At 69.7% G+C, this 56,707-nt stretch carries 51 protein-coding genes, 1 tRNA gene and 2 pseudogenes (1 of these 54 cut by a window edge); 18 read left to right on the forward strand and 36 right to left on the reverse strand.

All coding sequences use genetic code 11. From position 1 onward, the window contains the following. A pseudogene (locus ACZ6W9_RS34545) lies at positions 1-414 on the reverse strand (hypothetical protein); the annotation flags it as partial. Further along, entirely contained in the window at positions 411-974 is a 564-nt protein-coding gene (locus ACZ6W9_RS34550) for a dTDP-4-dehydrorhamnose 3,5-epimerase family protein (protein WP_389962649.1), read from the reverse strand. The gene ACZ6W9_RS34550 and the pseudogene ACZ6W9_RS34545, both read right to left, overlap by 4 nt. A 206-nt stretch (positions 975-1,180) precedes the next feature. Between ACZ6W9_RS34550 and ACZ6W9_RS34555 the strand changes: the two genes are divergently transcribed. Then, positions 1,181-2,023, forward strand: a complete 843-nt coding sequence (locus ACZ6W9_RS34555; RefSeq protein ID WP_470121523.1) for a glycosyltransferase — start codon at positions 1,181-1,183, stop codon at positions 2,021-2,023. A gap of 115 nt (positions 2,024-2,138) precedes the next feature. Here ACZ6W9_RS34555 and ACZ6W9_RS34560 read toward each other — a convergent pair whose 3' ends face one another. The 10 genes from ACZ6W9_RS34560 to ACZ6W9_RS34605 form a co-directional block, all read right to left on the reverse strand. Then, complete coding sequence (locus ACZ6W9_RS34560) at positions 2,139-2,906, reverse strand: methyltransferase domain-containing protein (RefSeq protein WP_389962643.1); 768 nt, start codon at positions 2,904-2,906, stop codon at positions 2,139-2,141. A gap of 31 nt (positions 2,907-2,937) precedes the next feature. Continuing rightward, a complete protein-coding gene (locus ACZ6W9_RS34565; RefSeq protein WP_389962640.1) occupies positions 2,938-4,134 on the reverse strand; it encodes a glycosyltransferase family 4 protein in 1,197 nt (398 codons plus the stop codon). Further along, a complete protein-coding gene (locus ACZ6W9_RS34570; protein ID WP_389962637.1) occupies positions 4,124-5,500 on the reverse strand; it encodes a nucleotide sugar dehydrogenase in 1,377 nt (458 codons plus the stop codon). The genes ACZ6W9_RS34565 and ACZ6W9_RS34570 overlap by 11 nt, the downstream gene beginning before the upstream one ends. Positions 5,501-5,637: 137 nt before the next feature. Next, positions 5,638-6,681, reverse strand: coding sequence for a GNAT family N-acetyltransferase (locus tag ACZ6W9_RS34575; RefSeq protein ID WP_389962634.1), 1,044 nt, complete (start codon positions 6,679-6,681; stop codon positions 5,638-5,640). A gap of 121 nt (positions 6,682-6,802) precedes the next feature. Continuing rightward, on the reverse strand, positions 6,803-7,753 hold the full coding sequence (locus tag ACZ6W9_RS34580) for a glycosyltransferase family 2 protein (protein ID WP_470121526.1): 951 nt from the start codon (positions 7,751-7,753) through the stop codon (positions 6,803-6,805). A 235-nt stretch (positions 7,754-7,988) separates the two neighbouring features. Beyond that, positions 7,989-8,654: a polysaccharide deacetylase family protein gene (locus tag ACZ6W9_RS34585; protein WP_389962629.1), complete on the reverse strand. Its 666-nt coding sequence runs from the start codon at positions 8,652-8,654 to the stop codon at positions 7,989-7,991. A gap of 282 nt (positions 8,655-8,936) precedes the next feature. Beyond that, positions 8,937-9,857, reverse strand: coding sequence for an NAD-dependent epimerase/dehydratase family protein (locus ACZ6W9_RS34590; protein ID WP_362941719.1), 921 nt, complete (start codon positions 9,855-9,857; stop codon positions 8,937-8,939). A 496-nt stretch (positions 9,858-10,353) separates the two neighbouring features. Then, positions 10,354-11,403 (reverse strand): 2-oxoacid:ferredoxin oxidoreductase subunit beta, encoded by a 1,050-nt coding sequence (locus ACZ6W9_RS34595; RefSeq protein WP_470121529.1) that lies wholly within the window; start codon positions 11,401-11,403, stop codon positions 10,354-10,356. Further along, positions 11,396-13,249 carry a 2-oxoacid:acceptor oxidoreductase subunit alpha gene (locus ACZ6W9_RS34600; protein WP_362941722.1) on the reverse strand — a complete coding sequence of 618 codons (1,854 nt, stop codon included), beginning with the start codon at positions 13,247-13,249 and terminating at the stop codon, positions 11,396-11,398. Before ACZ6W9_RS34600 ends, ACZ6W9_RS34595 begins: the two co-directional genes overlap by 8 nt. 450 nt (positions 13,250-13,699) lie before the next feature. Continuing rightward, positions 13,700-15,208, reverse strand: a complete 1,509-nt coding sequence (locus tag ACZ6W9_RS34605; RefSeq protein ID WP_362941725.1) for a polysaccharide deacetylase family protein — start codon at positions 15,206-15,208, stop codon at positions 13,700-13,702. Between the two features lie 280 nt (positions 15,209-15,488). On the opposite strand from ACZ6W9_RS34605, the gene ACZ6W9_RS34610 reads away from it, so the two are divergent. The 5 genes from ACZ6W9_RS34610 (at position 15,489) to ACZ6W9_RS34630 (ending at position 19,447) form a co-directional block, all read left to right on the forward strand. After that, the gene (locus tag ACZ6W9_RS34610) at positions 15,489-15,878 is read left to right on the forward strand and encodes an NADH-quinone oxidoreductase subunit A (protein ID WP_362941729.1); all 390 of its coding nucleotides are present in this window, start codon (positions 15,489-15,491) and stop codon (positions 15,876-15,878) included. 44 nt (positions 15,879-15,922) lie between these two features. Further along, complete coding sequence (locus tag ACZ6W9_RS34615; protein WP_179820297.1) at positions 15,923-16,420, forward strand: NADH-quinone oxidoreductase subunit B; 498 nt, start codon at positions 15,923-15,925, stop codon at positions 16,418-16,420. Beyond that, entirely contained in the window at positions 16,413-17,132 is a 720-nt protein-coding gene (locus ACZ6W9_RS34620) for an NADH-quinone oxidoreductase subunit C (RefSeq protein ID WP_470121532.1), read from the forward strand. The genes ACZ6W9_RS34615 and ACZ6W9_RS34620 overlap by 8 nt, the downstream gene beginning before the upstream one ends. Before the next feature lie 272 nt (positions 17,133-17,404). Beyond that, a complete protein-coding gene (nuoH, locus tag ACZ6W9_RS34625; protein ID WP_362941735.1) occupies positions 17,405-18,358 on the forward strand; it encodes an NADH-quinone oxidoreductase subunit NuoH in 954 nt (317 codons plus the stop codon). Positions 18,359-18,505: 147 nt separating this feature from the next. After that, a complete protein-coding gene (locus tag ACZ6W9_RS34630) occupies positions 18,506-19,447 on the forward strand; it encodes a hypothetical protein (protein WP_470121535.1) in 942 nt (313 codons plus the stop codon). Between the two features lie 107 nt (positions 19,448-19,554). On the opposite strand, the gene ACZ6W9_RS34635 is transcribed toward ACZ6W9_RS34630, so the two are convergent. Continuing rightward, on the reverse strand, positions 19,555-21,462 hold the full coding sequence (locus ACZ6W9_RS34635; RefSeq protein ID WP_470121536.1) for a serine/threonine-protein kinase: 1,908 nt from the start codon (positions 21,460-21,462) through the stop codon (positions 19,555-19,557). A gap of 264 nt (positions 21,463-21,726) precedes the next feature. Between ACZ6W9_RS34635 and ACZ6W9_RS34640 the strand changes: the two genes are divergently transcribed. The 7 genes and pseudogenes from ACZ6W9_RS34640 to htpX all read left to right on the forward strand — a co-directional run bounded on the left by ACZ6W9_RS34640 (position 21,727) and on the right by htpX (position 30,405). Beyond that, entirely contained in the window at positions 21,727-22,683 is a 957-nt protein-coding gene (locus ACZ6W9_RS34640) for a 4Fe-4S binding protein (protein WP_470121538.1), read from the forward strand. Then, positions 22,680-23,216, forward strand: a complete 537-nt coding sequence (locus ACZ6W9_RS34645) for an NADH-quinone oxidoreductase subunit J family protein (RefSeq protein WP_362941747.1) — start codon at positions 22,680-22,682, stop codon at positions 23,214-23,216. Before ACZ6W9_RS34640 ends, ACZ6W9_RS34645 begins: the two co-directional genes overlap by 4 nt. Before the next feature lies 1 nt (position 23,217). Further along, positions 23,218-23,514, forward strand: a pseudogene (gene nuoK / locus ACZ6W9_RS34650) (NADH-quinone oxidoreductase subunit NuoK); the annotation flags it as partial. A gap of 185 nt (positions 23,515-23,699) precedes the next feature. Further along, a complete protein-coding gene (locus ACZ6W9_RS34655; protein WP_470121540.1) occupies positions 23,700-25,736 on the forward strand; it encodes an NADH-quinone oxidoreductase subunit 5 family protein in 2,037 nt (678 codons plus the stop codon). Continuing rightward, positions 25,733-27,562, forward strand: coding sequence for a complex I subunit 4 family protein (locus ACZ6W9_RS34660; RefSeq protein ID WP_470121542.1), 1,830 nt, complete (start codon positions 25,733-25,735; stop codon positions 27,560-27,562). Before ACZ6W9_RS34655 ends, ACZ6W9_RS34660 begins: the two co-directional genes overlap by 4 nt. Further along, complete coding sequence (locus ACZ6W9_RS34665; RefSeq protein WP_470121544.1) at positions 27,559-29,244, forward strand: NADH-quinone oxidoreductase subunit N; 1,686 nt, start codon at positions 27,559-27,561, stop codon at positions 29,242-29,244. The genes ACZ6W9_RS34660 and ACZ6W9_RS34665 overlap by 4 nt, the downstream gene beginning before the upstream one ends. A gap of 309 nt (positions 29,245-29,553) precedes the next feature. Further along, positions 29,554-30,405, forward strand: coding sequence for a zinc metalloprotease HtpX (gene htpX, locus ACZ6W9_RS34670; RefSeq protein WP_389962590.1), 852 nt, complete (start codon positions 29,554-29,556; stop codon positions 30,403-30,405). Positions 30,406-30,662: 257 nt separating this feature from the next. Here htpX and ACZ6W9_RS34675 read toward each other — a convergent pair whose 3' ends face one another. From ACZ6W9_RS34675 to ACZ6W9_RS34685, 3 genes are read right to left on the reverse strand one after another with little or no spacing between them, the layout of a single operon-like run. Beyond that, a complete protein-coding gene (locus ACZ6W9_RS34675) occupies positions 30,663-31,832 on the reverse strand; it encodes a TolB-like translocation protein (RefSeq protein ID WP_470121546.1) in 1,170 nt (389 codons plus the stop codon). Next, on the reverse strand, positions 31,832-32,347 hold the full coding sequence (locus tag ACZ6W9_RS34680; RefSeq protein WP_389962584.1) for a SigE family RNA polymerase sigma factor: 516 nt from the start codon (positions 32,345-32,347) through the stop codon (positions 31,832-31,834). The genes ACZ6W9_RS34675 and ACZ6W9_RS34680 overlap by 1 nt, the downstream gene beginning before the upstream one ends. Positions 32,348-32,407: 60 nt before the next feature. After that, positions 32,408-32,983, reverse strand: coding sequence for a pyridoxamine 5'-phosphate oxidase family protein (locus tag ACZ6W9_RS34685; protein ID WP_389962581.1), 576 nt, complete (start codon positions 32,981-32,983; stop codon positions 32,408-32,410). A gap of 233 nt (positions 32,984-33,216) precedes the next feature. Here ACZ6W9_RS34685 and ACZ6W9_RS34690 point away from each other — a divergent pair, with 233 nt between their 5' ends. Beyond that, entirely contained in the window at positions 33,217-33,954 is a 738-nt protein-coding gene (locus ACZ6W9_RS34690) for a DUF5710 domain-containing protein (RefSeq protein WP_470121548.1), read from the forward strand. A gap of 199 nt (positions 33,955-34,153) precedes the next feature. Here the strand turns inward: ACZ6W9_RS34690 and ACZ6W9_RS34695 are convergent, their stop codons facing one another. Next, complete coding sequence (locus ACZ6W9_RS34695; RefSeq protein ID WP_362941771.1) at positions 34,154-34,648, reverse strand: YajQ family cyclic di-GMP-binding protein; 495 nt, start codon at positions 34,646-34,648, stop codon at positions 34,154-34,156. A gap of 335 nt (positions 34,649-34,983) precedes the next feature. On the opposite strand from ACZ6W9_RS34695, the gene ACZ6W9_RS34700 reads away from it, so the two are divergent. Beyond that, positions 34,984-35,068: transfer RNA gene (locus ACZ6W9_RS34700), tRNA-Tyr, on the forward strand. 233 nt (positions 35,069-35,301) lie between these two features. On the opposite strand, the gene ACZ6W9_RS34705 is transcribed toward ACZ6W9_RS34700, so the two are convergent. From ACZ6W9_RS34705 to ACZ6W9_RS34785, 17 genes are all read right to left on the reverse strand, one after another. Continuing rightward, entirely contained in the window at positions 35,302-36,666 is a 1,365-nt protein-coding gene (locus tag ACZ6W9_RS34705) for a tyrosine-type recombinase/integrase (protein WP_470121550.1), read from the reverse strand. Then, entirely contained in the window at positions 36,663-36,857 is a 195-nt protein-coding gene (locus ACZ6W9_RS34710) for a helix-turn-helix transcriptional regulator (RefSeq protein WP_470121552.1), read from the reverse strand. Before ACZ6W9_RS34710 ends, ACZ6W9_RS34705 begins: the two co-directional genes overlap by 4 nt. After that, the gene (locus ACZ6W9_RS34715) at positions 36,854-38,533 is read right to left on the reverse strand and encodes a replication initiator (RefSeq protein ID WP_470121554.1); all 1,680 of its coding nucleotides are present in this window, start codon (positions 38,531-38,533) and stop codon (positions 36,854-36,856) included. The genes ACZ6W9_RS34710 and ACZ6W9_RS34715 overlap by 4 nt, the downstream gene beginning before the upstream one ends. Further along, on the reverse strand, positions 38,530-38,733 hold the full coding sequence (locus tag ACZ6W9_RS34720) for a hypothetical protein (protein WP_470121556.1): 204 nt from the start codon (positions 38,731-38,733) through the stop codon (positions 38,530-38,532). Before ACZ6W9_RS34720 ends, ACZ6W9_RS34715 begins: the two co-directional genes overlap by 4 nt. After that, positions 38,730-40,142, reverse strand: coding sequence for an FtsK/SpoIIIE domain-containing protein (locus ACZ6W9_RS34725; RefSeq protein WP_470121558.1), 1,413 nt, complete (start codon positions 40,140-40,142; stop codon positions 38,730-38,732). The genes ACZ6W9_RS34720 and ACZ6W9_RS34725 overlap by 4 nt, the downstream gene beginning before the upstream one ends. 141 nt (positions 40,143-40,283) lie before the next feature. Next, on the reverse strand, positions 40,284-40,556 hold the full coding sequence (locus ACZ6W9_RS34730) for a hypothetical protein (protein ID WP_470121560.1): 273 nt from the start codon (positions 40,554-40,556) through the stop codon (positions 40,284-40,286). Then, entirely contained in the window at positions 40,556-40,981 is a 426-nt protein-coding gene (locus tag ACZ6W9_RS34735) for a plasmid replication, integration and excision activator (RefSeq protein ID WP_470121562.1), read from the reverse strand. Before ACZ6W9_RS34735 ends, ACZ6W9_RS34730 begins: the two co-directional genes overlap by 1 nt. Positions 40,982-41,106: 125 nt before the next feature. Further along, a complete protein-coding gene (locus ACZ6W9_RS34740) occupies positions 41,107-41,928 on the reverse strand; it encodes a protein phosphatase 2C domain-containing protein (RefSeq protein WP_470121564.1) in 822 nt (273 codons plus the stop codon). Between the two features lie 4 nt (positions 41,929-41,932). After that, complete coding sequence (locus tag ACZ6W9_RS34745) at positions 41,933-42,772, reverse strand: sigma factor-like helix-turn-helix DNA-binding protein (protein ID WP_470121566.1); 840 nt, start codon at positions 42,770-42,772, stop codon at positions 41,933-41,935. Between the two features lie 415 nt (positions 42,773-43,187). Continuing rightward, positions 43,188-43,580 carry an ATP-binding protein gene (locus ACZ6W9_RS34750; protein ID WP_470121568.1) on the reverse strand — a complete coding sequence of 131 codons (393 nt, stop codon included), beginning with the start codon at positions 43,578-43,580 and terminating at the stop codon, positions 43,188-43,190. A 114-nt stretch (positions 43,581-43,694) separates the two neighbouring features. After that, positions 43,695-44,531: a Scr1 family TA system antitoxin-like transcriptional regulator gene (locus ACZ6W9_RS34755; RefSeq protein WP_470121570.1), complete on the reverse strand. Its 837-nt coding sequence runs from the start codon at positions 44,529-44,531 to the stop codon at positions 43,695-43,697. 376 nt (positions 44,532-44,907) lie between these two features. Further along, entirely contained in the window at positions 44,908-46,299 is a 1,392-nt protein-coding gene (locus ACZ6W9_RS34760) for an RNA-binding domain-containing protein (protein ID WP_470121571.1), read from the reverse strand. A 1,138-nt stretch (positions 46,300-47,437) separates the two neighbouring features. Next, positions 47,438-48,226, reverse strand: coding sequence for a hypothetical protein (locus ACZ6W9_RS34765; RefSeq protein ID WP_399498690.1), 789 nt, complete (start codon positions 48,224-48,226; stop codon positions 47,438-47,440). Next, positions 48,223-50,313, reverse strand: a complete 2,091-nt coding sequence (locus tag ACZ6W9_RS34770; RefSeq protein WP_470121573.1) for a hypothetical protein — start codon at positions 50,311-50,313, stop codon at positions 48,223-48,225. The genes ACZ6W9_RS34765 and ACZ6W9_RS34770 overlap by 4 nt, the downstream gene beginning before the upstream one ends. Positions 50,314-50,350: 37 nt before the next feature. After that, a complete protein-coding gene (locus ACZ6W9_RS34775) occupies positions 50,351-51,145 on the reverse strand; it encodes a hypothetical protein (RefSeq protein ID WP_470121575.1) in 795 nt (264 codons plus the stop codon). A gap of 106 nt (positions 51,146-51,251) precedes the next feature. After that, positions 51,252-52,025 (reverse strand): Crp/Fnr family transcriptional regulator, encoded by a 774-nt coding sequence (locus tag ACZ6W9_RS34780; protein WP_399498694.1) that lies wholly within the window; start codon positions 52,023-52,025, stop codon positions 51,252-51,254. Then, positions 51,970-52,503 carry a Pycsar system effector family protein gene (locus ACZ6W9_RS34785; RefSeq protein WP_470121577.1) on the reverse strand — a complete coding sequence of 178 codons (534 nt, stop codon included), beginning with the start codon at positions 52,501-52,503 and terminating at the stop codon, positions 51,970-51,972. Before ACZ6W9_RS34785 ends, ACZ6W9_RS34780 begins: the two co-directional genes overlap by 56 nt. A gap of 432 nt (positions 52,504-52,935) precedes the next feature. Here ACZ6W9_RS34785 and ACZ6W9_RS34790 point away from each other — a divergent pair, with 432 nt between their 5' ends. The 3 genes from ACZ6W9_RS34790 (at position 52,936) to ACZ6W9_RS34800 (ending at position 55,198) form a co-directional block, all read left to right on the forward strand. Continuing rightward, positions 52,936-53,898, forward strand: a complete 963-nt coding sequence (locus ACZ6W9_RS34790) for a hypothetical protein (RefSeq protein ID WP_470121579.1) — start codon at positions 52,936-52,938, stop codon at positions 53,896-53,898. A gap of 319 nt (positions 53,899-54,217) precedes the next feature. After that, the gene (locus ACZ6W9_RS34795; RefSeq protein WP_389962544.1) at positions 54,218-54,400 is read left to right on the forward strand and encodes a hypothetical protein; all 183 of its coding nucleotides are present in this window, start codon (positions 54,218-54,220) and stop codon (positions 54,398-54,400) included. A 570-nt stretch (positions 54,401-54,970) separates the two neighbouring features. Beyond that, positions 54,971-55,198, forward strand: a complete 228-nt coding sequence (locus ACZ6W9_RS34800) for a hypothetical protein (RefSeq protein WP_389962542.1) — start codon at positions 54,971-54,973, stop codon at positions 55,196-55,198. A gap of 391 nt (positions 55,199-55,589) precedes the next feature. Here the strand turns inward: ACZ6W9_RS34800 and ACZ6W9_RS34805 are convergent, their stop codons facing one another. Further along, a complete protein-coding gene (locus tag ACZ6W9_RS34805; protein ID WP_470121605.1) occupies positions 55,590-56,438 on the reverse strand; it encodes a TrmH family RNA methyltransferase in 849 nt (282 codons plus the stop codon). A gap of 89 nt (positions 56,439-56,527) precedes the next feature. Next, positions 56,528-56,707, reverse strand: the 3' end of a protein-coding gene (locus ACZ6W9_RS34810; protein WP_389962539.1) for a phytanoyl-CoA dioxygenase family protein. It continues 633 nt past the right edge of the window; the window shows 180 of its 813 coding nt (coding positions 634-813); its start codon lies off the right edge, out of view; it ends in the stop codon at positions 56,528-56,530.

Below are 56,707 nucleotides of genomic sequence, written 5' to 3' on the forward strand. Positions count from 1 at the left end.
GGAGTCGGCGATCGTGAACCGGAAGGTCTTGTCACCGTCGGCGTTGACGACGTATCCGTCGATCCGGCTGTTCCTGACGGTGACGTCGTCGGCGTGGACGAGCAGCACGCCGGGGATGTGCACGCCGTCGAGGACGGTGCCGGACTTGGTGACGCGGTAGGCGGCGCCGTCCTCGTTCAGGGCCAGGGTCCGCAGCTTCACACCGGGCGGCACGCCCGTGCACGCCGGCGTCGGATATCCGGGGCAGCGGCCGGCGGCCCCGGGAGCGGGGCCGGTGGTGGACACGGCCGGCCCGGGGGTGGGGCCGCTCCTCGCCGGAGGAGCCTGCGCGGGGGCGCCGCATCCGGCCAGCAGCGTCACGGCGGCCACCGGGACGGCGGCGAGCAGCCTGCCCCATCGCATCGCGTCGTTCACCTCGTCGCTTCCGGGGTTCCGAGCCGGTCCCGGAGTCGTTCCCACGATCCCGCGGAAAGATCCCGGTCACTGATCGCGGAGACCGGAAGCGGCCAGTCGATCCCCAGCGCCGGGTCGTCGTAGCGGACCGACAGGTCCTCGGCCGGGTCGTGCTCGCGGTCGATGCGGTAGCACACGTCGGTCTGCCCGGTCAGCGCCTGGAACCCGTGCAGCAGCCCCGGCGGCACGTAGAGGGTCACGAAGCTCTCGTCGTCGAGCAGCACCGAGATCCGTTCGCCGAAGGTGGGCGAGTGCGGGCGGGCGTCCACCAGCACGTCGTGCACGGCCCCGCGCGCGCAGCGCACCAGCTTGGCCTCGCCCCGGCCGGAACGGCCGTGCATGCCGCGGATCGTGCCCCGGCGTGAGCGCGACTGGCTGTCCTGGACGAACGCGGCGGGGTCGAGCCCGGCCCGCTCGGCGACGACCGTGTCGAAGGTCCGGGTGAACAGACCCCGGTCGTCACGGTGCGGCGTCGGTACGAACAACAGCACCCCGTCGATGGCGGTTCGCTCTACTCTCAAGGCGTCATCCCCTTTCGCGGTTTCACGGTCGGTCGGGAGGCGTTCCGGTGAGCGACCAGGTGAACGATCCTGCGCCGGGTACGGCGGACGCCCCGGCGCACGGTCCGCACGGTCCGGACCCCTCGGCACACGCTTCGCGCGATCCGGCCGTTCCGGCGCACGCTTCGCACGGCCCGGACGCCCCGGCGCGCGGTCCGGAGGCCCCGGTGGTCAGTATCGTGGTCCCGGCGCACGACGAGGAGGCCGTCATCGCGGGCGGCCTCGCCCGGCTGCTCGACGGTTCGGCGCCCGGTGAGTTCGACGTCGTGGTGGTGGCCAACGCCTGCTCCGACCGTACGGCGGAAGCCGCCCGGCGGCCGGGCGTGCGGGTCCTGGAGACGCCGGTCCCGGGCAAGGCCCACGCGCTGCGGCTCGGCGACGCGGCCTGCCGTACGTTCCCCCGTCTCTACCTGGACGCCGACGTCGAGCTGGACGCCGCGGCGGTGCGCGCGCTCGTCGCGGCCGCGGCCCGGCCGGGGGTGCTCGCCTGCGCCCCGGTGCCCGACTGGGACCTCACCGGGACCGGCCCGGTCGCCCGGCGCGTGCACCGGGTGCACGACCGGCTCATCGCGCCGCTGCGCGGGCTGGCCGGGGCCGGGGCCTACCTCCTCACCGAGCGGGGGCACGCCAGGGTCTTCCCCATGCCGGACGTGATCTCCGACGACGGCTGGGTGCACGGGAGCTTCGCCCCGCACGAGCGGGTGACCGTGCCCGAGGCCCGGACCGTCGTCCGGCCCGCCCCGACCGTCGCGGCGCACCTCAGGCGGCGGGTACGGGTACGGCTCGGCAACCGGCAGCTCGCCGGGCTGGGCCGGTCCGCGGCCGAGGGACGCCTGCGGCTCGGCTCGCTGGCCGCCCTGGTGCGGGGGCGCCGGGTGAGCCCGCTCGACGCGGCCTGCTACCTCGCCGTCCTGCTCGCGGACCGGGTGCTGACCCGGGTGCGCGCCCGCCGCGACGGCCGGGTCCAGTGGGGCACGGACGGCGGCAGCCGCGCCCGCCCGGTCCGCTGACCCGCGCACCGCGCCACGCCGCGCGGCGACCGCCCCGGTTCCGCGTGCCGTGCCGTGCCGTACGGCGGCCGCCGTCGCCGGGCGGACCGGGCTCCGCGGGCCCGCCTCGGCGGGCTCAGGCGTAGGGGGCATCGGGCCTCTCGGTGATCGAGTAGACCCGGGTCAGGCCGAACGGGCCCTCCTGCCGGGTCCCGCGCCCGTGCGTCACCGTGCGCAGAGGGCGGAAACGGCCGGTGCCCAGGAGGAACTCCTCCTCCGTGGGGTTGAAGTAGATCACCGTGACCCGGCGCGGGCTGCGGTCCACGCTCGCGAGCAGCCGCTCGATCACGGTCTCGAAGGTCTCCCCCCGGAAGGGGTTGTTGAGGAACACCACGCTGACGTCGTCGGGGATCCGGTAGTCGAGCACGTCCGACCGGACCAGCTCGACGTCCCGGCAGCGCAGGCGCAGACGGGTGCTCGAGAGGTTCCGCCGGGCGATGTCGTTGAGCTGCTCCGACAGCTCGACGCCGATCACCTTCCCGAACCGGTACCGGGAGGCGGCCTCCAGCACCATGCGGCCCATGCCGGACCCCAGGTCGACGAACACGTCGCGCTCGCCGACCTCGTCCCCGGGCAGCGCCCGGCGCAGCGTCCGCCAGTTCGCCGCCGAGTAGTAGACCCGGTCGTCGCGGGCCAGCCCGAAGTCCTCCAGGCTCACGACCTCGGCGGTCCGCACGCCGTACCGGCGTTCGAAGAGCAGCCGCCCCGCGGCGCGGCGGAGCCACCGGTGGGCCCGCCCGAACCCGCCCAGCAGGGCGCCCGTCACCGCCGCCGCCGCGTCGGCGACGGCCTCCGCGACGGGGGCGGCCTCGGTGGACACGACGGTCTCGACGAGCACGCTCACGATGACCACTCCTTCGTCGTCATGGGTGAGGTCACGACCCCGCGCGCCGGGGACGGGCGGCCTCGTAGGCGGCCAGCAGCGCCGCCCGGGAGTGCTCCCAGGACAGCGGTCCGGCGACCCGGGCCCGGCCGATCTCGCCCATCCGCCGCCGCTCCTCCGGGTCGTCGAGCAGGCGGGCGACGAGCTTGGCGAACGCCGACTCGTCATTGGCCGGCGCGTACAGCGCGGCGTCCCCGGCCGACACCCTCGCCTCCCGCAGGTCGAAGGAGACGACCGGGCGGGCCATCGCCATGTACTCCATGATCTTGTTCATGGTCGACACGTCGTTGAGCGGGTTGAGCGGGTCGGGCGCCAGGCAGACGTCGGCGGCGGACAGGTAGCGCAGCAGGTCGTCGTCGGGGATCCGGCCGGTGAACTCCACCTGGCCGGCCAGGCCCAGCTCGCGGGAGAGGGCCACCATGTCGTCGAAGGTGTCGCCCGCGCCGACGAACACCGCGTGCCAGTCCGTACGGCCCAGCTCGTCGCGGAGCCGGGCCAGCGACCGCAGCGCGTAGTCCACCCCGTCCTGCGGGCCCATCACCCCGAGGTAGCACAGCAGGTACGGTTTGCCCCGCCTGAGCCCCTCCTCGACGGGCACCTCGTGGAACCGCTCGACCACCGGGGCGCTGCGCACCACGAACACCCGGTCCGGCCGTTTCCCGCCCCGCCGGATCGCGACGTCGCGGTAGCTCTCGTTGGTCGCGATGACCACGTCGGCCGCGCGGTAGGTGAGCCGTTCCAGGAGGCGGACGGCCCGGTAGAGGAGGTCCTCGCCGCGGCCGAAGCGCGACAAATACAGCTCGGGCACCAGGTCGTGCTGGTCGAAGACGAACCGGGCGCCGCGCCGCCGCATCGCCAGCGCCACCAGGAACAGCAGGTCGGGCGGGTTGCAGGCGTGCACGACGTGCACAGGCCCGACCCGCCGGGCCAGCCGGAAGGTGTGCCACAGAGCCGTGCCGTACTCCCGCAGGTAGCCGAGCGGGCCGCCGGTCGCGGCCCGCAGCGGGTAGCGGTGGATGCGCACCCCCTCCACCTCGGCGTACGGCTCGGTGTCCCGTTTCGCGCCCCGCGGGCAGATGACGTGCACCTCCCAGCCGGCGTCGCGCAGCGCGGTGCTCTCCTGCCAGACCCGGCGGTCGAACGGCACGGAGAGGTTCTCGACGAGGATGAGTGCTTTCCTACCAGCCAAGGCCCACATATCCAGGGTGTGCCCGGCGCGCGGCGGCGTCGGGGAGGCGGACGAGGTCGATGATCGCGCGGTCTCCTGCTCCGGCCAGCGCGTCCAGCACGGCGGGGTCCTTGCAGCCGACGACGCAGACGTCGGCGTGCGCGAGCACCTCGTCCGCGGAGCCGCTCAGCAGGTCGCCCAGGTGCGGCAGCCTGCCGGCGATGTAGTCGCGGTTGGCCCCCATCAGCCGTGACAGGGAGACGTTGGCGTCGTAGATGCGCAGGTCGTAGCCCTTGCCCAGGAGCCGTTCGGCCAGCTCGACCATGGGGCTCTCCCGCAGGTCGTCGGTGCCCGGCTTGAACGACAGCCCGAACAACCCGACCCGGCGGCCGCCCGCGGCGGTGACCAGCTCGAAGGCGCGGCGCAGGTGGTCCTCGTTGGACGGCAGGACGTGCGCCAGCAGCGGCACCGAGACGTCGGCCCGCCGGGCCGCGTACACCAGGCCCCGCAGGTCCTTGGGCAGGCAAGAGCCGCCGAAGGCGAAGCCCGGCCGCAGGTAGGCCGGGCTGATGTTGAGCTTGCGGTCGGCGAGGAAGACGTCCATCACCCGGTGGGAGTCGAGCCCGAGCGCCTGGCAGATCGCGCCGATCTCGTTCGCGAAACTGATCTTCAGGCCGTGGAAGGCGTTGTCGGTGTACTTCGTCATCTCGGCCACCGTGATCGGCACCCGGAACACCTCGCCCGGCAGCCCCTCGTAGAGCGCGGCGACCACGTCGCCGCTCGCGCGGTCGAGTTCGCCGATGACGGTCTTGGGCGGGTCGAAGAAGTCGCGCACGCTGGTGCCCTCGCGGAGGAACTCCGGATTGACCGCCACGCCGAAGCCGGTCCCGGCGACCAGGCCGGACTCCCGCTCCAGGATCGGGACCAGCAGGTCCTCGCAGGTGCCGGGGAGCATGGTGCTGCGGAAGACGACGGTGTGCCGCCGGGCTCCGTCCACGGGGGTCCCGGCCGCCGGCGTTCGGGTGGCGGGCGTCCCGGCGGCGGGTGCCTTGGCGGCCAGCGCGCGGCCGATCTGCTCGGCGACCCGCTCCAGGTAGGCGGTGGACAGGCTGCCGTTCGGCGCGGACGGCGTGCCCACGCAGACCAGCGAGACGTCGGTCGCGGCGACCGCCTCCGCGACGTCGGCCGTGGCCCGCAGCGCGCCGCTCCGCACGGCCTCCGCGGTCAGCTCGCCGATGCGCTCCTCGACGACCGGGGCCAGGCCGCGGGCGACCAGGTCGACCTTCGACGGGTTGACGTCGACGCCGACCACCTCATGCCCGGCGGAGGCGAGGCAGGCGGCGGAGACGCAGCCGACGTAGCCGAGCCCGAAAACGCTGATTCTCACTGGGGACCGCCTCCATGGGGTCGTCCGCCGTCCGCGGGCGGGAGGCGTTTTCCGCGCCCCGCACTGCTCGTTCTTTGATCAGGTGATTTTCTGCGAGCGTTACGAAGTGAAAAATGGAAGCTCTGGCTCTTATGGCATTAATTTCTCATTAATGTGCGGATTTTTCGGGTCATATTTTGTAACCCCGGTCCCAGGGGAGACGCCTTGGCCGCGGCCACCGCCGAGTCGCGCGCCCGCCGCAGCGCCCGCCGGGCCGCGCTCCGGGTGACCAGCCCCTGGCACACCGTCGTCTCACCGGTCTTGGCCCGCCGCTTGTACTCGTCGTCCCCCCGCCCGAGGTCGACGCGGGTGATGCCGAGGGACGGGGCGGCGGCGGCGATCTCACGCAGCAGGATCCACCCGGGGGCGAGGCCCGCGAAGGCCGGATCGTAGACGGGGAACCACCAGTGCAGCACGTTTCCCGAGCGGATCCCGAAATGCGCGGCGATCAGGTGCGGACCCGCGTGCACCGCGGACAGGATCCCGCCGAACGAGGGGTCCCGCACCCGCAGCAGCCGCTCCAGCAGCTCGCGGCGGCCCGGCTCGGCGAAGTGGTCGCGGACGCCGGTGGCGGCGTACTGCGCCCGCTTCAGCGCCACCACCCGCCCGAGGATCTCCGGGTCGGCCACGTCGGCGGTGAAGCGCACCGCGCCGTGGTCCCGCTCGGCCCGCCTCGCGCGGCGCCGGGCCTGCGCCATGTTGTCCCGGCCGCTGCGCGAGGCCCGGCTCAGATACCCCTCCAGCCCCCCGGTGACGTCGATGTACGGCGACGCCCGCCGCGACTCCACCCACGGGGCGAAGTCCGGGCAGCTCTCCACGAGGTGGTCGAACGCGAAGCCGCGCACCCCGCCGGTGAGCAGGGCCGAAGGAGGGAAGGACGACCCGGCCGCGAGCACCGGCCCCTGGAAGTCGGCGCCCGGCCAGCCCACGGGCCTGGCCAGCGACCCCTCGCGGTGGTGGGGCAGCAGGGCGCGGACCGCGCCGCCGCCGTCCCGGCCGACGGCGACCCGCACCTCGAAGCCGCTCGCGTGCACGGCGGCGGTGAAGCCCGGGTGGAAGTAGGGGCTGTCCAGCAGCGGGTTGGCCGCCCGCAGCGAATGCCAGACGTCGAGCTCCTCGGCGGTGAGCGCGTCGAAGCCCACCGTCCGGACAGTCCGAACGGCCTGAGCGGCCCGAACGGCCTGAGCGGCCTGAGCGGCCTGGACGGTTCGCGCGGGCGGCGCCGCGTCCGAGGGCATGGTCATCGTGGTCTCCCGCCGCCGGTCAGTCGGCGAGCTTGCGGAGCCGGCGTGACGGCAGCAGCAGCGCCATGACCGACGCCCGCGCCGTACGGCGGCCGGCGAGCGCGCGGACCGCCTCGCCGAGGACGACCACGGTGAAGAAGAGGGACCCGGCGGCAGGGCCCCGGCGCCGCCGGAACAGCCGCACCCGGTTGACGGTGAGCAGCGCGGCCAGGGTGGGGTTGACGCCGGAGTCGCCGCCGATGTGCTCGAACACCGACGACGGCTCGTACCACAGCGTCCATCCGCGGTCCGCGGCGCGCAGCGCGAACTCGGTCTCCTCGCTGTAGAGGAGGAACGACTCGTCCCACGGGCCGATCTCCCGGATGAGGTCGGTGGAGACGAGCATGGCCGCGCCCGTCGCCCACGCGGCCGGACCGGCCCGCTCGTACTCCGCGGGGTCGGTGACCAGCTCCCCCAGGGTGCCGATCCGGCCCGCGAGGCCGCCGCCGATCACCGCCTCGGCCAGCGCCCGCCGTACGGTCGGGGTACGGCGCAGCGAGGGCTGCAGGCTGCCGTCCGGGTTCACCAGCCGCGGTACGGCGATGCCGCACCCGGGCCGCCGGAGGGCCTCGGCGAGGGGGGCCAGCGAGCCCGGCCGCAGCCGGCAGTCGGGGTTGACCACCAGCACCGCGTCGAGCGAGGCGAGGTCGAGCTCCGCGGGCTCCGCGGGCTCCGCGAGTTCCGCGACCCCGGCGTTGACCGCCGCGGCGTACCCGGCGTTGCGACCGAGCTGGACGGTCCGGATCGGCAGGTCCGTCGCCTCCCCGGCGATCCGCAGCGAGTCGTCCCGGGAGGCGTTGTCGGCCACGACGACGCGCACGAGGTTCGTCCCGCGCGCACCCTCGGCGAGGGAGCGCAGACAGCCCGGGAGGACCTCCGCGCTGTTGTAGGTGACGACCACCACGGCGATCCTGGGGGCACCAGACGTCATGTACGGCTCATCGCGCCGCAGCGGGACGCCGTTACCGCGTTCCAAAAAGGCGCTGGGGCCCGCCCGTGGGATCCCGGAGGACGCCGGGGTCGTGATGAGGCTCCGTGGGACCGGTGCCGCCGGACGCCGGGGGTCGTGGTGAGGTTCTGCGCGGCCGGCGCCGCCGGACGCCGGGGGCGTGGCGAGGCTCCGCGCGGCCGGTGTGATCGGTGTGACCGGTGCCGCCGGAAGCCGGTCAGCCGCGGACCCGCTTGACCACCCGGGCGACCGCCCTGCGGGCGCGCAGCGGCAGCGGCGGGGTGCCGTCCACGACACGGGACGCCCAGCCCGGGTCGATGTCGTGCCGCAGGCTGTTGCGCGCCTGGAGCCAGGAACCCGGGCGGGCCCGCCCCCCGTCGCTGGTGTAGGCGCGGGTCACCCCGGCCCGTCTCAGCATGCCGAGCACCCGGCGGTCGTAGGACCCGAACGGGATGGCCACCCTCGTCACCGGCCCGCCCACCAGCTCACCGAGCAGGCGGTTCGCGCCGTCGATCTCCTCCCGCGCCCGGCCGGCGTCCAGCCGCCGCCAGTCGCGGTGGGCCCAGCCGTGCGAGCCGATCCGCATGCCCGCCGCGGCGAGCTCGCGGACCCCGTCGGCGTCCAGCCTGCCCGGTTCGCCCAGGAGCCCGGCCAGCACGAAGAACTCCGCGGTCAGGCCGCGTTCGAGCAACCGGGGGAGGGCGATCTCCACGTCGGAGGCGTTGCCGTCGTCGAAGGTGATGCGGACGTCGGAGCGGCCCGCCACGGCGTCGAGCACCCGCTCGAACCGTTCCACATCCACCCAGGTCTCGTCCTCGCCCTCGTCGAGCGGGCGGACGGCCGGGCCGACGCCGTGGACCGTGAGGTTGACGACCGACTCCACCAGCGTCCCCTTCTCCGGCCGGGGTCCCCGGCCACACCGGACGGCGGGGCGGCGTGCGGTCTTCCGGCTCCGTCCGGGTTATCGGGGCCGCCCGCGTCCCCCGTTACAGGCGGCGGACGCGGGACTGGCCGGGCACCGGGCCGACGCGGCCGAGGCGGACCGGGCGACCTCGGACGCTGCGCGGCACCGGGCGTCGCAGGACGTCTGCTGTCGCGTGGCGCCGACCGCCGGACGGCACCGGCCGCCGGACGGGCCGGGTGGGCCCCGGAAGGAGCCGGTGGATCAGGACGGACCCGGCGTGTCCTGGAACTCGCCGGCCCGCAACCGGTCGGCGTACCAGGCGACGGTACGGCGCAGGCCGTCCTCCAGCCCGATGACGGGCCGCCAGCCGAGCACGTCGGCGGTGGGGCCGATGTCGGCGATCCGGGCGCCGTCCAGCGGCCGGTCGGGGAGCGCGCCGTAGCGGGGACGCGCCACGCCGCCGGTGATCCGGACCAGCAGTTCGGCGGTGTCGCGGATGGTCGTCCTCGTGCCCGAGCCGACGTCCAGGCTCCGGCCGGCCGCCTCCGGGGTCGCGGCGGCGGCCATGAACGCCTCGACGACGTCGTCCACGTGGATCCAGTCGATCTCGCGCTTGCCGCTGCTCAGGGCCGGCTCCCGCCCCCGCAACAGCGACAACGCCATGTACGGCACCAGCCGGGCGAGGTTCCGCTCGCCCTGGCCGTAGACCATCGCGACGCGCAGGTTCGTCACGGGGACGTCCCACAGGCGGTGGAACATCAGGGCGTAGCCGCGCGCGGCCGACTTCGCGGCCGCGTAGGGGGAGGACGGCACGGCGTCGCCCTCGTCCGGGCGGAGCTCCTCCACCGACCCGGCCAGCACCACCCGCGCCCCGGGGTCCTCGGCGACCGCGGTCAGCAGGTTGACCACGCTCGCCAGGTTGGAGCGGAGCATCGTCGGGACGAGCCGGGGGTCGCGGGCTCCGGCGACCTCGCTGGCGAGGTGGAAGACGACGTCGGGCCGGACGGAGCGGACCAGCGCCCCGGCCTCCTCGGTGTCGCCGACGTCGGCGACGTGCCAGGTCCGGCCGTGCCCGGCCGTCCGGCCGGGTCTGCGGCTGACCGCGTGCACCTGCGCGCCGAGGGCGGCCAGGCGTTCCACCAGGCGGGTCCCGATGAACCCGGTGGCGCCCGTCACCAGCACGCGGCGATCGTGCCAGCCGGAGGACCCGGAGGACCCGGAGCCTCCCGGACCTTCGGAGCCCGCGAAGGCACCGGAGCCCGTGAAATCCCCGGAACCCGTGAAGCCTCCGGAGCCCGGGGAGCCCCCGGAGCCGCCGGGGTGCTCGGAGCCCGGGAGGCCCCCGGAGTCCGTGGAACCGCCGGGGCCCTCATACCCGGGCGCGCTCGGCCGTTCGGATTCCGGGACGGTCGGCATGGGTGTCTCCCAGGGGTCGATGACGGCGCCGCCGGACGCTCCGGCCGGGCCTCGGAGGGGCACACGCGTTTCATACCGCAACGGACCCGGCGATGTACCGGGTAACTGATGTATCGGGAAGTTCTCCCTGTTTCTTCAATGAGAAAAGCCACGGGGCCGCCCCCGCATGGGAGCGGCCCCGTGGTTGTGCCTTCTTCCGCCGGCCTTCCGCCGGCCCCGGGCTCCGGAGCCGCCCTCGGCGGCTCCTCCGCGCCGGACGCGGTCAGCCGATGCGCCAGGTGTCCCCGGCGAGCAGCAGCTCATCCAGATCGCCGGGGCCGCCCTGGGCGGTGGCCTCCTCCAGTTGCGAGCTCATCAGCTCGTCGTAGCTCGGGCGGTCGACGCTGCGGAACACGCCGACCGGCACGTGCTCGAACGCCGGCTCGTCCAGCCGCGACAGCGCGAAGGCCAGCGAGGGGTCGGCGCGGTGGGCGTCGTGCACGAGGATCTCCTCCTCGCGCACCTCCGAGCGGGCGACGACCTCGATGCCGCCGTCGGCCGAACGGCGGACCGCCTTGGTGGCCGAGACGATCGGCTGCCCGTGCTCCAGCCGCAGCGTGATGTCGTCGCGCTGCGCCGGGTCCTTGAGCTGCTCGAAGGCGCCGTCGTTGAAGATGTTGCAGTTCTGGTAGATCTCCACCAGGGAGGTGCCGCGGTGCTCGGCGGCCTGGCGCAGCACCGACTGCAGGTGCTTGCGGTCGGAGTCGAGGGTGCGGGCCACGAACGACGCCTCCGCGCCGAGCGCCAGCGACACCGGGTTGAACGGCTTGTCCAGCGACCCCATCGGCGTGGACTTGGTGACCTTGCCGACCTCGGAGGTCGGGGAGTACTGGCCCTTGGTCAGCCCGTAGATCCGGTTGTTGAACAGCAGGATGTTGAGGTTGACGTTGCGGCGCAGCGCGTGGATCAGGTGGTTGCCGCCGATGGACAGCGAGTCGCCGTCACCGGTGATCACCCACACGCTGAGGTCCGGGCGGGAGGCGGCCAGACCGGTGGCGATCGCCGGGGCGCGGCCGTGGATCGAGTGGAACCCGTAGGTGTTCATGTAGTACGGGAACCGCGACGAGCAGCCGATGCCCGAGACGAACACCATGTTCTCGCGCTTGAGGCCCAGCTCCGGCACGAAGGACTGGACCGCGGCGAGGATGGCGTAGTCGCCGCAGCCGGGGCACCAGCGGACCTCCTGGTCGGATTTGAAGTCCTTCATGCCCTGCGCCACGTCGGACTTGGGGACGAGGGACAGGCCCCTGCCGTTGGTGATGAGGTCACTCACTGTCGATCACATCCTGGATCACGCTCGCCAGCTCCTCGGCCTTGAACGGGAGTCCGCGCACGCGGTTGTAGCTGATGATGTCGACCAGGAAGCGGGCGCGCAGCAGCAGCGCCAGCTGGCCGAGGTTGATCTCCGGCAGCAGCACCCTGTCATAGGCGCGCAGCACCTCGCCGGTGTTGGCGGGCAGCGGGTTGAGGTGGCGCAGGTGGGCCTGGGCGACCTTGCCGCCGGCCCTCCTGATCCGCCGCACCGCCGCGGCGATCGGGCCGTAGGTGGAGCCCCAGCCCAGCACCAGGACCCGGGCGTCACCGTCGGGGTCGTCGACCTCCAGCGGCGGGATGTCGGCGGCGATGCCGTCGATCTTGGCCTGGCGCAGCCGGACCATCTTGTCGTGGTTGTTCGGGTCGTAGGAGATGTTGCCGGTGCCGTCGGCCTTCTCGATGCCGCCGATCCGGTGCTCCAGCCCCGCGGTGCCCGGGATCGCCCACGGGCGGGCCAGGGTCTCCGGGTCACGGGCGAAGGGCAGGAACGTCGTGCCGTCCTCGCCGTTCGGCGCGGTGGCGAAGTCGACGGAGATGTCGGGCAGCTCCGCCGCGCTCGGCACCTTCCACGGCTCGGAGCCGTTGGCGAGGTAACCGTCCGACAGCAGCATGACCGGGGTGCGGTACTTCACCGCGATCCGGGCGGCCTCGACGGCCGCGTCGAAGCAGTCGGACGGGGTGGCCGGCGCCACGATCGGCACCGGCGACTCGCCGTTGCGGCCGTACATCGCCATCAGCAGGTCGGTCTGCTCGGTCTTGGTCGGCATGCCGGTGGACGGGCCGGCCCGCTGCACGTCGACCACGATCAGCGGCAGCTCCGTGGTCACCGCCAGGCCGACGGTCTCGGCCTTCAGCGCCACGCCGGGCCCGGAGGTGGTGGTCACGCCCAGGGCGCCGCCGAACGCCGCCCCGAGCGCGGCGCCGACGCCGGCGATCTCGTCCTCGGCCTGGAAGGTGCGGATGCCGAACCGCTTGTGCTTCGACAGCTCGTGCAGGATGTCGCTGGCCGGCGTGATCGGGTACGAGCCGAGGAACAGCGGCAGCCTCGCCTGCACCGAGGCGGCGATCAGGCCGTAGGCCAGGGCCTGGTTGCCGGAGATGTTGCGGTAGACGCCCGGGGCCAGCTTGGCCGGCTTGACCTCGTAGGACACCGAGAACGACTCGGTGGTCTCTCCGTAGTTCCAGCCCGCCTGGAAGGCCGCGATGTTGGCCTTGGCGATGTCGGGCTTCTTGGCGAACTTGGTCTCCAGGAACTGGATCGTCGCCTCGGTCGGCCGGTGGTACAGCCAGCTCAGCAGGCCCAGGGCGAACATGTTCTTGGAACGCTCGGCGTCCTTCTTGGACAGGTCGAAGCCCTCCAGGGCCTTGACCGTCAGGGACGTCAGCGGCACCGCGTGCACCCGCCACTCGGCCAGCGAGTCGTCCTCCAGCGGGCTGGCGGTGTAGCCGACCTTCTGGAGGTTGCGCTTGGTGAACTCGTCGGTGTTGGCGATGATGTCGCCGCCGCGCGGCAGGTCGGGCAGGTTGGCCTTCAGTGCCGCGGGGTTCATCGCGACCAGGACGTTCGGCGCGTCGCCGGGGGTGAGGATGTCGTGGTCGGCGAAGTGAAGCTGGAAACTCGACACGCCCGGCAGGGTCCCTGCGGGGGCGCGGATCTCGGCGGGGAAGTTGGGCAGGGTCGACAGGTCGTTGCCGAACTCCGCGGTCCCGGCCGTGAAGCGATCACCGGTGAGCTGCATGCCGTCGCCGGAGTCTCCGGCGAAGCGTATGATCACGCGGTCGAGTTGCTGAACCTGCTTGGTCACAGCTCAGTCCTCCTCGACGCGGTGGGGCGCCGTCGCTGGTGGCACGTTCTTCTTTCCATGCTAGATCCCTCGGGGTCACGCTTCGGGTGTTCCGCGTCCCGCACGGCGGAAAGACGCGTGCTCGCGTCACACGTCCTCTGCGGGTCGCGGAGTCGGGCTTCGGAGGGGGTCGTGAAGGGCCTGGGGGACGGTCACGACCGCGAGCGACCCCGACACAGCCCGGCGGTGATCCGGCACAGGTCGACGTGCAGGCGGCCGAAGAGGACGGTTGTGGTCACGATCCTCAACTATATGTCCCGCCTCGAGTCGGACTTTCTTCCCCGTGGCCATCTCCCGGGGGCCCCAGGTCACGGCGTCGCCCGCCGGCCGGGGCGGTCCCGGCGGCCGCTGTGCCGGCCGTACGGCGGTGGCGCGCCCGCCGGGCGGAGGGCCGCCGGACGGAGCCGCCGGTCAGAGCATCGTCTGCCTGGCGAGGGCCCGGGCGCGGTCGCCGGACTCGGCGGAGTCGTGGACCGCGCCCGGCCGCATCCCGTGCGAGCCGTACAGCTCGGGGACGGTGACGAAGGTGTAACCCTCGGCCCTGAGACGCCGCAGGACCTCGGCCGTGGCCTCGGCGGTCGACCCGCCCGTGTCGTGCATGAGGATGATCGCGCCGCGCGCGGCCCCCGCGACGGCCCGCGCGGCGACGTCCGCGGGGGCGGGGTCCTTGAGGTCGCCGGTGTCGACGCTCCACCGGACCACCGGCATGCCCAGCTCGCGTGCGACGGCGGTGACCTGGTCGCCGACCTTGCCGTACGGCGGGCGCACCAGCGTGGGGACCTGCCCGGAGGCCTGGGCGACCGCGTCCCGTCCCCGGACGAGCTGGTCGGTGATCATGTTCCGGGACAAGGTGGTCAGGTCGCGGTGCGACCAGGTGTGACCGGCGACCAGGTGCCCCTCGGCCGTCATGCGCCGGAGCAGGTCGGGGCGGGCCACCGCGCTGGAGCCGACGCAGAAGAAGGTGGCCCTCGCGCCCTGCGCGGCCAGGGCGTCCAGCACCCCGGCGGTGCCGGCGCCGGGGCCGTCGTCGTAGGTCAGCGCGATGCATTTGGTCCTCGCGCAGTCGACGCCGCCGCCCGAGCTCACCGCGTCCGGCCGGCCGTCGTTCGCCTCCTTCAGGGCGGAGACCGGCGGCGGCGCGGCCCGGCTCTGCGCCTCCTCGACGGCCGCCCGCTGCGCCCGCAGCCCGGTCGGCGACAACATGGGCCCGGCGGTCCCGGCCGGTACGTACACCGCGACCCTGCCGAGGAAGGCCGGGCCGACCTGCGAGTCGTCGAACTCCACGACGAGGTCGCCGTGCATGTTGAAGGCGATGGAGTCGAAGATCTTCGGATCCGGGGTGACCGCCTGCGGATTCGCCGCCGCTCCCCGGGCCAGCAGGCTCCGCCTGGCGAGCCGGGCCAGCTCGGTCAGGGCCGCACGGTCCCGCAGGAGGGCGGCGGAGCCCATGGCGCGCTTGTCCACCCGGTCGTACCAGAGGGTGGTGCGGGACTCCGTCCAGCCGCCGCCGGCGGACTCGCCGGTGCGCAGCCGTACGCCGAGCACCTCGCCGGAGGCGGCGGCGAACTGCCAGCCCACGTTGAACTCGCCGCGGGGCGGCTGCCCCGCGGTGCCCTTGCGGCTCGCCCGCACGCTCCGGTCGAACAGGCCGAGCCGTTCGGTCACCGTACGCCGGAGCTCCTCGGTGAGGCGGGGGGCGTCCGCGACCGCGGGGTAGGCGGCGTGCATCTCCGGCCCGCCGGGGTCGCGCCGGGAGACGGTGCGGACGTCGAGCCCCCGCACCCGGGCGGGGGAGACGTAGTCGATCATCGTGGGCTCCGAGGGAAGGGGGCCCTCGGCAGCGGGGGAGGTGACCGCGCCGCAACCCGCCACGGAAGCGACGACCAGTGCAATTCCTCCGGTGAGTCGGAGACTGGGCATGCGTGCCAGGCTAGGGGCGATAAATACCTATTTGCCCTTCTTTGGGGTAACAGCGGAGAGGTTTTGGCCGCGCCGGGGTTTCGGCCCGCCACGGGGTGACCGGCGCCGCGGATGCTGATATAGCTGGTCGGAAGGGCGTGCGTGCGGGACCGCCGCGGGCTCCCGAGCCGGTGGAGGAGCGCGTACGGGAGGGCCCGGCGCGAGCGTCCGGGGCCGGTGGAGCGGTACGTGCGGCAGGGTCCGCGCCGGGCGCGCCGACGAGGAAAGGGGAGGGGAGACCGTGACCGTATCTCTCGGGTCTCTCGGGTATCTCGGCTCCTACGCCGTGGTCCTCGCCCTGCTCGTGGCCGGGGTGCTGATCGTCGCCGGGGCGTTGTCCGTCAACCGGATGCTCAGGCCCGCCCGGCCGACCCCCGAGAAACTGGCGACCTACGAGTGCGGCGTCGACCCGGTGGGCGAGGGCTGGGCGCAGTCCCAGGTCCGCTACTACGTCTTCGTCTACCTCTACGTGATCTTCGCGGTGGACGCGGTCTTCCTCTTCCCCTGGGCGACGGTCTTCGCCGCCCCCGGGTTCGGAACGACGACGCTGGTGGAGATGTTCGTCTTCCTGGGGTTCATCGCGCTCGGCATCCTGTACGCCTGGCGTAAGCGTGTGCTCACCTGGGCCTGACGGCCGGTCGCCGGCCGCCCGGCACGGAAGGGAGAATGCATCACATGGCTGATCTCCCGATGCCCACCGTGGGGCCGGTCTCCCGGCTGGCTCCCAAACCCATGCGCTTCGTCCTCAACTGGGGCCGGCGCTACTCGCTGTGGGCGTTCAACTTCGGTCTGGCCTGCTGTGCCATCGAGTTCATCGCGACCTCGATGAGCAGGCACGACTTCATCAGGTTCGGGGTCATCCCGTTCGCCAACGGCCCCCGCCAGGCCGACCTGATGATCGTCTCCGGCACGGTGACCGACAAGATGGCGCCGGCGGTCAAGCGGCTGTACGAGCAGATGCCCGACCCGAAGTACGTGATCTCCTTCGGGGCGTGCTCCAACTCGGGCGGACCCTACTGGGACTCCTACTGCGTCACCAAGGGCGTCGACCAGATCATCCCGGTGGACGTCTACGTCCCGGGCTGCCCGCCCCGGCCCGAGGCGCTGCTGCACGGGATCATGATGCTCCAGGAGAAGATCGCCGCCGAGAATCTGGGTGACCGGTATGTCTGAGCCGTCGACCCCCGAGCCGCCCGCGCGCCCGGAGGCCGGAGCCGGGCCGTCGACCCCCGAGCCGCCCGCGCGCCCTGGACCCGCTCGCCGGGAACCCGGCGACTCCCCCGACCGGGCCGCGACCTCCGTACGGGGCGATTCCCTCGACCGGGCCGCGACCCCCGTGCGGGACGCCCTCCTCGCCCGGTACGGCGAGCGCGTCCAGGTGTCGGAGTCCTTCGGCGAGACCACGGCCGACGTCCCGCCCGGCGACTGGACCGACCTGCTGGGGTTCGCCCGCACCCGGGGTTACGTGTTCTTCGACTGGCTGACCGCCGTGGACGAGCCGCCCGACGCCTTCTCGGTGGTCGCCCACATCTACGACCCCGTGACCCACGCCCACCTGCTGCCCCGCACCCGGGTGCCGCGCGCCGACCCCCGCCTGCCCAGCGCGGTCGGGGTGTTCCGGGGCGCCGACTGGCACGAGCGCGAGACCTTCGAGATGTTCGGCGTGGTCTTCGAGGACCACCCCGGCCTGGTGCCGCTGCTGCTGCCCGAGGGCTTCGAGGGACACCCGCTGCGCAAGGACTTCGTACTGGCCGCCCGGGTCGCCAAGGCGTGGCCCGGCGCCAAGGAGCCGGGCGAGTCCGGCCACGGATCGCCGAGCCGCCGCAAGACGCTCCCGCCCGGCGTGCCCGCCGCAGGCTGGGGCCGCGACGCCGGGGAGCGGTAGCCGGGCCGTGCCGGAGTGACCGGTCGGTCGCGGCGAGGACGTCCGCCGGGATCCCCGGTCGGTCGCGACGGGGCCGTCCGCCGGGATTCCCGGTCCGTCGCGGCGGACCGGGAATCCCGGCGGCGGAAGCGATTCTCGCGGCGGCGGGGGGTGCCGCGGGCCCCGCCGGGGCATGATGACCGGGAGACCCGCAGACCCGGCCGCCCCCGCCCGCGGGCGCGCAGGGCGAGAGGCCCGGCCCCGGCCCCCGGGGCGCGGCGTTGGGAGGCGTTATGGCCGTGGTGCTCGACGTCGCCGTCCGGCTGGCCGTGATCGTGGCGGCGTTCCTGGTACTCCCGCTGATCGCCGGGCAGGCCGAGCACAAGGTCATGGCCCACATGCAGGCGCGTCTGGGCCCGATGCGCGCCGGAGGTTTCCACGGCTGGGCGCAGCTGATCGCCGACGGGGTCAAGTTCGCGCAGAAGGAGGAGATCGTCCCGGCCGCCGCCGACCGCCGGGTGTTCGCCCTGGCCCCCGCGGTGGCGCTGATCCCGTACCTCGTGGTGCTGGTGGTCGTCCCGGTCGGGCCCGGCCTGGTCGGGGTGGACCTCGACGCCGGGCTGTTCTTCGTCCTCGCCGTGATGGGGATCGGCGTGCTCGGCTCGATCATGGCCGGTTGGGCGTCGGGCAACAAGTACTCGGTGCTCGGCGGCATCCGCTCGGCCGCCCAGCTCGTCTCCTACGAACTCCCGCTGGTCCTGGCCGCCTCCAGCGTCGCGATGGCCGCCGGGACCCTCTCCCTGCCCGGCATCGTGGAGGCGTGGCGGTGGTGGTGGCTGCCCTGGCAGGCGATCGGCGCGGTCGTCTTCTTCACCGCCGGGCTCGCAGAGCTGCGCCGCCCGCCGTTCGACATGCCGATCGCCGAGTCCGAGATCATCATGGGCCCGATGACCGAGTACACCGGCATGCGGTTCGCCCTGTTCATGCTGGCCGAGTACGCCGGGATCATCGTGCTGTCCGCGCTGACCACGGTCCTGTTCCTGGGCGGCTGGCACGGCCCGCTGCTCCCCGGGCCCGTCTGGACGCTCCTGAAGATGGCCGCCCTGGTCTTCGTGGTCATCTGGGTCCGGGTGAGCTACCCCCGGCTGCGTGAGGACCAGCTCCAGAGACTCGCCTGGGTGGGACTGGTGCCGCTGGCGCTGGTCCAGCTCACGCTGACCGGGATCGTCCGTGTCCTGGCGGGCTGATCCCGGTGCGTCCGGCGGTTCCCGGGCGCCGTGGCCGGTTCCGGCCACGTGTCGCGCCACCGGATACGGCCACCGGGATTTCAAAACGTGCAGGCTGGGCAGGGGGAGGACCCGCATGTGAGACAGCACGGCCATAGGACGGAACCGATGACCCTCGCACTCGCCGTGGACCACGACGACCTCGTCGTCGAAGTTCCGGAACACCCGCCGGTACGGCTGCCGCTCGCGGGCGGCACCCGGGTGTGCACGCTGCTGTTCTTCGGCTACCCGGGCCGGAGTGGGACCAGGTACGGCCTGGCGCTGCTCGACGAGTCCGGCCTGGTGATCATGCAGGCCCCCGGCCCCCGCTCGCGCTCCTACCTGGAGGCGTTCGCCCGGCGGAACGGCCTGACGTTCGAGGAGCGGCGGTTCGCCACCGGCGAGGAGGCCCGCGTCGCGCTCGCCCGCCGGTCACCGGGGTGGCGCATGGTGGGCTGGCGCATGGCGCCCCCCGCCCTGCCCCGGCTGCGCGTCCCCGGCCCGCGGAGCCTGCGGCCCCCCAAGGGGCCCGCGCAGGTCTGGTGGCGCGAGCAGCTCCTGTACGCGCTGATGTGGCTGGTGCTCGCCTACGGCGCCGCCTTCGCCGCCCTCGTCGTCCTCAACATGACGAACTTCACCGACGTCACCCGGGGCATGGACACGCTCGGGATCACCTCCCTGGTGCTGGCCGGACTGACCGCCACCGGCGCCGCCGCCGTCTTCCTGGTCGGGATCGGCAGGCGGCGGACCCGCAGGCAGACCGCCGACAGCCGCGAGCTGCAGCGGCAGGGCAAGCCGCACTGCCGGCTCGCGGTGACGCACGACCGGCTGCTGCTGGAGACCGAGCGCAGGACCCGCGAGATCGAGGCCGACCGGCTGCTTCTCTACTCGACCGACTCCGGGACGACCGGGCTGATCGTCGGGGACGACCGGTTCCACCTGCCGGGACGCTGGGACCCGGAGGCGGCGCGCCGCTTCGCCGTACGGAACGGGCTGGAGCTGGAGACCCGGACGCTGAGCCGTGAGGAGTATCTCGACCTGACGAGCCGGGTCGCGGACGCGGTGCCCTGACCCGGAACCGGACCGTCACCGGCCCTCCCGCCGCCCGCGCTCCGTCCGCCGCCCCGCCGTCCGCGCTCCGGCCTCCGACCGTCCGCCGCCCCGTCGTCCGGTGATCGCTAGTGGACGATCCGCAGCATGATGTCGGCGGCCGTCGGCCGGCCCTCGGGCCGCTTGTCCAGGCAGGCGGCGGCCAGCGGGCGCAGCGACGACGGCAGCGAGGACAGGTCGGGGTGGTGGGTGATCACCCGGTTCAGGATCGCCGGGATGGTGTCCGCGCCGAAGGCCGCCCGGCCGGAGGCGGCGAAGATCATCGTGGACGCCCAGCTGAACACGTCGGACTCCGGGCCGACGGGCTTGCCGGAGATCTGCTCCGGGGACATGTAGGCCGGGGTTCCGATGACGCTGCCCGTGGCCGTGGCCGTGGCCGTCGCCTGGTCCAGGGCGCGGGCGATGCCGAAGTCGATCACACGCGGCCCGTCCCCGCCGATCAGCACGTTGGCCGGTTTGAAGTCACGGTGCACCACGCCCGCCCGGTGGATCGCGGCCAGCGCTCCGGCCGTGGCCAGGGCCAGCCGGGTCAGGCCGTCCTCGGTGCGGGGCCCCTGCTCGCGGACCAGCTCCTCCAGGGAGACCCCGTCGACGTACTCGCTGACGACGTAGGCCTGGTCGTCGGTGATGTTCACGTCGAGCACCCGGGCCGTGGAGAACGTCGCCACCCTCCGCGTCGCCTCCACCTCCCGGATGAACCGTTCCATGACCATCGGGTCGCCGGTGAAGTGCTCGTGCAGGACCTTGATCGCCACCTTCTCCCCCTGGGGGGTGAGCGCCAGGTGGACCGTGCCCTGACCGCCCCTGCCGAGGGTGCCGATCAGCCGGTACGGCCCCAGCCGGCCCTCCTCGCGGTCGCGGCCGCCCCGCGGTTCGCCGGACCGGGACCCCCACGGGGCGGCGGGCTCCCGGCCGGGGGCGGGGGAAGTCGGGTACGGCGCGGCGGCGGCCGGGGTGTGGACCGGGGTGTGCGACCCCGACGGCCCGTACGGCGTCACAGGGCCTGCTCCGTGCGACCCCGGGCCCGTTCCATGCGACGCCGAGGCCGCTCCGCGCGATGCCGGGCCGGTCCCGTGCGACGCCGGGCCGGTCCCGTGCGGTGCCGATGCCGGTCGATGCGAGCCGGGGACCGGCCCGCGCGTCTCGGGGACCGGTCCGTGTGACGCCGGGGCCGGCCCGTGCGCCATGGGGCCCGCTCCGTGCGAAGCCGGGACCGGCCCGGCCGGTGGTCCCGCCGGTCCCGCAGGCGTCCTCGGTGGCGCGTACGGGCCGGGCGGCGAGCCGTACCGCGACCCGCGGGAAGTCGGCTCGTACGGTTCACGCGGCTTGTGTGGTTCGTACGGCTCACGCGACCCGTACGGCTCGTACGGTTCACGCGACCCGTACGGTTCGTACGGCTCGTACGGTTCACGCGGCTCGTGCGGCTTGTACGGCGATCCGGGCGGTGGCTGGGCGGGGGATCCGTGTGATCCGTGCGATCCGTGCGGTGACCGGCGCGGGGCCTCGGACGGAGACCCGTGCCGCGAGGGACGCGTCGTCTCGTGCGAGGACCCGTGCCGCGCGCCGCGCGCCGTCCCGTACCGCTCGCCGTACGGTTCGTACGTCCTGTACGGCGTCACCGGCCGCGCGGAGCCGTCCCCCCGGAACACCGTGCCCCGGATGATCAGCGCGTGTCCCAGGCCGCCGATCCACGCGCCGAAGAAGCCGACCATCATCGTGGCGTCCAGCCAGGTGGGGATCAGCTCCGAGTCGCCGTAGGTGCCCGCCCCGACCATGAACGTCGCGACGCCGATGCCGTACAGGACGGTGGCGAAGGCCAGCCCGGGGCTGCGCAGGCGGCGCGCCGCGTGGCCGATGACGAACGGCGTGCCGATCCCGAAGGTGAACAGGGGCACCAGGGCCCAGGCCACGCTCCATCCCGTGGAGGGCCGCGGAGGCGTCTGCGGGTACCGGCCGGGGCCGTACTGGTGGGACATGCCGCGAACAATACGTATTTCCACCGTCAGTCGCAGTCTCCGCGGGTGTCCTTTCCGTATCGGCCTTCGGATGGGGTCCGATACTCGAACACACAGTCTGTGGATAACTTCTGTGGATAACTTTCCGGGCCGGATCGGTGTCCGATATGGGCGCTTTGCTGGGCGCCGCATTCCCGGGCGCGCTCCCATGCGTCATGATGTGGTGTTGTGGCACGGATACCAGGAGTGGGGCTGGCGAAAGGGCTCTCCGTCACCCTTCGCCACATGCTGAGCAGGTCGGTGACCCAGCAGTACCCCGACGTCAGGCCCGACCTGCCCGCCCGGAGCCGCGGGGTGATCGCCCTGGTCGAGGAGAACTGCACGGTCTGCATGCTCTGCGCCCGTGAGTGCCCCGACTGGTGCATCTACATCGACTCGCACAAGGAGACCCTCCCCGCTCCTGAGGGCGGCCGGCCCCGTGCCCGTAACGTGCTCGACCGGTTCGCGATCGACTTCTCGCTGTGCATGTACTGCGGCATCTGCATCGAGGTGTGCCCGTTCGACGCGCTGTTCTGGTCACCGGAGTTCGAGTACGCCGACGGTGACATCCGCAACCTCCTCCACGAGAAGGACAGGCTGGCGGCCTGGGTGCAGACGGTTCCGCCGCCCCCGGCCCACGAGCCCAACGCCGAACCGCCCAAGGAGCTGGCGGCCTCCTCGCGTCCCGCGCGTCCCCGCACCACCGCGGGGCCGGCCCGGCCGGGAGCGGGCGCGACCGGGACGCCGCCGGCGCCCTCCGGGCCGGCCGCGTCCCCCGCGCCGTCCGAGGCGTCCGCGTCTCCCGGGCCCTCCGGGCCATCCGAGCCGTCTGGGCCTCCCGGGCCGGGCGCTTCCTCCGGATCGTCCGCTTCCTCCGGGCCGTCTGGACCGTCTGGACCGTCCGCGTCCTCCGAGCCGGGCGGGGCGTCCGAGCCGCGCCGTCCCGAACGGAGGACCTCGACCCGGCGCGCGGACGTCCGGTCGATCCGTCCGCCGGGCGCGCTCCCGAAGAAGGACGCGCCTCCCGCCGGAGAGCCGCCCGGAGAGTCTCCGCGGAGTGGTTCCGGGCGCGACGATTCGTCCACAGGCGGCTCGCCCGCCGGAAAGTCATCCACAGAACAGGGTGGTGTGCCCCCGGACGAAGGCCCGGCGGAGCAGACTTCTGCCACGGACCAGGCTGAGGAGTCCGAGGAGGAGAAGTGACCGACGCGCCGTCCTATCTGTCACCGACCGGGCAGGAGATCGTCTTCCTGCTGCTCGGCGCGGTGGCGGTCGGGGCGGCGCTGCTGGTGGTGACCACCAGGCAGCTCGTCCACGCGGCGCTCTGGCTGGTCGTCACGTTCGGCGCGCTCGCGGGGTGTTACCTCGTCCTGACGGCGGAGTTCGTCGCCTGGGTCCAGGTGCTGATATACGTCGGCGCGATCGTGGTCCTGCTGCTGTTCGGCATCATGCTCACCCGCGCCCCCATCGGCAGGTCGGCCGACCTCGACAGCGGGAACCGTCCCGCCGCCGCGCTCGTCGCACTCGCCACGGCCGCCGTCCTGGTCACCGTCGTGGTCGACGGTTTCCGCACCGCCTACGCCCCTCTCCGGGCCGGCGGCGGTTCGGCCGGTGAGCTCGGCTCCAGTGTCTTCCGCAACTGGGTGCTGCCCTTCGAGGCGCTCTCCGTCCTCCTGCTGGCCGCCCTGGTCGGCGCCATCGTGCTGTCCCGCACCGACATCCGGGGGAGGGACTGACGTGCACATCGTCTATCCGGCGGTCGTCTCGGCACTGCTGTTCTCCATCGGCGTGTACGGCGTGCTCGCCCGGCGCAACACGATCCTCGTCCTGATGTCCGTCGAGCTCATGCTCAACGCGGTCAACCTCAACCTGGTCGCGTTCGACGTGTGGCTGCGCGACCGCCTGCACGCCGGCCAGGTCCTCACCCTGTTCGTCATCGTGATCGCCGCGGCGGAGGTCGGTCTCGGCCTGGCGATCGTCCTCGCCCTCTACCGCAACCGCCGGACCATCGATCTCGACCGCCTCCGCCTCCTGGCCGACGACCCCGCCGGATCCGCCTCTCCCGCCGAGTCCGCACCCACCGCCGGACCGGCCTCCGCCGGGTCCTCCCCGGGCTCCCAACCTGTCAGAACCGGGCCTCCGTCTCCCACCAGACCCGTGCCTCCGTCGTCTCCGGCCACCTCTCCGTCCCCGTCTTCCCCCAGGTCCGGTGAGGGCCCGTGAGCACCGCCGCCGTCCTCGCCGTCCTGCTGCCGTTCGCCGCCTCGGCCATCGGCCTGCTGGGCTCCCGCTTCCCGAAGGGGCTCCGCGGAGCGGCGGCGGACACGGCCGCGAACCGGAGGGCCGCCTGGATCGCGATCGTGCCCACCGCGGTCTCGACGCTGCTCACGATCTGGCTGGCGTACTCCATACGGACCGGCCGGGCCGCCGGGGGAGGTGACTGGCTCTCCCGGTTCACCGGCTCGGCCGACACCGGTCGTGTCGCCACGGCGTCCGTGACCGTCGACACGGGCTCGGCGCCGATCTCCGTGGGGCTGCTCGTCGACGGTCTCGCCGCGACGATCGCGGTGCTGGTCACCGTGGTGGCGCTCGCCGTCCAGGTCTACTCCGTGGGCTACCTCCGCGGCGACCGGCGTTACCCCTCCTACAGCGCGTTCATCAGCCTGTTCACCAGCGCCATGCTCCTGGTCGTCTACGCGGCCGACCTCCTCGTCCTCTACGTCGGCTGGGAGGTCATGGGCCTGTGCTCCTACCTGCTGATCGGGCACTGGTGGGAGGACCGGGCCAACTCGCGGGCGGCGATCAAGGCGTTCCTGGTCACGCGGATCGGTGACGTCGGATTCCTGTTCGGCGTCTTCGTCCTCGGCACGGCGGCCGGCGGCTTCCGGATCGCCGACGTCCTCGCCAGGCTCCCGGAGCTGCCTCCCGGCACGATCCTCGCCGCCGCCCTCCTGCTGCTGGCCGGGGTCGCCGGGAAGAGCGCCCAGGTGCCGCTGCACACCTGGCTCCCCGACGCGATGGCCGGTCCGACCCCGATCAGCGCCCTCATCCACGCGGCCACCATGGTCGCGGCCGGCATCTTCGTCGTCGCCCGCCTCTACCCGGTCTTCCTGGCCGCCGGGCCCGCCCTGGACGTGCTGGCGGTCATGGCCGCGCTCGGCATGCTCGGCGCCGCGCTGGCCGCCCTGGCGCAGGACGACCTCAAGCGGGTGCTGGCCTATTCCACCATCAGTCAGCTCGCCTACATGGCCGGGGCCCTGGCCGCCGGCTCCCGTGACGCGGCGATCTTCCACCTGATCACCCACGGGGCTTTCAAGGCCCTGCTCTTCCTGTGCGCGGGGGCGGTGATCCACGCGGTCGGCTCCAACCTCATGAGCGCGATGGGCGGCCTGCGCCGGGAGCTGCCCGTCACCTTCACGGCGATGACGATCGGGTTCGCCGCCCTGGCCGGTCTCCCACCGGCCAGCGGCTTCTTCAGCAAGGACGAGGTGCTGGCGGCGGTCGAGCGTTCCCTGTCCGCCGGCACCCTCGCCACCCCCGCTGCCCTCCTCCTGTACGGCTGCGCGCTCGCCACCGTCGCGGTGACCGGCGCCTACGCCGCCCGCGCGTGGCTCCGGACGTTCTTCGGTGAGCACGCCCCCTCCGGTCTGCCCGATACCGCCGTTCCCGGGCCCGCATCGTCCGGCCCATCCGGTATCGCCGCTCCCGGGCCCGCATCGTCCGCTGTTTCGGGGTCCGCCGTCCCCGAGCCCGCCATTCCGGGGTCCGCCGTCTCCGAGGCCGCACCGCCCGCCGTCCACGAGGCGCCGGCCGTGATGCGCTGGCCGATCATCATCCTCGCCGTTCCCGCCCTGCTCCTGGGCCTGCCCGGCGTGCTCCACATCCACTGGGGCACGGCCGTCCTCAGCGTCGCGCTCGCACTGCTGGGCGCAGGCGCGGTCCACGCCGTGTGGCGCGCGGCCCCCCGGCGCGACCCGGCCCGGCTGCTCGGTCCCCTGCGAGGACCCTGTGAGCGGGCGTTCTCCGTCGACGCGCTGTACCGCGCGGTGTTCGTCCGTCCCACGCTGCTCCTCGCGTACGTGGTCGCCCGTGCCGACGGCCGCGTGGTGGACGGAGCGGTGCGCGGTTCCGGCCGGACGGTCACCGGACTGGCGGGCCTGGTCCGCCGGGCGCAGAACGGCAACGCCCAGCTCTACGTCACCGGACTGCTCGCGGGCGTCCTGCTTCTCGCGGTGGGGGCGGTGATGCTGAGATGAGCTGGTTGCCTGTCGCGTTGCTCGCGGTCCCACTCGCCGGAGCGGCCCTGCTGGCCGTTCCGGCGGGCTCGACGGCCCGGGGCTCGGCGGCTCAGGGTCCGACGGCCCGGGAGCGGTGGTTCCCCCGGTACGGCCTGGTGGTGTCCGGGATCACGCTCGCGCTGTCGGCCGCCCTGGCCGTCGCCTTCGACCACGACGACCCGGCCCGGATGCAGTTCGTCACGGACCTGCCGTGGATCCCCGGCCTGGGCCTCAGGTTCCACCTCGGCGTGGACGGCGTCTCACTGCCGCTGGTCCTGCTGACCACGCTGCTGACCTGTCTCTGCTTCGCCTACCTCTGCCGAGGCCGCTCCGACCGTTCCGGCCTTTCCGATCATTCCGGCCGCCCGCGTGCCCTGGTGTTCACGCTGCTCGTCCTCGAAGTGGGCATGATCGGCGCCTTTCTGGCGCTGGACCTGCTGCTGTTCTTCGTGTTCTTCGAGGTCGTCCTCATCCCGATGTACTTCGTGATCGCCGTCTGGGGCGGCCGTCGCCGCCGGGTGGCGGCCACCAAGTTCATCCTCTACACGCTGCTCGGCTCGGTGGTGCTCCTGATGGGCCTGCTGCTCATCTGGGCGCAGACCGGCACCCTCGACATGACCGCCCTCGCCCGCGCCCACGGAACCGGCATGTCCCGTACCGCGCAGATCCTCGCCTTCCTCGCGGTCGGCGCCGGCCTCGCGGTGAAGACCCCGATGTGGCCGCTGCACACCTGGCTGCCCGACGCCCACACCGAGGCGCCCACCGTCGGCTCGGTCCTCCTCGCGGGAGTCCTGCTCAAGATGGGCACGTACGGCTTCGCCCGCATCGCCATCCCGATGCTCCCCGGCGGCGCCGCCGTCCTGGCCCCGTGGCTGGGCGCGTTCGCGGTGATCGGCATCATCTACGGTTCCCTGGCCTGCCTCGCCCAGCGCGACCTCAAACGGATGATCGCCTACTCCTCCATAGGCCACATGGGCTTCGTCCTCCTGGGCTTCGCCGCGCTCACCCCGGCCGGCTTCAACGGGGCGTTGTTCGGCAACGTCGCCCATGGCCTGATCACCGCGCTGCTGTTCTTCGTCGTCGGCTCGATCAAGGAGCGCTACGGCACCGCCGAGATCCCGTCGCTCGGCGGCGGGATGCCGGCACGCCTGCCCCGGCTCGGCTCCGTGCTCACCTTCGCCGCGGTCGCCTCCCTGGGGCTGCCCGGTCTGGCGGGCTTCTGGGGGGAGATGCTCTCCCTTCTGGGGGCGTTCCGGCCGGCGGCGGGCCTGCCGCGTTTCCTCTACCTCGTATTCATGGCCCTCGGCGGCCTCGGCACCGTCCTGACCGCCGCGTACTTCCTGTCCATGCTCTCCCGCGTCACCCACGGCCGGCCCGTCGAGACCGTCCACGCCCCGGTGCTGGCCGCCGTCGGCCCGGCGGACGTGGGCGGCGCCGGCGACGCGGGGCGCGCCGGCACCGAGGACGCGGGGAGAGAGATGAGCGCGGCGGACGAGGGCGCTTCCGGAGCCGCCGGAGCTTCCCGGGCCGCCGGAGCCTCCGGAAGCGGTGAGAGCACGACAGACGTGGGAACGGCCGGAGCCCCGGCGGACGCCGAGAACGGAGAGGACTCGGCGGCCGTGGACAACGCCGGCCGCGGAGGGGAGCACGGGCGGCGGGGCATGCGGGGCATCCGGGACATCGAGCCCCACGAACTCGTCGCCTGGGTGCCGCTCATGGCGCTGATCCTGCTGCTCGGCCTGTGGCCCAAGGCGTTGCTCGACGTCATCGGCCCGGTGGCCCGAAGCCTCCTGGGGGCGCCGTGATCCAGCCGATCGACTACTACGCCGTCGCGCCGCCGCTGATCCTGGCGCTCGCCGCCGGGCTCGTGCTGCTTCTGGACGTCTTCCTGCCCCGCAGGCCGTACGCCAGGCCGCTGCTCGGGATCGTGACGCTGGCCGGGGTGGGCGGCGCCCTCGCCGTGGTGGTCTCCCAGGCCGTGCGGGCGACGGGACCGCTGCGCACCTTCTGCGTGCCCCCCGGCCTGCCGGGCGCCGCCGCCCCCGGACCCGGCGCGTCGTTCCCGGTCACCGTGCCGGAGGCGGGCGCCGCGCCCCCCTGCTCGTTCGTGGTGGACGGCTTCACCCTGGTCTTCGCCGGGCTCGCGCTGGCCGCCGGGATCATCGTGGTGCTGCTGTCGATGAGCGAGCTGTCGTTCGGTGACATCCCCGCCGGTGAGTGGCACTTCCTGCTGCTCTGCACGCTGACCGGCGCGGTCGCGCTGCCCGCCTCCCGTGACCTGGTCATGCTGGTGATCGCGCTGGAGCTGGTCTCGCTGCCGGTCTTCGCCCTCACCGCGCTCAGACGCTACGACGGCCGCGGTTCCGAGGCCGCCGTCAAGCTCTTCCTCGTCTCGGTGGTCTCCACGGCCGTGATGCTCTTCGGGGTATCCCTGCTGTACGGCCTGACCGGCACCGTCTACCTCGAACGGCTGTCCCGGGCGCTGCACGCGGTGCCGGGGGCCGCGGTGGGCCCCGTATCCGGCTCCGGCGCGGGGGCGGCCGGGCCGGGCGCCGTCACGGCGGGCGACGCCGGAGGAGCGTACGTGTCCTCGCTCCAGATCGGTTACGACCTGCCGCCCGTGCTCGCCGTCGCCGCGGTCCTGGTGCTCGCCGGGTTCGCCTTCAAGGTGGCCGCGGTGCCGTTCCACGCCTGGGCGGGCGACGTCTACGAGGGCGCCCCCATCCCCGTGGCGGCTCTTCTCTCCGTGGTTTCCAAGGCCGCGGGGTTCGCCGGGCTGATCCTCGTCCTGATCGGCGGCCTGCGGGGCCTGGCGCCGGTCTGGGCGCCGCTGGTCGCGGTCGTCGCGGCGCTGACCATGACCGCCGGAAACCTGCTGGCCCTGCGGCAGCGCCGTGCCGTACGGCTGCTCGCCTGGTCGTCGGTCGCCCAGTCGGGTTACGTCCTCGCCCCCCTCGCGATCCGCGACGAGCGGGCGATGAACGCCTCCGTCGCCTACCTGGTGTTCTACGCGGCGATGAACCTCGGCGCCTTCGCGGTCGTCATGCTGGCGGCGCGACGCGGTGAATCAGGGGAGCTGGACGGCTATCGCGGGTTCGCCGCCCGCAGCCGGATCGCCGGCCCGCTGCTGGCCTTCTTCGTGATCTGCCTGGCGGGTCTTCCGCCGGGGCTGGCCGGGTTGTTCGCCAAGATCGTGGTGTTCCGGGAGCTCGTCGGCGGCGGGCTGGGCTGGCTGGCCGCCGTGATGGCCGTCAACACGGTGATCGGCCTGTACTACTACATCGCCTGGGTCGTACGGATCTTCACCCCGGCCCCCGTTCCCGCCGCGCCCACCGCCCCGGCTCCGGCCGACGGGAACGGGGGCCGCACCGGACAGGTGACGGCGGGTGTGGCGATCGCCCTGGCCGCCGCCGTCGCCGTGCTCTTCTCCGTCGCCCCGCAGACGGTGCTCGCTCTTCTGCCCGAGGCGCTCATCGCCGCCGGGTGAGTGCTCCGGCCCTCGCGTCGCCGTGGGCGGGTGAGTGCTCCGGCTCCCGCATCGCCGCCGCCGGTGGAGTGCTCCGGACTCCGCATCGTCGTCGACCGGGCCCGTGCGGGGCACGCCCATCGCCTTCGCCGGGCCTGCGGGCAGACCGTCCGTCGCCATCGGCCGGATCTCCCCGGAGACCGCCTCACCACCGTCGGCTGGACGGCTCGGGGAACGTCCGGCCTGGCAGGGGAACGTTCGACCTGGCCGAAAACGTTGGCACTGGTGAATCGGCATCAGCCGGATCGCATCAACCGGAAGGATGGTGCAGTGCGCCACAACGGTCTGCGTACCGCGGTCCTCCTCGGCACGCTGTCGGCGATCATCATCGCGGTGGGCGCCTGGCTGGGGGGCGGCGCGGGCGTGCAGATCGCCGTTCTCATCGCGCTGGCCTCCAACGGTTTCGCCTACTTCTTCTCCGACCGGATCGCCCTGTCGGCGATGCGCGCCCGCCCGGTGAGCGAGGTCGAGCAGCCGGCCCTCTATCGCATCGTGCGTCAGCTCTCCACCGAGGCCCGTCAGCCCATGCCACGGCTGTACGTCTCGCCGACGATGCAGCCCAACGCCTTCGCGACCGGCCGCAACCCCCGCAACGCCGCAGTCTGCGTGACCTACGGCATCACCCGGCTCCTCGACGAGCGGGAGCTGCGCGGCGTCATCGGGCACGAACTGTCCCACGTCTACAACCGCGACATCCTGATCTCCTCGGTGGCCGCCGCGCTGGCCACCGTGATCACCTATCTCGGTTACGTCGGTATGTTCTTCGGCGGCGGGGACGACGACGAGGGCCCCGGCTTCGTCGGCGCGCTGTTGATGATGGTGCTCGGCCCGGTCGCCGCCGGGATGATCCAGATGGCTGTGTCCCGCTCCCGGGAGTACCAGGCCGACGAGTCCGGCGCCCGGCTCACTGGCGACCCGCTGGCCCTCGCCTCGGCCCTGCGGAAGATCGAGATGGGTGCCCGCCAGTTGCCGCTCCCGGAGAACGGCCGCATCGCCTCGGCCTCCCACCTGATGATCGCCAACCCGTTCAGGGGGGCGGGCATCGGCCGCCTGTTCTCCACCCACCCGCCCACCGCCGACCGCGTCGCCCGCCTGGAGCGGATGGCCGGCTACCGCCGCTGAGTCTCCGGGGCCAGGCTGACCACCTTCGGGGGTCAGCCTGGCTTCCGGGGCTCGACCACCGGGCCGATGGCACGTCACCGCCGGAAGCCGAACCTCGAAGCCCATGTTCCGGGCCGATGAGCCGACCCGGCGCCGGCCCGGCCCGGCGGCCCGGAGCACCGATGCCGTCCCGGCCCGGAGCACCGGAGCCGGGACGACCGAGCGGGGCATGGGCGCTGTCCCGCCCCTCGGGAGACCGTGATCGGTGCCCCCGTCCTTCAGTAGACGACGCCGGGCAGGAAGAGAGCGGCGGTTAAGCCCGGGGGCCGGTAGGTCGCCAGCGGACGGGCACGACCCGTCCGGATGTCCACTGCGTAGAGAACCTCCGGGCTTTTTGCGCCAGGTCTCCCTCCCATCCCGTCGACTCGGCGTACCAGCGCCGTGACCTCGGTGTCGTTCAACCAGGCGCCCAGTTTGGACGCGCCGGTGCCCTCCGGCAGCCCGCGCACCGTCACCCTGTTCCCGATTTCGCCCGTCACGGCGTCGAAAGGCAGGAGCGTGCTGTCCTTCCAGGACGGTCCGCTGCCCGTCGCCTTTCCGACCATGGCCATGGTGTGGCCGTCCGGGGCGAGGGGACTGAAGTTCTGACCGTACTCGGGGATCGTCACCTTGCGCCCCCTACCGGCCGGGGATACCAGCCGGATCCGGGACGACATGTCCCACCAGTTCGCCACCGGCACGGTCCCGTCGTCGCCGACGCTCACCGGCATCCAGTCGGCGGGAAGCGTCGTCACCCGGCCGTTGTGCATGTCGACCAGCGCACCGGGCTCGTTCCCGCCGGAGAAGGCGGCGAACGCCAGGTAACGTCCGTTGCCCGACAGACGCAGGAACACATCGCCCTGCAGTTGTCTCGGGAGAACCTTGAGCGGGGCGGTGAGCACCTTCCCGCTTTTCAGGTCACGCACCTCGAATGCCTGTTTCTGCCGGTTGTAGTAGGCCATCGTCCGGCCGTCCGGGGTGATCGCCAACGGGCCGGTGTCCACCGCGGAGTCTCCGTTCGCCTGAACCACGTCGTAGGTCCTGCCGTCCTGGGTGACGACCCGCCAGCCGCCCTTGCAATCCGGCGTCGCCGCTCCTCCGGCACACGACCCCAGGTACGCGTAACGGACCTGGGCCGCGCCCCGATCCGGCAGCGGTACGGACTTGATCTCCCACCAGTACGGTTCAGCCTGGGAGGCGGCGGTGATCGGACTCTCCCGGAACCGCGGCAAGGGCGACAGGGCGGTACCCACCCCGACGCCCAGCAGAGCCACCGTCACCGTGGCGGTCGCGGTGAGCGCCACGGTGATCCGCCGTCTGCGTCTGTGCCGGGTGATGGCGCGGTCGGCCAGATCCATGGCCGGGACCTCGTCGGCGATCTCGGCGAGCACGTCGTGCAGCCGGGTCATCAGGTCACCTCCTGGGGGGCGGCGTCGGAGAACAGCCCGGCCAGTTCGGGCGCGAGCGCGCGTAGGCGGCCCAGGGCGTGGTGGGTCTGGCTCTTGACCGTGCCGACCGAGCAGCCGAGCAACTCGGCGGTCTCACGTTCCGTCCGGTCCTCATAGAAGCGCAGGACGATCACGGCGCGTTGCCGGGCGGTCAACCGCCGGAGGGCCTGGCCGAGGACGATCCGGTTCAGCGTGGCATCGTCATGGGAGCATCCATGGTCGGGGAGATCGGCGCTCGGCAGATCCCTCCTGATACGGCGCCGCCACGAAAGGTACTCGTTGACCAGTGCTTTTCTCGTGTACGCCTCTGGGTTGCCGTTCAGTCGGAGTTTCGGCCAGTGTCCGGCCACCTTCGCGAGGACGCTCTGCAGCAGGTCCTCAGCGAGATGGGCGTCTCCCGTGAGCAGGTACGCGCTGCGGGCCAGCGATTGCTGACGGGCGCGGACGAACTCACGGAAGCCGTCATAGCGATCCAATGCGGTCTCCTCTCACCCGTAATGAACGCGGATGAGGACCGCCGGGTTGGAACCCCGCTCTCAGGAATGGTGGGCGACAGGGTCGGTCTCCTCGGGGGCGAGGCCGGGGATGCCGTCGATGCTCTCGCGGTTGTGCTTGGCCCGGTAGGCACGTCTGCGCTGGACGTCCTTACGTCCGGTCCACTCGTCCAGCAGCGTCCGGTCCTGGTCGAAGGACATGAACGGCACCGAGTAGCCACAGGAGTCGGCGATGCGGTCGCACTCGACGACGACGATCGTCCGGACGCCCGGGTGCGGGCCGAAGTTCCGGATCAGCTCGGGGAAGTCGGGGTCGCCCGGGACGACGACCCTGCCGGTGCCGTACAGGCGGACGATGTTGGGCGACCCGGAGAAGGCGCAGAACATGATCGTGATGCGGCCGTTCTGGCGGAGGTGGGAGATGGTCTCCACGCCGCTGCCGTCCAGGTCGAGGTAGGCGACGGTGGTGTCGCCGAGGACGGCGAAGGTGTCGGCGTATCCCTTGGGGGAGACGTTGACGTGTCCGCCCTGTTCGGGGGCGGTGGCGACGAAGTAGACCGGCTGCGCCTCGATGAACGCGCGCAGCCGATCGTCGATCCTGTCATGAATTTTCCCCATAAAAGGGAAGATAGCGAGTGGCTGTTCTCCAGGCACTCGCCGGTTCCGCGAATCCCGCCGGGGCTTGAAGGAGTCCGGCTCACGAGCGACGCCGGTCTCGGTGTTCACCGTCCGCTTCGTCGCGTCGGCTCCCTTCGCCGGGGTTCTCCCTCACGGAGGGATGCGCTCGGTATCCTGATTCCGCTCCACGGTAAAAACTCATCCTGGAAGCCTGTGTCGCAGGGAGGACGGACATGGTGGAGCGGATCTGGCTCGACGTCCCCTACGGTCAGAAAGACGAAGCCAAGGCGCTCGGGGCGCGATGGGACCCGCAGGCACGCCGTTGGTACGCCCCTCGCCACGGCATGGCCGCCCTCGACCGATGGACGGCCATGCCTCCGGTGCCGGACCTGCTGCCGGGGGAGGACCGTTCATGGGGAACGGGGCTGTTCGCCGATCTCGTGCCTTCCTCGTGCTGGTTCACGAACGTCCGGACCTGCGTCAGCGAGAAGGACTGGGAACGACTCCGCCGGATGATCACCGAGCGCGCCGGACGGCGCTGCGAGGCGTGCGGCCGCGGAGAGGACCGCGGCGCACGCCGCTACCTCGAAGCCCATGAACGATGGGCCTACGACGACGCCACCCTGACGCAGCACCTCCGCCGGCTGATCTGCCTCTGCAGCGACTGCCACACGGCCACGCACTTCGGGCTGGCCACCGTTCGCGGTGTGGACGCGCAGGCCCTGGCCCACCTCTGTACGGTGACCGGCATGACCTCCGTCCAGGCCCGGCGTCATGTCGATGAGGCGTTCGAGCTCTGGCGGCACCGTTCGCGTTTCACCTGGAAACTCGACCTGGGCGTTCTGACGAACGCCGGAGTGACGCTCGCCCGGCCCCCCGAGGCCGAGGCGCGCGATCAAGCCGCCCAGGAGGGACTGCGAGCGGCGCGGGCGACCGACGCGGAGACGGGCCGGTGGCGTCGCACCCTCTGACGGCGCGTGCCCTCCCGCTCGGTGGGCGTGGAGCGGGAGAGTGGGCTCTGTACGGCGTGTGCCTTCTCCCACGGCGGACGGGAAGCGGGAGGGTGGACTCTGTCAGGTGCGCTGCCCGCGTGGCCTGGGTGCGTCCGGTGCGCCCTCCCGGGAGCGCAAGGCCCTGACGCCGAAGATCAGGGCCTTGGTTCCCCGGGCGTCAACGGTAGTTCGTGAACTGCAGGGCGATCTCCAGGTCCTTGCCCTTGAGCAGGGCGATGACCTCCTGCAGCTCGTCCCGCTTCTTGGAGCTCACCCGCAGCTCCTCGCCCTGGATCTGGGCCTTGACGCCCTTGGGACCCTCATCCCGGATGATCTTCGAGATCTTCTTGGCGTGCTCCTGGTCGATGCCCTCCTTGAGGTTGACCATGAGCCGGTACTCCTTGCCGGAGAGCTTGGGCTCACCGGCGTCCAGCACCTTGAGGGAGAGCCCGCGCTTGATCAGCTTGTCCTTGAAGACGTCGAGGACGGCGTTGGCCCGCTCCTCGCTGTTGGCCCGGATCTCGACGGCCTTCTGCCCGCCCGCCCAGGCGATGCTCGCGCCGGTGCCCTTGAAGTCGAACCGGTGCCCGACCTCCTTGACCGTCTGGTTCAGCGCGTTGTCGGCCTCCTGGTGGTCGATCTTGCTGACGATGTCGAAACTGCTGTCGGCCATGCCTTGGCTGTCCTCTCTAAGTCTCCCGCCGACACTAGCGCTTTCACCGGTCGGCACACATCGAACGTCACCGTCAACACCCCGACGAAGGTGACAGTGATCGTCCTTCCGTCGCGGTCGGCCCGCCCCCGCGGAATCCCGTGCGGCAGAGTCCCGTACGGCGAGGCCTCCGCATCCGGGATCCCCGTGGCGGTGGGATCCCCGCATGACGGGGCGTCCGTACAGGGGCCCGGATCCCCGCGTGGCGGGCCCGTACGGGCTGGATCCCGCCGATGTCACGTCACACCCCGAAGTCCGCTATTCTTTCTCATGTCGCCGCCTGGAGCGGATGACGCGGCAGGTTGCCCGAGTGGTCAAAGGGAGCGGTCTGTAAAACCGTCGGCTCAGCCTACGCAGGTTCAAGTCCTGCACCTGCCACCAGCCAACTGGCAGCTCAGAGGCCCTACGGGGCCTCTTTTGCTTTTCCGGACCATGCAGCCGTACGCCACTCCGAGCCGCCGCCTGTCGCCGGTCCACCAATATGCGTGCAATGATCTTGGCCGTGTTTCCCCAGGTCGCGCGGGGCTTTTCGGTCGACCCGGAGACGGGAACCGGCCCAGGAACGCCGAAGGACCCCAGAGCGCTTCCGGGGTCCTGGTCGTACGGCATGCGCCTCACGCGATCAGCGCTTCATCGATCCGCTTGTTCGCCACGTCCTTATGCCCGTCGAGGCACTTGGCGTAGACCCGTAGGAGCACATCCACGCTGTGCCCGGCCCGCTCCGCCACGTCGGGAGCCGAGACGCCCGCGTTGAGCCAGAGCGACACCGCCGCGTGCCGCAGGTCGTACGGCCTGCGGGCGAGGGGAGAGGCCACCTGGGCGGGAGTGAAGGCCAGTCTTCGAGCTTCCTGCCAGACCTCGGTGTAGGCCGTCGAGGCGACCACCCCGCCGCGCTCGCTCCGGAAAAGGCGCCCATCTTCACCGGTGCCGTACTCGGCGATGTGCTCCCGGAGGATCTTGACCAACGTCGGCGGGATCGGCACCGGACGCACGTCGTCACGGCCCCGATGCTTGAGCCCGCGTTCCTCGTGGGCGTCCCCGCTGTCGGTCCACCGAGTGTTGACCTCCGGCCGGGAGACATCGACCGTCAGCCGCCCCCAGCCCTTGGGAGGCAGGTGGCAGTCCTGGAGACGCAGGCCGACCGCTTCGGCCGGGCGCAGCGCCGCGTAGTACATGCAGGCGAACAGCGCCATGAGCCGCCGGCCCCTGCCCCGGCCACCCACGTAGGTGACCATGGTCAGAAGTTCCTGAGCCTGCCGCGGATTGACCGCCACGCGAGGGTCCACGGTCTCGGTGACCTTGGGCGGCTTCCACTTGACCTTGTGCAGCGGATTGGCCGACAGCTCTTCCAGCTCCACCGCGTACTCAAGAACGGCATGGAAGACAGCCCGCTTACGGGCGATCGTGTTCGGCGCTGCCGCCTTGCCGTCGAGGCGGAGGGCGAGTGCGTCGAGTGCCAGCCGTACCGTCTTGGCGTCATTCAGGGCGGCCAGGTCGAGCGACGCGGACCGAAGCCAGCGGATCGCCTGTGCCATCTCCGGGGGAGCCGCCGGCCTCCTGTCCTCCGGGAAGAGGAGGTGCTTGCGGAGAGCCGCCCGCAGGGTCTCGGCATCAGGACGGCCCGGACGGTCCTTGGTCAGCGAGGGGAGGATGGTCGCGAGCGCGTCGGACATGCCGTCCCTGGTCTTGGCCGCCGCGTGGGGCCACTTCATCTCGATGAAGGCCGTGACGAACTCAAGGACGGTCTTGGCGTCCTTCGCTTTGATCATCGACTGGGGGAGACCCGTCTCGATGTCGAACGCCTCACCGCGCTTGGCCGCCTGCCGAAGGTCCGACAGGAAACTCTCGGCGAGCGCCTTTGTTCGATAGGTCTTCGAGGAACGCTTCCGGGCGACCGACCAGCGCACGACGTAGGACGGGGTCTTGCTGGACTTGTTCCGGCTGATCTCGAAGAACTTCACGTCGTAGGAGGTGCTCATGCCGCCTCCCGCAGGGATTCGAGCCAGGCGGTGAACTCGCTGCGCCAGACGCGGATCTCGCCGTTCGGGAGCTTGATCCCCTGCGGTGCGTGGCCGATCTCGCGCCAGCGGTAGAAGGTGCGCCGGGAGACGCCGCCCAGCTCGTCGAGGATCTCCGGGACGGTCATCAGCTCGTCACGGTTCCTGTTCATGCCGCCTCCCGCATCTCGACCGCCGGAATCCGTTGTCCCTCTGCTCTGGCGTCCAGGGCGAGCAGGGTTGCTCGCCAGCGTTGGCGTTCGGCGACCATGCGCAGCAGTCGTAGCGCGAGCGAGGGGGTGTCGGCGTCGCCGGCCGGGACGGGTTTCCAGATGTAGCGGTGCGGGTCGGTTGTGGTGGGGTCGTCGGTCAGGCCGAGGGCTTCCAGGGCCCAGGTGCGGCGGTCGCGCTTGTGTTCGGCCAGGGTCTTGTTGGACCACTTGCGGGAGACCAGGACGCGGCGGCCGGCGTAGCCGAGGTGTTCGGGCTTGTGTGCCTTGCCCCGGCAGCGGCCCGGGGTCATGCCGGGCTTGGCGCCCTTGGGCTGCACGCCGTAGCGGAGCCAGTTCGGGCATGAGGGCGAGCAGGGTTCGTAGCGTAGTGCCTCGACCAGGCGGGCCGCGTGGTCCGGGCGGGCCGGGTCGTCGGCATCCAGGGTCTCCCCGAGGCTCTTGGTGAGGTACTTGGACAGATAGCGGATGCACTGGTCGGCGTCCGGGGTTCCGGCGAGCACGCCTTGAACGTCGGTCTGGTCGCCGAAGCGGATCACGTGCAGGGGTTCGGCCGTCTCGTCCTGGTCGAGCCGGTCGAGGGCTTCGTGCCAGGTAGGAAGGACTTCCCCGGTGTCGGGGTCGAGGTAGTCGCCGCTCTGGCCGTCCGGGTAGCTCTGCCCCTCAGGGAGGTCTGCGCGCGGAGCCCAGACGGGCAGGTGTTCGCCCTCGAAGCGGACTTCGTCGGCTTCCGGCCACCACACCTGGTGGTACGTTGCGGCGGCGATGGCCTTGACCTCCGCACGGGGCAGGGTGCCGCGGATCGCCATGTGCAGATGCGGAGCGAGCCGCTTCTGTGGTTCGACGGTGGCGAAGTACTGCACGTCGTAGCCGGCCACCCGGCGGAGGTTCTGCACGAACCGGTCGACGAGCTTGGAGAAGTGCAGCGCGTCCCGGGCCGCCCGCGCGTAGTCGTAGCTGCTGGGGTCGACCGGCACGCCGCGCCCGGCCTGGATACGGCCATAGGACGGCAGGGTCAGGGTGAGGAACAGCGACGGCCGGAACACCTTGCCTTTGGTTCCGGTGAAGGTCCGCCCCAAGGTGGTGGGGCGCATGGCCCGCCGGGGCAGGTCCGGGGCGTCCTGGCGGCGCCGGGTCGAGCGGGAGCGTCGGGGAGCCGCCCGGCCGGACAGGGTGCCCCGCATCCCAGCTTGATTGATCTCCTCGTCGATGGCCTGAACGGCGGCGTCCCAGTCGGCGACCTCCTCGGTTTTCCCCTCACGCTCGGCGGCGTCGCGCTTGGCCTGGATGTCGGCGCGGAACTCGATCAGCCACCGCTGATCCTCGGTGGCGGGATCCGGATCGGTGACGGGCTCATGGTCGAGGTGCCAGCCTTCCCGGCATTGGGCCTTGCGGAGCTGCTTGTTGCGCCGGGCGCACGGCGGGCAGACCGCCTCCCGGGTGGTCCCGCATGGGACATTGACGTCCTCGCTGAGGCCAGTCTGAGTGTCCAGCCGGCGCAGGAGGATCGGGCGGATGCACACGCCGTTGGCCTTGGCGACCTCCACGGCCACGTCCAGCGCGACGGGCATCTTCTGCCTCTCGGCCCGGGTCAGGGTGCGGTCGTTGACGGGGTTCATTCGGTCACCTCCCCGCGGTGCACTTCGGTCAGGTCCGCGGCCAGCCGGAACAGCGAGCCGTAGGGGTCGGTGGTCACCGAGACGTTCAACAGCTCGAAGGCCACCACCGGCTGAGTACGGCGCGGGCCGACCATCGCCAGGACGGGCCGCCGGCAGATGCGGGTGATCTCTTCGTCGGTGCCGTGGAAGCAGACCCTCACGCGGCCACCGCCTCGGCCATGGAACGGATGTCGGCATCGGAGACATAGGCCGCGCGGACCCGGATCGGGTCAGGGGAGGCTTCCAGCCGCACGTAGGCCACGCCCGCGCCCTGCTCCGGCACGGGGGAGATGTGGTCGGCCAGCGCGCCCCGGTCGCGGGCGCCGTCCCCGAGGACCATGTCCACCTGCTCCGACTCATCCAAGCGGAGTGCGATCTTGTCGGGGAACAGGTTGCGGATGTTCATGACCTCCTTGCGTGGGTCCTGGAGTGCGGCCAGGACGCCGACGCCGACCGCCCGCCCCTGCGTGGTGAGGGTCGCCAGGGCGGCGGAGATGCGCAGCTTCAGGCCCTTGTCGGACTGGTAGGCGGTCAGGAACGCCACCTCATCGACGACCACCAGGACAAAGGGGTCCTCTGGTGTCGGAGTATGGGAGCGCTGGTGTCCGGCGAAGCGGTCGGCCCGTTCCTGCATCACCGCCACGGCCGCCTCCAGAAGGTCGGCGCAGTCGGCCGGAGTCGCGGCATAGCGCTTCCCGAACAACGACCGGCCGAAGGACAGCTCCATCCGCTTGGGGTCCAGCGCCCAGATCTCAACGAGACCGGCCCGGACGGCGGGGAGGAGGCCGCGGATGGCCGACCAGATCACCGAGCCCTTGCCGGCCCCGGTGGCCCCGGCGACGAGGACGTGAGTGCCATGGACGGTCAGCAGCCAGGGCGAGCCGTCCTCACGGGTGCCGACCCGCACCGGCCCCACCGATGCCGTCTCCGGGATGGGAACGGCGGGCATGGGGACGGCGAGCGGGTCACGCCGGGGGAAGACGAGATGCAGGCGGCCGGCGCGGGCGATGGAGACGCGGCAGGAACGGGCGCCGAAACCGTGCGCGAGCTGGTCGAGCCGGTCGGCCCAGTCCTTGACCGCCTGCCCGCTGAGCATCTTCACGGTCACCACGTCGGCCCAGGAAGTACAGCGGACACCGAGGAGGCGGGGCAGGTAGTCCCGGCCGCGCAGATGCCGCCCTAATCCAGAGATGATCATTACCGGTTGCCAGTGCCGCCGGTAGATCCAAACCAGGCGCCAGAAGGCCAGCAGTCGCCAGCCGAGCAGGTGCAGGAACGAGGGCCGGTGCAGGGTGAACCACAACGCCGGCATGGTCACGACTGCGGCGATCGAGATCAGGCCCGCCCGCCAGCCATACCAGCAGGCCAGCGCGCAGGGGGCGGCGACGACGAGTGAGGCGACCGGGTGCCGCCAAAGGAGCTTCACCAGGCCGGCCAGCAGCCGCCAGGCGAAGATGACGAGCGTGATGAACGCCGGGGTCCGCAGCACGGCGGGGCGGAAGACGACGGCGGTGTCTGGGGTGGTGGAGACAAGGCGTTGCGCCTCGTCCCCGGGCAGTTTCCGGAACATTAGGCTGGAGACCTTCTTCCTTGAATTCGCGTGAGAGGGAGAACCGAGGGGCCGCCGGAAGTTGCCGCTTCTGGCGGCCCCGCTTGCATGTCAGTCGGGGATCTTGGCGAGAGCCAGTGGGATTGCCGTCCCGGTGCGCGGCTACGCCGCCATGCCTCGCTTGCCGGTCGAGGCGTGGAAGGAGCGCTCGACCGCGCGGGCGAACTGATCGGCCTCGTGGGCAAGCTGGCGGGCGAACTCGACGTCGGAGGCCGTCACCCGGTCACCGGCCGAGGTGGTGACCAGGACCGACAGGGCGCCGAAGTCGAGCGCCAGAACCGGCATGCGCGAGGGGTAGACGTGGTGGGTGACCTGCGCGCCGGAACCGGCGTTCAAGGTGGTGGCGGCGATGCGGTGCATCTTGCGGCGCTTCATCAGGCGGCGTCCTTCCCGGCGGTGGCGGTGTGCTTGGCCGGAGCGGCGGCGCGGGGTGCGCGCATGGTGCGGGCGCGGATGGACCAGGCGAGACGTCCGGTGTTCTGGGCGACGTAGGGGGTGACGGTCATGCCGTCGAACTCGACCGGGACGAACGGCAGGCCCGGCAGCGAGGCCGGGGGGACCGGCTGGACCTCGGCGAGGATCTTGACGGTGACGGTCTTCTGGCCGGCCTTGACGGTGGGGTCGGCGTCCATGACGGCGACCTGCCAGACGGGTTCGCCGGTGGTCTTGTCCTTGGCGTAGACGGTCCGGCCGTTCGCTGAGGCGGTGAAGTCCTTGACCTGCTCGACCTCACCGACGATGTAGCAGCCGTGCGGGAAGACCTGCTCGAAGCTGACGGGGATGGGGCCCTGGATGGCCATGACGATAATCCTTTCGTCTATCCCCCTAGACAGGGCGGTGGCTCCGCGAAGACGAGGTGTCTAGGGGGCTATGCAAGCAAGGTAAGCCGGAGTCGGTGAACTGTCTAGGGGGGTCGACGAATTTCCTAGGAGAACATCCAGAACGCCGCGGTGGCGTCGTCGTAGGTCTTGCCGCGCGGCCAACGGGAGCCGTCCGGATCGCTGCGCTCGGCCTCACGGACGCGGCGGATCAGTTCGGCGGGGCCGGAGTCGGCGAGGACGTCGAGGGCTTGACGCCAAGCGGCCAGGTGGAAGCGGTCGACGAGGCGGGAGGCTCCGTCGCTGAGCAGCGCGGCGGCCCGGACGCCGCTGATCGGCACGGTTCCGGTGAGAGCCTGTTCGGCGGCGAGGGGATCAATGGCGGCGACCCAGAATCCGCCGTCGCGGTTGCGGTGGTCGCGCAGGGTCTCCACATACTTGCGATGAGCCGCAGTGTGTTCGGGACTGCCGGAGGGCAGGGCGTCCATGCTCGCCCGGTGGGCCGCGCCGACGAGGGCTTCCCGGTCGTCGCAGATGACGAGCGGTTCCGCGGTGTCGAGGGTGTCGAGGACGAGGACGGAGTCGGCCAGGACGAGGTAGTCCAGTGTGTCGGCCGTACGGCGGAGCATGACCACGGTGGCCGAGGGGGAGCCGGGATGGGTGAGATCACAGACGAAGTCGTGCAGGGACGCCACGGCTTTGATGCCTTCGGCGAGGATCTCGGTCAGTGGCTTGCCGTCCTGGGCGAGGCCGGCGATGAGGTTCGAGCCGAGGGAGCGGGCGTACCAGGCGACACCGTGAACGCAGCCCGATTCCGATCCCGCCGGGGTGCCGGCGCCGTCGAGCAGGACGATGGCGTCCGGGGTGGCGGCGACGAAGTCTTCGTTGGGTCGGCCGGGGGCCGCTTCGGTGGCGAAGGTGACGCGCATCAGGTCAGGTGTCCTCGTGCCGGTAGAGCGGACTGGCCAGTTCCGCTCTGACCGGTTCCCCGGTGGCCGGGTCGTATTCCACCGCGACCACGGTGGAGAACCTGTGGTCGCCGACCTGTCCCCACAGGGTGGCGATCTCGGAGGTGAGCAGGTCGACCACGCCGAGAGTGCCTTGGGGGTGGATGCCGGTGAAGACCAGGACGCTGCCGTCGCCGTCCGGGCGAGCCAGCCGGCCGAGGTAGGCGTAGTCCACCGGCCGTGGCGGGTCGGAGTCCTCCCCGGAGCGGTAGGACTGATCCGTACGGCGGTCTTTCAGGGTCCACGCACCGTCCTTGATCCACTCGAAGACCGGATCGGACTCATACAGCTCGGCCATGACCGGCGACAGCTTCGGCCCGCAGATCACGATGAGGTTCGGCCGGTTGAGATCGATGTCCCCGCCGAGAGGGACGTGTTCGAGGCTCACCGCCAGGTCGAAGCCGCGCGCCAGGTCCTCCAGTCGCTTGGCGGCCGTGACGTCTTCCATGGCGACCACGGGACGAGCGTTGCCGGCCTCCCGTTTGAGGGGAGTGGCCAGCGTGAGCGTCCCGGTGCCGAGGAAGGCGCCCTCGGGAGCGGGGCCGGTGTGCTTGATCTGGTGGATGCGTCCACGCGACAGCCCGGCCTGCTCGGCGATCTGCGCGTAGGAGATGCCTTGGGCGTGCAGTTCCTGGATGATGCGGCGGCGCAGGCGTGCCAGTTCGGTGACCTCCTGCTGTGCGGCGCTCAGTCGCTCGGTTGCGGCCCGGATCAGTTGATACGGGTCGGCGATGGCGGCGATGCGCTCAAGGTCACTGGATGGCACGGCGGGTCCCTTTCGGTGGTGCTCCACCGAGTCTAGACCCCTAGACGAAATGTCGTCTATCCCCCTTGACAGTACTGGTTTGAGCGGTTCGCCGGTTTTGGGATTCACCGCCCGGATCGCTGAGCGCCGCTTCGGTACGCCACGCGTCACCGTACGCGTCCCGTCAACAGGGCCGTCCACAGCTCTTGCGCTTTGCTCGCAGTGGTACGGGCGGTTTCGGTGACGTCGGGACGGGGGCCCTGCACGGTGCGGCGCAGGTAGGACTGCCCACCAGCGGAGCACAGTTCGTAGACGACCGAACGGCAGTGACAGGTCCAGGCGATCACCCGGCAGCGCTCACCACGCCGTGCGGTGATCCAGGTCAGTAGGACATGGCCGGCCTGCAACGGCCCGACGTGCGGAGCGAGGCACTCGCTCATCGTGCGGCCGTCTGCTGGGGAGTCAGGTTCAGGACGGCCCAGACGATGCGGCCTTGTTCATCTCCAGTCACGCCCCAGCTCGCTGCCATGGCGGCGACGAGGGCCAGGCCGCGCCCGCCTTCGTCGTCTTCTTGTGGCGGAAGAGGATGGGGAGCGCGTGGGCCGCCCTGGTCGAGGACGCCGAGCCAGATCCGGTCGCGGTCGGCTTGGACGGCGACGGTGAAGCAGCCGCCGAACCGGCCGCTTGCCGAATGACGGACGGCGTTGGTGGCTAACTCGCTGACGATCAGTTCGGCGTCCTCGATTCCGGGCCGGGAGCCGAGAAGGGTGGTGATGAACCGTCGTGCTTCGGCGATCGCGATAGGAGAGCCGGGGAAGGTGCGGGACATGCGCCAGGACGACATAGCAGACTCCGATGTCTAGGGGGCTATACATCCATGTCGCCAGCGTATGAGTGATACTAGAAGTAGCTCAAGGCATAGGACGCATAAATGCGTCATTTGCTAGAGGTGGTTTGCCAAGGCGCGATAGTCGGCACCGATTCGCCCTAGTACCTCCCGCAGCTCCTCGCCATAGACGGCAGCCGCCGCGAACGCCTCGAAGGTCTCCTCGTGGATCGAGAGTTCTCCGGACTCGGTCAGCGTCAGATCACCCGTGAGGCTCTCCACCACGCTCACCGCCCCGTCATAGACGGTAAACCCGTGCAACGGGAACGCCGGAGCCTGCACCGACCACGGCACCACCCCGAGACGGACGTGCGGAAGCGTCGCCACCTGCACCAGCCGATCGAGCTGAGCCGCCATCGACGCCGGCGAACCCGGCCAGGTGCGGACGGCGCCCTCGGTCAGCACGAAGGAGAACTCCCGGCCGGAGTCGAACAGAACCGCCTGAGCCTCCACCCGCACCGCCGCGGCCTTGGCGGCGTCATCCTCATCCACCTCCCGGCCGACCATCAACGCCAGCCGGGCATACTCCGCCGTCTGCAACAGCGCCGGAACCATTGCCGAAGAAAACACCACCACCCGGCGAGACGAACGAAGCCGAGCAGCATTGGCCGCCTCCCTGCCGGCAAGCCCACCCCTGAGCCGGGAGACCTCATCCCGCAGCCGAGCGAGCAACGCATCCAGCTCCGTACGGCCCGCCTCGTCCAAGCCCAGCGCGGCAACGAGCCGCTCCACCGTCTCCGGAACCGGCAGCAGCCGGCCCGTCTCAATCCGGGAGATCGTCGGCTGAGCCACCCCAGCCCGCGCCGCCAGCTCCTTACCCGTCAGCCCGGCATCCTTACGCAACCGGCGCAGCAGCTCACCCAGCGCCCGCAGGCGATCCCGACGATCCTCCACACCAGCGTTCTACCAGCCACTCGCACACTGGGCACTGACTCGTCTTGGATCACTGCCGAATTGTTCTTATGGGTATCAAGCGGCGGCGCGGCGCGCCGCCGTACCCCCGGCCCTCCGCCCGCCCGCCGTCCGGGCGTGCGGCCTGGGGGCCGGTCCCGGACGACGGCGGGACACCGGGCCGGCCGCCGCACGCCGCCCCGCCGTACCAATCGAACGCACCGACCAGGGTTGCCGCGCCGCCGCACAGATGCAGCCCTTACGATCGCCACGGCGTGGCCAGCCACCGGGGGCGATCGAAGAGCCGGGGTTCGTTCCCTACACTGGCTCACCGAGTACCGTCTGGTTGCACTGTGTCCAGCGCCGCCACGTCGAAAGCTCAATCACTCGACCCGCTGTATTTGCGCCAGGCTGCCGAACCTCCTCCCTTACCCGGCACGCGCTCTATCTGCTTCGCCTTATTGAGGCGGATGAAGATACTTTTAACCTTATTTTCTGATCCGATTCCCGTCAGAGCGCGTACTTGCTTATTCGTGATCTCTTCATGGCTTTCCAGATATTCCATGACTACTTCTTCTGGAGTCCCAAGCCGCTGGTGGCGGATATCTACAAGTACAGAATTCGTTGTCTGTCGGATGACGGGAGTCTGCAGCTTTAGTTTTTTCATAGCGGCGAAGGCGGTGTTAAGCCCCTCGCCGACGTCCTTGTTGGGTGGATTGGGGAACTTGTAGATAAGGCGCACGAGGCTGCCGTTTCGCGCGAAGCGTTCATCTAGAATGTTTCGTTCAGTGATGTGTGCAGGAAGTCTGCCAGGGCTTTCAATCTCTACCCGATTATCGAAGATGCGGACGTGTACATCATCCGCAACGGCGTAGTCCCTATGGAGAACGGCATTCGTGATGATCTCGTGCAGAGTCTCATAAGGGTATTTAATTGGCTCCAGGCCATTGGGGCCAAGAACTCGCACTTCTTGTATGAGTTCTACCGTCCGTGATACGGAATCCTTAATCTGATCATAGAGGCAGCCCTCGATTGTTATGGGATCAAACGCCAGTGTGTCGCGAGTCCCCTCCGCGTCTGTCGTCTTATAGCGGTATATCTTAATTGACGATTTAGGTATGGCAATCTGCGGCTCCTCTGCAAACAAAAGCAGAGCCGCGACGGTTGGACTGCCCTCTCGGATCAGTAGTTGCTTGCGTAACCATGGTTCAGGTTCCGCTGATGGTATGACGTCAAGCATAAATCCGATGATCACTTCAGAATTGGTGACCATATCGAGTGGTGCGTTGACTCGCTCCGTTTCGTATGAGGTTATCCCTTTATTGCGTTGCAGCTGCACTAGGCGCTCTGAGTCTTTGACTGGAAGGCTTTGTGCGCCGCGACGTATGTATGGAGTCCCGTCTGAGGCGTATTTGATTTCGCGCGTCTTTTGTATCGTTATATGAAGTACTACTCCCTTGTGGGGAGTGGGAGGGCGAAGGAATTCGTAGGAAAAATCAAGCCCGAGCGGAAAGAGCGCTTCAAAAGTCTGAATGTGTGCGTTTGCATCTTCAGGATCATTGAAGCCGCGCCAGGTCATTTTTTTGGCGGCACCATCCTCATCGATGCCGACAAAAAGTTCCCCTCCATCTGCATTTGCAAACGCAGACAACGCCTTGGTCAGCTTAGCTGGCGCAACATCTCGTGATTTGAAGTCGAGGAAGTGCCCCTCTTCGAGGGCGAGGGTGTTCCGGACGTACTCTCCGGTAACGTTGATGACGTCGATTGCCACCTCCTTAGGATGTCATGACCCAAGGATGTATTGAAGCCGTGGAGCTCAGCTGAAGCCCAGCGCTGGTATCCGCATCACTCGATGTGCAATGAGTATTAATGGGTTATATGTACCCAAAATGGGACAATCGGCGCAACCATGGCACGCTTGGCCTAACGCGTCGGTGCATCATCCCATGAAGAGCGCTTGGGGTGTGCCATGGTACGGCGTAACGACCTACGTGTGACCACCGTGCCGTTAGCGTGCCATTAAGGTCGGTGCCAGCGGTCAACCCCAGCATTCCCGGACTGTGCTCCGCATAGGTCGAGGCTGTTACCCCTGGAGATCAGACCGATTTGCAAGCAGGTGATTCGCCGAGCTTTCTGGAGGCCACTTCAGGAGCCACCCGAACGGACGATCTTGAACTGCGATGGACAGAGATGAACCGTGAGGATCCGCCAGACGAGATGGCGGCGCCCGCGAACGCGAGCGGAGATCGTTTGGAGACCTACGGATCAGGAGGCTCCCTCGATGGCAGTCCTGGCATGGGTAGGCGGGTTGCGGTTCAGTGCCGTACCAGCCCGTTCTACCTAGATCGCTGGGCCGTGTCGGTCCAGGTTGAACTGATTGGTACGAGCAAGATCCGAGCTGCTAATGCGGTTTGGTCGCAAAGCGCACCGTACGGGGAAGGCCCTCACGATCGCCTGTCGGTGGCCGGCCACCGTAGCTGGCTGGGGGCGATCGAAGGTCCAGGGCTTCGTTCCTCAGCCCCGGCCCACCGGACACGGTGGCTGGCGTGCCCGTTGCATGCTCGATGGGGCAAGGAACCAGGGGGAACAGCGGGGACTCGCGGGGAATCGAGCAGTGCCCTGAGCTGCGTTGGCGCTGGTAGAGCGGGGTCGGCGTGCGTCTTTGCAAGCAGGATGTCAGGAGTTCGAATCCCCTAGGCTTCACCCGCGCGAAGGACATTTGTCCCAAGACTCAGGTGCTTTTGCCGGACATAGACGTGTTCGCCGTTCTGGTCGAGCACATGATCAGAGTCCCGTGAAAGCGCTTCGAGACCGAGGATGGGGAGGACGGCTATGGCTGTACCGTCCCGGAAGTATCGATTGGTCTGGAACACTATCTGCTTCGATAGAGCCCTGGGCATTAGCTCGGGTTACTTCGCGCTACCTCCTTTGGTGCCTTCTTGGTCGAGATCGTGCTCCGGAGCGCTCCATGATAGCTTTTGCAACCGTGTCAGATCATCCGATGTCTCGGCATGGGGAAGTTTGGTGAGCTTATCGGCGATCTCACGGAGCCCTTCCTCATCGACTACCTCCGGTGCTCCCTCCTGCAGGGCGGCGAGTAGGGCTCTCATGGCCCAGTAACTGCCGTTCTGGTCGGAGATCTTCGCTCCTAGGTTTTCCAGGGTGCTCAGCAGGGGATGCCACCACCGATCGCTGCTGGCCAAGCTGACGGCAAGCCGTTGGAACGCGGCCATATCGATGTTCGTTGCCAACTCGGGGTGGCGATCAAGGTGATCGATAGCCAGCAGCGCTGGGTCGCTATACAGCATCTTCTTCAGATAGAGCAGGCGCTCCACGTGCGCTCTCGCTCGCCGGTACTCGGCGGCGCCTTGCTCAGCCTCAGGGGACAGTCGAAGTTCTACCCGCGCGATAAGCGCCGAACAATACGGTTCGGATGCTACGTCGACCACCCCCACCAGGGCGTTGATGGCATCTTGTGCGGACTGGAGATCATCGGCATGGTGTCCCATCGCAATGGGGCGCGCGCGATTGGTGATGCTAGTGGCGATCAGCGCATCGAGGTCATGATGGATTTTCTTGCCGTTATACCACTCCGCGCGAAAGCGCATTTCAAAACAGACTCCCGCCGTCGCACTCTCAAGTAGCCGGGCCTGATCGAAGTACTTGCTGTTCTTGCGACGGCGGTGCCTCCACATCATGCGTCCGTCGGCTCCATAGGAACGGCCGCTTCCGGAGCGCCGCCAAAGAGCATGACGCCAAGCTGGTCCTTCACAGTGCTTCCGTCCGACAGAGTGATGACCTCAAGGTCCTTGATGAGGCGCAGCCACGTGGCCACATCCCTATGCTTGCGCAGGGCGTCTGCAACAACCTCAAGCAGCCGCCAGGACAACTGGCGGTTGTGTGCGCACATCTCGAACCAGTGGATGAGAGACGGCACTGTGTCAGCGAGCAGATCAAGATCCGCGAGCAGCTCTCTGAGCCCATCCATCACATCGAGCTCCTGATGCCCGCACGTGAGCAGCCAAGGCAGGTTCTCGTACTCCACGTCCATGAGTGCCAGCAGGGCAAGCTTGGCGGACGCGGGCATCTGCCCCTTCCGCTGCAGGCTGACGACCCGATTCATGATCGAACCAGCGGCGGCGGAGTCCTTAACGATCTCCCGGAACTCGCTTAGCACTTCGTGCTGCACTTGTGGTAAGGCCGGAGAATCCGCGATGCGGCACAACCGCACCAATGCCACACCGTGGCTATCGGCCAGGATCTCCCGGCAGACGCGGATGACGACGCGCTGTGTTTCCGGGTTGCGCTGGCCGGCCCAGTCATAGAGCAGGGCACGAGTACGACGCCCCATGTGTTCGTCCCTGCTGCATTTAGCCATTACGTGGACGATCACCTCGGGTCGGCTCTGCCTCAGTGCCTCCTCTCGTACGACGGTGAGCCGGTCAGAAGCCTCCGCCCGGAGGAGAAGGCGGATCAGTGCCATGATGGCCGGATCCTGTGCTGGCCGGTCTGGCTTGGCGCGCCCGATCATCCACGTGATGAGGAGGTCTCGTATGCCCGCATAGTTCTCCCAGACATAGAGTAGTGCTGCCTCGCCGAATCCAGTTTGCTTATACGTAACGCAGTCACGTCTGTCGATGGCCGCACCCAAAGCCGTCATCCTGGCGCGCAGGCCCGGCCCAGAAAACATCGCATAGCCATTTACCTTGCGCTTCTGCTTGCCGGACCCGTCGCTCTTGAGGAGATCCTCTAACTCCCGAGCATCGGCCTGTATGTCCTCTGCGGTGCCTTGCTGACGTAGGCCGAGTGCGAGGAGCAGGCAGCGATCCTCGACGGACAAGGACTCGGGAGCGGACTTGCTCGTGCCGAAAAAGGAGTTCAGCTTGTCTTGCCAGTCGTCGAGCGCGGTGTCGATGTCGGCTTGTATGAAACCTGCCACCGATCCCGATTCTTTAGCGGCCTCTGCCTTCTCGAGACTTTGTGAAGTCGCCTGTCGCTTAAAATCCTCCCATACCTGGATGACGGTTTCGACGGCGCGGACGGCCTCGATCACATTGCGGCCACTGAGATGCTCCTGCGCCTTTGAAGAGTTGACGCACGGAATGAGATGCCCCTGGTCTCTATATCTGAGGTGGCTCTCTACGACTTCCAGGGCTTTTGGTGGCGTCGCGAGATGAACCTTGGCGACGCCAGCGGGCACGCTTGCGCCGTACTCGATCCACAGGTCCTCCGCTACCGAGAGAACGAGGTATGAATCGAGTTCCCTAAGCCGTCGCGAGTGCTCCGTGAGATTGTCAACGAAGGAGGTATCGAAACAGTCGCTATCGGAATCCTGCAAGTCGAGTTGGTATGCGATGTTCCGTCGACAGGGGAGACGGCCTACTTTGGGCGCGGTCCAATCCGCCTCCAACCGTACGAGCTCGACGGAAGGGGCCGTCTCCCTGGCCAGTAACCTGAGAGAGAAAGTCGTGGAACCGTACCCTCTGGGTGCCACGATGATGATCACGCGATGGTGGGGCAGGGCGGCGGCTACCTCTGTATAGGCTTTCCGCCATTCGGGTGGGAAAACGTACCAGGGTGGTGCCTCGTAAAGGTGTCGATCGATAGGATTCTCGTCCAGCAGCGCCTGTGTACGGACCTCCGGCCGGATCGTGACCGGTCCGTCGTTGCTCGCAAAGAAGGCGCCGACAGTGCCGATTTGTGCCTCGCTTTGAGGGGTCGCACGGGCGGTGGTGTTGAGGACATGATTGGAGTTCGAGATCGGATGATCATTTAATTCGCTCATGCGGTTTCACGTACTCCGAGTTAGAGGGAGAGAAGCACTATTGGTCGCCGCGAACGTCCATGCGAATCTGGACGGGGCCGTTTGATGTCTCGGCGAAGTGACCGATACTATTGATGGAGTACTTGGGAGCGGCGTTGGACACGGGGGCCGGTGCGGCATTGGTATCGCGCGGCGCTGCGGCGTCTTCGGTCGATGCAGACAGGGGCTCAAAGGCCGACGCTCCGACGCGTGGGGCATGCAGCCAGGCCGGAGCTTCGAAGTTCTTGTCTGGAACCGTCGCGATAATCTTGTGGAAGTCTCGGTGATCCAGACGTTCGGTGCGGCCCTGACGAACCACGACCTGGAAGACTTCATCAGAGACGATCAGCGCGACGAAGACTCCGCGGTCGATAGCGATGGTAAGTGCCTCCTTGGCTTGGTCACTATTGACCAGCCGGCACAGGTCGTTAATCGCGCTCCCACGATAGCTGTCTGGCAGCGGGCCGAGGTGGACGCTCACCCGCAGGCGCACTGGTGGCGTCGACGCCAGTCGGGCCTGGTCGTACCGGTATAACACGCGGTCTAGGTTCTCGATCAATGGATCGAGAAGACGCCACATTCGCGTGGTGGGCAGACCGAGGATGAAGCCGTCCCCGGTATCGTTGCGCAGCTCTGGGTTCTGCCACTCCTTGCTCAAGCCGCTCTCTGCGAACGCCGTTGCGAGTAGGTCATCGATGTCCTTGCGGACCTGCTCCATTGAAGGATCCGCAGTGTTGGTGTAATCCCGCATGTCCACCACAAACAAGGCGCGGTGGCGGGGCAAGTTACGTGGATCTCGCTCTTCGATGTCCATTTGCGCTCCACTTCGGCCGGATGGCGACGACTGGTCCGTGTCATGGTGATGATGCGCCTTGCCACTGGAGCTCCGGTGCCCACTAGTGGGCACGGGCGAGGTGATGTCAATCACGATGGGGCAAGACGCGGGCCTGGGCGCGGAGTGCTTCGAGGTTTTCCAGATAGACGCCACCTCCGGGTGCTGTACGCACCCAGCCATGATCGCGCCAGACCTTCAGGGCGCTTCCGACGGCGTTGCGAGAGGCGCCGACCAGCTGGGCCAGTTCCTCCTGGATCAGAATGATGTGCGGAGTCGAGCGCGACTGAGTGGAGGACATTGCGGCCAGGCGGACGAGCGCGCAAGCGAGCCGCACCGCCACGGGGGCCGTCGCCAGTTCGATGTTGATCCGCTCGGCTGCCCGCAGTCTGCCGATGGACTGACGCAAGAGCGTGCCGTACAGCGCGTGCTTGTCCACGAACTGCAGGAACTCCGGAGCGGGAACCGCATGGACCCGACAAGCCTCCGCCGCGATCACTGTGGCGGTTCGCGGCCGGCCGTCCAAGACCGCCAGATCACCCAACACTTCTCCTGCCGCACGCACAGAGATCAAGGTTTGCTTGCCTTGCTCGGTCCTAATCGTGATCATGACGGAGCCGGTATGCAGAGCCATCACGTGTGTTCCGGGATCTCCCTGTCGCAGGAGCACGCTCCGCGCAGGGCGGCGTTGCTCGGGGGCGAGTTCGAGCAACTTAGCCCAGAGTGATTCTCCCAGGAGTGCACGATGTGACTGGTACACGTACTTCTCCGCTCCTAGAAGTCGCCGGTGTGCAATCAGCTTCTCCCTAAATCCCCGCCCACGCCAGTAGTACTGCGATACCCAGCCCCAGCAGCCCGGCACAAAGGCAGTCAGTGGCGATACGAAGGAGTAGGAGCTTGCGTTTCGCCAGTGCAGAAATGCCAACCAGATGACGGGCGTAGGCTAAGCGGGTGGCCTCTGCCGACATGCGTGTCACTCGTTCTAATGCTTCGATCTCTGTCGTCTCGCTAAAGGTCAGGAACAGGAACGGTGAGAGTGTGGACCCGTAACGGCTCAGGGACGGCCGGACCGCCGCGATCGCCGGAATGAGTGCCGCACCGAGACCGGTACAAGCAATCCCTAGTGCAACCTGACAAGCAGTGGTGAGCGCTGGCTTGATGGCCAGAGCTGCGACGATGACCGAGAGGATGGCACCGCTAGTGCCGCAGATCGCTGCAGCCTTCACATCGCATCGCTGAATTTCGGTGAACGCGTATTGGCTAAGCGACATTAGACGCTGCGTGATAACGTCCTCGGTCGCGTTATTCGGAGTAGTCCTTCTTTCCGGTGTTGACTTCATTGATCTTCTCCTGAGATTCCGATTTGCCCTCACTCGCTGGCCCAGCGGTATCGTCAAGAGTGCTTCGCTATACTGGTCCCTGCCGCCCAATAATGGGCATGGCGTATGCGATCTCGGTCACGCTTGCCCAGGTGGCTATGTATCGACCGATCAGCTTCGCTGCCTCTTAACATGGCGCCTCGTCCAGGAGTCGGCAGCTACGAGGGGGACGGGAGCTAACCAAGGGACGGGCTGCATATGGCGCATTGCCGCAAGAGCTTGGCCATGATCATCGAGCCATTAGCGGGCCATTAAGGGCGGTCAACAGGAGCCAGTCACGGTCACTCGCGAGGAGTCCTCCACCCAGCTCACGGCCCGTGCGGCCGGAGATCGGACCGATTTGCAAGCAGGTGATCCGCCAGGCTTCTGGGAGCCACCTTGGGAGCCACCCGGGTGGGCGATCATGAACTGAGCCGGACGGGCTTGAACGGCCGGAGTCCTGGCGAGCAGCAGGATGAACGGCTCTGGACGATCCTGGAGAGCGTTCAGGGACCTACGGATCAGAAGGCTCGTCAGGTGTCGTGGCTGCAACCCTCCGGTAACAAGGCTGAGATCGGCGACGCCGAAGATGATCTCATGAGAAGCTTATGCACATTGCTAGGCGTTCTGACCCTTCTGTTCATGTCGCCGTTGACAGGCGCGGCGCACGCACAGACCGGTGACCCGCTAGATCGGGCGATATCCGCGCTGAAGGGAAAGTTTGCAGAAAAGAGCAGCGTGCTCTTCTCTCGGAAGACCCGCCAGGGCTTCGGCTCGGACGCCACTCTGACGGTTGTCTACGGGAAGCATCGTTTCGCGGCCAATGCAGGTGTGCGCGCCAGCGACGTTGCGGAGGTTTCCACCATGGGTGACGACCCGGTGCACTTCCGAATGATCAACATCGGTCGTGACACCTACACCCAGGGCACCTGGGCTGACGTCCCTAAGGGCAAGAAGTGGCTCCACTGGCAGGACGCGAATGGCTTCCTCTGGTCCCAAAACCTAGTAGACGCCCTGAACCCGAAGTTCCTGCGGTTGATTTCCAGAAATGCCGAAAAAACATCGGCGAAGGACCGATACGACGGCGTCCCCACCACCCGCTACGACGGCTTGGCAGAGGTCGGCCTTCTCGGCTCGCGCCAGGCCGGGATCTACTACGGAACAAAAGACGGGGACTGGGCAGGAGGTCGCATCAAGTGGAAGCTCTGGCTGGGACCGGACAACCTGCCCCGGCGCTTCCAGGCAGAGATCGTTCACGAGCCATACGGCCCCGAGCAGAGAGCGGACACCGTGAGGATGAACGTCCTGTACAGAGGATGGGGAACGCCCGTCCGTATCCAGGCCCCATCCAAGAACCTCGTGGCCGAAGCCGGCTGAGCCCACTGTCGAGGCGCCCCGGGCACCGCCAACACCGTCCCTGATGTCGCTGCGCCAGATGACGTGGATAGGCGCTCGATTCTGCCCGGGGCACTGGGTCGTCATGGCGGGTAGGGAGGGCGTGCAATATGCGTGCAATGATCAAGGCCGTGGTCGACGCAGAGAGAAGCGCTGCCGCAGGTCAACGACCATGCACTGTTGAGAACGGGTATGTCCTGTAAAACCGTCGGCTCAGCCTACGCAGGTTCAAGTCCTGCACCTGCCACCAGCCAACTGGCAGCTCAGAGGCCCTACGGGGCCTCTTTTGCTTTTCCGGACCATGCAGCCGTACGCCATCCCGCACCTGACTGTCGCCCACGGCCAACAGGCGCATGTGCTCGACGAGGCGGAAGCCGCGCTGACCGCACGACTGCCCATCTCAGCCAACGTCACGTTGGTCAGCCTCTTCGTCAGCGACGGAGACCGCTGGCACTCACGTGCCGAGTTCCCGCTACTCGGATGATCTCTCCACCCGTACCTCATGGAAAAGATCGCCTCCGGCGGGGGCGCTCCGGCTCCGGGATGATCGCCGTTCGGGCCTGAGGTTCGTGGGTGGCTGAGGTGGAAGCCTGATCATCCCGCCCACCATCGACCCAGGACAAGCCGAGCGGGCCAGGGCCACGGGGCCAAGGCCGTTCCTGCGGTTGGGGGCTCCACCTTGTCCCCGTGACCCTGGCCCGCTTCCCCTTCGGGCGGGTCGAAGGCGGACGGGATGATCAGGCGGGCCGGGGTACGCGCGTTGCGCGAGAAATACCAGGTCGCTGGCTGATCGTTGGGCCCTTAGCAAGCCATTAAGAGGGGGACGAGGGGCCCGCCACGGTCACTCAGGACCGGCTCGCTGCCCAGCTCAGGGTTCCAGTGGGCCATGATCGATGCAGTTCCCAAGCCGACAGCGCGGGTTCGATTCCCGTCATCGGCTCCACGCGCGAAGGCCTAGGTCAGGACGCTGATCCAGACTCGCGCCTTGGTCATTTTCAGGGCCATGTCCATGTCCCGTTGCGAGCGTTCCAACAGGCGGCACATACTGGTGGGGATGAAGTCAGCCAGCGACGCGCCCCGTCGCCACCTGTCCACAAGCCCCTTCAAGCCCCCGCCCCCCGCCCCGCCTGCCGAGCGGTTCAGCGTGAACGACCAAGTGACCCATGATCGGTATGGTCTCGGCGTCGTCATCGCTGTAGAAGACGAGATCGCCGTGTTCGTCGATTTCGGATCGCGGCAGCAACGAATCACTACACCGTTCAACAGGCTGTACAAACTCTGAGACCGCTGTCATACGGGAAAGCACACAGCGCGAGCACATCCATGCCAGCGTCCCGCTCGGCCGAGCCGGCGTCCACAGGACCGTGTGGAGACGTTCCTTCCTCGGCCCGGCCATACGACCATAGGCATGCCGCGAGGAAGCAGAAGCCATGCCCCGTGCCCGTTGCATGCCCGTCAGCGAGGAGACCATGAGGGACTCATAGGGAGCCGTGGCTACTCGATAGGCGTTGCGGGACATGCACGGGATGATCCCCGTCTTCGGCTCACCCCGACACCTCATTCCGCAGATCAGAGGCTATGCGAAGCCCATGAAGGGTCATCCGCTTCTAATCCGATGGCCCTTCGCCCTCCTTCAGCCCGCGAATGGGGGACGGCTCTGGAACGCCGGCGCGCTACCGCCGGGCGGCGGCGGTCCGCTGGCGGGCCGATTCGTACAGCACGACGGTCGCGGCGGTCGCCGCGTTCAGGGAGCTGGCGGACCCGGACATCGGGATCCGGACGAGCCGGTCGCAGGCCTCACGCCAGCCGGAGCTGAGACCGGTGGTCTCGTTGCCGATCAGGGTCAGCGTGGGCTGCGTGAAGTCGTACTCGGCGGCATCCAGTGCGCCGTGCTCATCGGTTCCCACGATGCTCATGCCGATGCCGGCGGCACGGATCTCATCGACCCAGGACAGAACGGCCTGGTGTGAGGGCACCCGGATCACGGGCAGGGCGAACAGCGAGCCGGTGCTCGCCCGGACCGCTTTCGGGTCGTACACGTCGGCGGCATGGCCGGTGATGATGACCCCGGAGGCGCCGAAGGCGTCCGCGGACCGGACGAGGGTCCCGATGTTGCCGGGGCTGGCGGGCCGATCGAACACGACGGTGAGCATGGTCGGCGCGGCCGGGATCCGGCACAGGTCGTCCTCCGGCAGCGCGACCACGGCCAGCAGCTCCGGAACCGTGTCCGCCTTGCCTCCCAGCTCGTGCATCAGTTCACGGGAGACGGCGATCTTCTCGGCCCGGACCGTGTCCAGGGCCCCGCGTGCCCAGCCGGACAGCTGACCGCCGGCGTCGTAGAGCAGTTCCCGGATCCGCCAGCCGTGTTCGACGGCCATGGTGATCGGGCGCACGCCCTGCACGAGGAACTCACCGTGACGTTGCCGCTTGGTCCGGCTCCGGAGGAGGGCCTCCCACCGTTGGAATCGCGCATTGCGGCCGCTCACCCGCAGACCCACCGCTGTCCCGCCTCCGCCGTACATGACCACCCGTGCCCCACCTGCCGCGCCGGACGCGTCTGTCCGACGCCGTACATGACCTATCCGTGTCCCGCCTGCCGCGCCGAGCGCGTCTATCCGGCGCTGTCGTCGGCGCCGTCCCCGTCCGGGCCGGGGGTGTCCCTTCCCAGGCCCCGGCGGATCGCGATCTCCACGGGCGAGTACGCGCCGTCGGCCCGCTCCAGTTCGTACGGCGCGGCCGGCATCAGCGGCGGCTGGGCCATGAAGCGGGGCCGCGCCCCGTGGTGTGGTTG

The sequence above is a fragment of the Streptosporangium sp. NPDC053982 genome, from assembly GCF_055585205.1.

Bases quoted from the DNA above. Each gene is read 5' to 3' on its own strand.
- ACZ6W9_RS34775 (WP_470121575.1), bottom strand. From the start codon at position 51,145: ATGGACATCGAAGAGCGAGATCCACGTAACTTGCCCCGCCACCGCGCC.
- ACZ6W9_RS34580 (WP_470121526.1), bottom strand. From the start codon at position 7,753: ATGACGTCTGGTGCCCCCAGGATCGCCGTGGTGGTCGTCACCTACAAC.
- ACZ6W9_RS34770 (WP_470121573.1), bottom strand. From the start codon at position 50,313: ATGAGCGAATTAAATGATCATCCGATCTCGAACTCCAATCATGTCCTC.
- ACZ6W9_RS34715 (WP_470121554.1), bottom strand. From the start codon at position 38,533: ATGAACCCCGTCAACGACCGCACCCTGACCCGGGCCGAGAGGCAGAAG.
- ACZ6W9_RS34605 (WP_362941725.1), bottom strand. From the start codon at position 15,208: ATGCCCAGTCTCCGACTCACCGGAGGAATTGCACTGGTCGTCGCTTCC.
- ACZ6W9_RS34805 (WP_470121605.1), bottom strand. From the start codon at position 56,438: ATGTACGGCGGAGGCGGGACAGCGGTGGGTCTGCGGGTGAGCGGCCGC.
- ACZ6W9_RS34765 (WP_399498690.1), bottom strand. From the start codon at position 48,226: ATGATGTGGAGGCACCGCCGTCGCAAGAACAGCAAGTACTTCGATCAG.
- ACZ6W9_RS34660 (WP_470121542.1), top strand. From the start codon at position 25,733: ATGAGCTGGTTGCCTGTCGCGTTGCTCGCGGTCCCACTCGCCGGAGCG.
- ACZ6W9_RS34800 (WP_389962542.1), top strand. From the start codon at position 54,971: ATGAAGTCAGCCAGCGACGCGCCCCGTCGCCACCTGTCCACAAGCCCC.
- ACZ6W9_RS34730 (WP_470121560.1), bottom strand. From the start codon at position 40,556: ATGAAGCGCCGCAAGATGCACCGCATCGCCGCCACCACCTTGAACGCC.
- nuoH (WP_362941735.1), top strand. From the start codon at position 17,405: ATGGCCGTGGTGCTCGACGTCGCCGTCCGGCTGGCCGTGATCGTGGCG.
- ACZ6W9_RS34705 (WP_470121550.1), bottom strand. From the start codon at position 36,666: ATGAGCACCTCCTACGACGTGAAGTTCTTCGAGATCAGCCGGAACAAG.
- ACZ6W9_RS34740 (WP_470121564.1), bottom strand. From the start codon at position 41,928: ATGCGCGTCACCTTCGCCACCGAAGCGGCCCCCGGCCGACCCAACGAA.
- ACZ6W9_RS34620 (WP_470121532.1), top strand. From the start codon at position 16,413: ATGTCTGAGCCGTCGACCCCCGAGCCGCCCGCGCGCCCGGAGGCCGGA.
- ACZ6W9_RS34795 (WP_389962544.1), top strand. From the start codon at position 54,218: ATGCAGCCGTACGCCATCCCGCACCTGACTGTCGCCCACGGCCAACAG.
- ACZ6W9_RS34735 (WP_470121562.1), bottom strand. From the start codon at position 40,981: ATGGCCATCCAGGGCCCCATCCCCGTCAGCTTCGAGCAGGTCTTCCCG.
- ACZ6W9_RS34690 (WP_470121548.1), top strand. From the start codon at position 33,217: ATGGTGGAGCGGATCTGGCTCGACGTCCCCTACGGTCAGAAAGACGAA.
- ACZ6W9_RS34750 (WP_470121568.1), bottom strand. From the start codon at position 43,580: ATGTCCCGCACCTTCCCCGGCTCTCCTATCGCGATCGCCGAAGCACGA.
- ACZ6W9_RS34685 (WP_389962581.1), bottom strand. From the start codon at position 32,983: ATGGGGAAAATTCATGACAGGATCGACGATCGGCTGCGCGCGTTCATC.
- ACZ6W9_RS34785 (WP_470121577.1), bottom strand. From the start codon at position 52,503: ATGAAGTCAACACCGGAAAGAAGGACTACTCCGAATAACGCGACCGAG.
- ACZ6W9_RS34640 (WP_470121538.1), top strand. From the start codon at position 21,727: ATGCTGAGCAGGTCGGTGACCCAGCAGTACCCCGACGTCAGGCCCGAC.
- ACZ6W9_RS34635 (WP_470121536.1), bottom strand. From the start codon at position 21,462: ATGTCCCACCAGTACGGCCCCGGCCGGTACCCGCAGACGCCTCCGCGG.
- ACZ6W9_RS34695 (WP_362941771.1), bottom strand. From the start codon at position 34,648: ATGGCCGACAGCAGTTTCGACATCGTCAGCAAGATCGACCACCAGGAG.
- ACZ6W9_RS34675 (WP_470121546.1), bottom strand. From the start codon at position 31,832: ATGACCCGGCTGCACGACGTGCTCGCCGAGATCGCCGACGAGGTCCCG.
- ACZ6W9_RS34615 (WP_179820297.1), top strand. From the start codon at position 15,923: ATGGCTGATCTCCCGATGCCCACCGTGGGGCCGGTCTCCCGGCTGGCT.
- ACZ6W9_RS34630 (WP_470121535.1), top strand. From the start codon at position 18,506: ATGACCCTCGCACTCGCCGTGGACCACGACGACCTCGTCGTCGAAGTT.
- ACZ6W9_RS34725 (WP_470121558.1), bottom strand. From the start codon at position 40,142: ATGTTCCGGAAACTGCCCGGGGACGAGGCGCAACGCCTTGTCTCCACC.
- ACZ6W9_RS34710 (WP_470121552.1), bottom strand. From the start codon at position 36,857: ATGAACAGGAACCGTGACGAGCTGATGACCGTCCCGGAGATCCTCGAC.